Annotated in this window: 54 protein-coding genes and 1 pseudogene (2 of these 55 cut by a window edge); 27 read left to right on the forward strand and 28 right to left on the reverse strand. The window is 61.1% G+C overall.

The window, feature by feature from the left end:
* The 5 genes from mnmE to rpmH form a co-directional block, all read right to left on the reverse strand.
* On the reverse strand, positions 1-1,276 hold the 5' portion of the coding sequence (mnmE, locus tag J2Y83_RS28950; RefSeq protein ID WP_247396740.1) for a tRNA uridine-5-carboxymethylaminomethyl(34) synthesis GTPase MnmE. 95 nt of this gene lie to the left of the window's left edge; the window shows 1,276 of its 1,371 coding nt (coding positions 1-1,276); its start codon is at positions 1,274-1,276; the stop codon falls past the left edge of the window.
* A 79-nt stretch (positions 1,277-1,355) separates the two neighbouring features.
* On the reverse strand, positions 1,356-3,038 hold the full coding sequence (gene yidC, locus J2Y83_RS28955; RefSeq protein ID WP_253400233.1) for a membrane protein insertase YidC: 1,683 nt from the start codon (positions 3,036-3,038) through the stop codon (positions 1,356-1,358).
* A 2-nt stretch (positions 3,039-3,040) separates the two neighbouring features.
* The gene (gene yidD / locus J2Y83_RS28960) at positions 3,041-3,286 is read right to left on the reverse strand and encodes a membrane protein insertion efficiency factor YidD (RefSeq protein ID WP_003213574.1); all 246 of its coding nucleotides are present in this window, start codon (positions 3,284-3,286) and stop codon (positions 3,041-3,043) included.
* Positions 3,279-3,686, reverse strand: coding sequence for a ribonuclease P protein component (gene rnpA, locus J2Y83_RS28965; RefSeq protein ID WP_373423788.1), 408 nt, complete (start codon positions 3,684-3,686; stop codon positions 3,279-3,281). Before rnpA ends, yidD begins: the two co-directional genes overlap by 8 nt.
* A 13-nt stretch (positions 3,687-3,699) precedes the next feature.
* Positions 3,700-3,834: a 50S ribosomal protein L34 gene (rpmH, locus tag J2Y83_RS28970; protein ID WP_003213577.1), complete on the reverse strand. Its 135-nt coding sequence runs from the start codon at positions 3,832-3,834 to the stop codon at positions 3,700-3,702.
* A gap of 585 nt (positions 3,835-4,419) precedes the next feature.
* On the opposite strand from rpmH, the gene dnaA reads away from it, so the two are divergent.
* From dnaA to J2Y83_RS29000, 6 genes are all read left to right on the forward strand, one after another.
* Positions 4,420-5,937, forward strand: coding sequence for a chromosomal replication initiator protein DnaA (dnaA, locus tag J2Y83_RS28975; RefSeq protein ID WP_253400234.1), 1,518 nt, complete (start codon positions 4,420-4,422; stop codon positions 5,935-5,937).
* Positions 5,938-5,975: 38 nt separating this feature from the next.
* Positions 5,976-7,079, forward strand: a complete 1,104-nt coding sequence (gene dnaN / locus J2Y83_RS28980; protein WP_169876573.1) for a DNA polymerase III subunit beta — start codon at positions 5,976-5,978, stop codon at positions 7,077-7,079.
* 20 nt (positions 7,080-7,099) lie between these two features.
* The gene (gene recF / locus J2Y83_RS28985) at positions 7,100-8,203 is read left to right on the forward strand and encodes a DNA replication/repair protein RecF (protein WP_010565854.1); all 1,104 of its coding nucleotides are present in this window, start codon (positions 7,100-7,102) and stop codon (positions 8,201-8,203) included.
* 4 nt (positions 8,204-8,207) lie between these two features.
* Entirely contained in the window at positions 8,208-10,625 is a 2,418-nt protein-coding gene (gyrB, locus tag J2Y83_RS28990) for a DNA topoisomerase (ATP-hydrolyzing) subunit B (protein WP_253400235.1), read from the forward strand.
* Positions 10,626-10,993: 368 nt separating this feature from the next.
* Positions 10,994-11,767, forward strand: a complete 774-nt coding sequence (locus tag J2Y83_RS28995) for an SDR family oxidoreductase (RefSeq protein WP_253400236.1) — start codon at positions 10,994-10,996, stop codon at positions 11,765-11,767.
* 101 nt (positions 11,768-11,868) lie between these two features.
* Positions 11,869-12,795 carry a LysR family transcriptional regulator gene (locus J2Y83_RS29000; RefSeq protein WP_253400237.1) on the forward strand — a complete coding sequence of 309 codons (927 nt, stop codon included), beginning with the start codon at positions 11,869-11,871 and terminating at the stop codon, positions 12,793-12,795.
* Positions 12,796-12,827: 32 nt separating this feature from the next.
* On the opposite strand, the gene J2Y83_RS29005 is transcribed toward J2Y83_RS29000, so the two are convergent.
* A complete protein-coding gene (locus J2Y83_RS29005; protein WP_253400238.1) occupies positions 12,828-13,550 on the reverse strand; it encodes a response regulator transcription factor in 723 nt (240 codons plus the stop codon).
* Positions 13,551-13,986: 436 nt separating this feature from the next.
* Between J2Y83_RS29005 and J2Y83_RS29010 the strand changes: the two genes are divergently transcribed.
* Positions 13,987-16,266, forward strand: a complete 2,280-nt coding sequence (locus J2Y83_RS29010; protein ID WP_253400239.1) for a CHASE2 and HATPase_c domain-containing protein — start codon at positions 13,987-13,989, stop codon at positions 16,264-16,266.
* A 183-nt stretch (positions 16,267-16,449) separates the two neighbouring features.
* On the opposite strand, the gene J2Y83_RS29015 is transcribed toward J2Y83_RS29010, so the two are convergent.
* The 4 genes from J2Y83_RS29015 to glyQ all read right to left on the reverse strand — a co-directional run bounded on the left by J2Y83_RS29015 (position 16,450) and on the right by glyQ (position 20,846).
* Positions 16,450-17,220, reverse strand: a complete 771-nt coding sequence (locus J2Y83_RS29015) for a lysophospholipid acyltransferase family protein (RefSeq protein ID WP_253400240.1) — start codon at positions 17,218-17,220, stop codon at positions 16,450-16,452.
* A gap of 82 nt (positions 17,221-17,302) precedes the next feature.
* Positions 17,303-17,842, reverse strand: coding sequence for a D-glycero-beta-D-manno-heptose 1,7-bisphosphate 7-phosphatase (gmhB, locus tag J2Y83_RS29020; RefSeq protein ID WP_247396770.1), 540 nt, complete (start codon positions 17,840-17,842; stop codon positions 17,303-17,305).
* Positions 17,842-19,896 (reverse strand): glycine--tRNA ligase subunit beta, encoded by a 2,055-nt coding sequence (glyS, locus tag J2Y83_RS29025; protein WP_253400241.1) that lies wholly within the window; start codon positions 19,894-19,896, stop codon positions 17,842-17,844. Before glyS ends, gmhB begins: the two co-directional genes overlap by 1 nt.
* A complete protein-coding gene (gene glyQ / locus J2Y83_RS29030; protein ID WP_003213601.1) occupies positions 19,893-20,846 on the reverse strand; it encodes a glycine--tRNA ligase subunit alpha in 954 nt (317 codons plus the stop codon). The genes glyS and glyQ overlap by 4 nt, the downstream gene beginning before the upstream one ends.
* 81 nt (positions 20,847-20,927) lie before the next feature.
* Here glyQ and J2Y83_RS29035 point away from each other — a divergent pair, with 81 nt between their 5' ends.
* Both J2Y83_RS29035 and J2Y83_RS29040 read left to right on the forward strand, forming a co-directional pair.
* Complete coding sequence (locus tag J2Y83_RS29035) at positions 20,928-21,485, forward strand: DNA-3-methyladenine glycosylase I (RefSeq protein WP_106575980.1); 558 nt, start codon at positions 20,928-20,930, stop codon at positions 21,483-21,485.
* A gap of 40 nt (positions 21,486-21,525) precedes the next feature.
* The gene (locus J2Y83_RS29040) at positions 21,526-22,413 is read left to right on the forward strand and encodes a lysophospholipid acyltransferase (RefSeq protein WP_247396760.1); all 888 of its coding nucleotides are present in this window, start codon (positions 21,526-21,528) and stop codon (positions 22,411-22,413) included.
* A gap of 124 nt (positions 22,414-22,537) precedes the next feature.
* On the opposite strand, the gene J2Y83_RS29045 is transcribed toward J2Y83_RS29040, so the two are convergent.
* The 5 genes from J2Y83_RS29045 to def form a co-directional block, all read right to left on the reverse strand.
* Positions 22,538-22,849, reverse strand: a complete 312-nt coding sequence (locus J2Y83_RS29045; protein WP_169863614.1) for a tetratricopeptide repeat protein — start codon at positions 22,847-22,849, stop codon at positions 22,538-22,540.
* 19 nt (positions 22,850-22,868) lie between these two features.
* Positions 22,869-24,242 (reverse strand): Trk system potassium transporter TrkA, encoded by a 1,374-nt coding sequence (trkA, locus tag J2Y83_RS29050; protein WP_253400242.1) that lies wholly within the window; start codon positions 24,240-24,242, stop codon positions 22,869-22,871.
* 22 nt (positions 24,243-24,264) lie between these two features.
* Positions 24,265-25,575: a 16S rRNA (cytosine(967)-C(5))-methyltransferase RsmB gene (rsmB, locus tag J2Y83_RS29055; RefSeq protein WP_253400243.1), complete on the reverse strand. Its 1,311-nt coding sequence runs from the start codon at positions 25,573-25,575 to the stop codon at positions 24,265-24,267.
* Positions 25,572-26,525, reverse strand: coding sequence for a methionyl-tRNA formyltransferase (fmt, locus tag J2Y83_RS29060; protein ID WP_253400244.1), 954 nt, complete (start codon positions 26,523-26,525; stop codon positions 25,572-25,574). The genes rsmB and fmt overlap by 4 nt, the downstream gene beginning before the upstream one ends.
* A gap of 69 nt (positions 26,526-26,594) precedes the next feature.
* Positions 26,595-27,101 (reverse strand): peptide deformylase, encoded by a 507-nt coding sequence (gene def, locus J2Y83_RS29065; protein ID WP_253400245.1) that lies wholly within the window; start codon positions 27,099-27,101, stop codon positions 26,595-26,597.
* 135 nt (positions 27,102-27,236) lie between these two features.
* On the opposite strand from def, the gene J2Y83_RS29070 reads away from it, so the two are divergent.
* From J2Y83_RS29070 to J2Y83_RS29080, 3 genes are all read left to right on the forward strand, one after another.
* Entirely contained in the window at positions 27,237-28,013 is a 777-nt protein-coding gene (locus tag J2Y83_RS29070; RefSeq protein WP_253400246.1) for a peptidoglycan-binding protein, read from the forward strand.
* A 63-nt stretch (positions 28,014-28,076) separates the two neighbouring features.
* The gene (dprA, locus tag J2Y83_RS29075; RefSeq protein ID WP_253400247.1) at positions 28,077-29,171 is read left to right on the forward strand and encodes a DNA-processing protein DprA; all 1,095 of its coding nucleotides are present in this window, start codon (positions 28,077-28,079) and stop codon (positions 29,169-29,171) included.
* 54 nt (positions 29,172-29,225) lie between these two features.
* On the forward strand, positions 29,226-29,783 hold the full coding sequence (locus J2Y83_RS29080) for an L-threonylcarbamoyladenylate synthase (RefSeq protein WP_247407795.1): 558 nt from the start codon (positions 29,226-29,228) through the stop codon (positions 29,781-29,783).
* 110 nt (positions 29,784-29,893) lie between these two features.
* Here J2Y83_RS29080 and J2Y83_RS29085 read toward each other — a convergent pair whose 3' ends face one another.
* Positions 29,894-30,871, reverse strand: coding sequence for an NADPH:quinone reductase (locus tag J2Y83_RS29085; protein WP_253400248.1), 978 nt, complete (start codon positions 30,869-30,871; stop codon positions 29,894-29,896).
* Positions 30,872-31,031: 160 nt separating this feature from the next.
* Between J2Y83_RS29085 and hemF the strand changes: the two genes are divergently transcribed.
* Positions 31,032-31,964, forward strand: a complete 933-nt coding sequence (hemF, locus tag J2Y83_RS29090; RefSeq protein WP_253400249.1) for an oxygen-dependent coproporphyrinogen oxidase — start codon at positions 31,032-31,034, stop codon at positions 31,962-31,964.
* On the forward strand, positions 31,964-32,782 hold the full coding sequence (gene aroE, locus J2Y83_RS29095; RefSeq protein WP_253400250.1) for a shikimate dehydrogenase: 819 nt from the start codon (positions 31,964-31,966) through the stop codon (positions 32,780-32,782). Before hemF ends, aroE begins: the two co-directional genes overlap by 1 nt.
* A 51-nt stretch (positions 32,783-32,833) precedes the next feature.
* On the opposite strand, the gene J2Y83_RS29100 is transcribed toward aroE, so the two are convergent.
* The 3 genes from J2Y83_RS29100 to betC all read right to left on the reverse strand — a co-directional run bounded on the left by J2Y83_RS29100 (position 32,834) and on the right by betC (position 37,015).
* Positions 32,834-34,402, reverse strand: a complete 1,569-nt coding sequence (locus J2Y83_RS29100; RefSeq protein ID WP_253400251.1) for a SulP family inorganic anion transporter — start codon at positions 34,400-34,402, stop codon at positions 32,834-32,836.
* A 159-nt stretch (positions 34,403-34,561) separates the two neighbouring features.
* Complete coding sequence (gene choX, locus J2Y83_RS29105) at positions 34,562-35,485, reverse strand: choline ABC transporter substrate-binding protein (RefSeq protein WP_253400252.1); 924 nt, start codon at positions 35,483-35,485, stop codon at positions 34,562-34,564.
* A gap of 15 nt (positions 35,486-35,500) precedes the next feature.
* Positions 35,501-37,015, reverse strand: coding sequence for a choline-sulfatase (betC, locus tag J2Y83_RS29110; RefSeq protein WP_253400253.1), 1,515 nt, complete (start codon positions 37,013-37,015; stop codon positions 35,501-35,503).
* Positions 37,016-37,118: 103 nt separating this feature from the next.
* Between betC and J2Y83_RS29115 the strand changes: the two genes are divergently transcribed.
* From J2Y83_RS29115 to J2Y83_RS29140, 6 genes and pseudogenes are all read left to right on the forward strand, one after another.
* On the forward strand, positions 37,119-38,069 hold the full coding sequence (locus J2Y83_RS29115) for a choline sulfate utilization transcriptional regulator (protein WP_253400254.1): 951 nt from the start codon (positions 37,119-37,121) through the stop codon (positions 38,067-38,069).
* Positions 38,070-38,100: 31 nt separating this feature from the next.
* Positions 38,101-38,426: pseudogene (locus tag J2Y83_RS29120) on the forward strand (DOPA 4,5-dioxygenase family protein).
* Between the two features lie 176 nt (positions 38,427-38,602).
* Positions 38,603-39,562 (forward strand): 2-dehydro-3-deoxygalactonokinase, encoded by a 960-nt coding sequence (locus J2Y83_RS29125; protein WP_253400255.1) that lies wholly within the window; start codon positions 38,603-38,605, stop codon positions 39,560-39,562.
* A gap of 1 nt (position 39,563) precedes the next feature.
* Entirely contained in the window at positions 39,564-40,184 is a 621-nt protein-coding gene (locus J2Y83_RS29130) for a 2-dehydro-3-deoxy-6-phosphogalactonate aldolase (protein WP_253400256.1), read from the forward strand.
* 61 nt (positions 40,185-40,245) lie between these two features.
* Complete coding sequence (dgoD, locus tag J2Y83_RS29135; protein ID WP_003170741.1) at positions 40,246-41,394, forward strand: galactonate dehydratase; 1,149 nt, start codon at positions 40,246-40,248, stop codon at positions 41,392-41,394.
* A gap of 175 nt (positions 41,395-41,569) precedes the next feature.
* Complete coding sequence (locus J2Y83_RS29140; RefSeq protein WP_253400257.1) at positions 41,570-42,874, forward strand: MFS transporter; 1,305 nt, start codon at positions 41,570-41,572, stop codon at positions 42,872-42,874.
* 39 nt (positions 42,875-42,913) lie between these two features.
* Here the strand turns inward: J2Y83_RS29140 and J2Y83_RS29145 are convergent, their stop codons facing one another.
* The 4 genes from J2Y83_RS29145 to trpB all read right to left on the reverse strand — a co-directional run bounded on the left by J2Y83_RS29145 (position 42,914) and on the right by trpB (position 47,369).
* Positions 42,914-44,572, reverse strand: a complete 1,659-nt coding sequence (locus tag J2Y83_RS29145; protein ID WP_253400258.1) for a BBE domain-containing protein — start codon at positions 44,570-44,572, stop codon at positions 42,914-42,916.
* A gap of 174 nt (positions 44,573-44,746) precedes the next feature.
* Positions 44,747-45,196 carry an anti-virulence regulator CigR family protein gene (locus J2Y83_RS29150; RefSeq protein ID WP_253400259.1) on the reverse strand — a complete coding sequence of 150 codons (450 nt, stop codon included), beginning with the start codon at positions 45,194-45,196 and terminating at the stop codon, positions 44,747-44,749.
* A 136-nt stretch (positions 45,197-45,332) separates the two neighbouring features.
* Positions 45,333-46,142, reverse strand: a complete 810-nt coding sequence (gene trpA / locus J2Y83_RS29155) for a tryptophan synthase subunit alpha (RefSeq protein WP_253400260.1) — start codon at positions 46,140-46,142, stop codon at positions 45,333-45,335.
* Positions 46,143-47,369, reverse strand: coding sequence for a tryptophan synthase subunit beta (gene trpB / locus J2Y83_RS29160; RefSeq protein ID WP_253400261.1), 1,227 nt, complete (start codon positions 47,367-47,369; stop codon positions 46,143-46,145).
* A gap of 111 nt (positions 47,370-47,480) precedes the next feature.
* On the opposite strand from trpB, the gene J2Y83_RS29165 reads away from it, so the two are divergent.
* Positions 47,481-48,377 (forward strand): LysR family transcriptional regulator, encoded by an 897-nt coding sequence (locus tag J2Y83_RS29165; protein ID WP_253400262.1) that lies wholly within the window; start codon positions 47,481-47,483, stop codon positions 48,375-48,377.
* 8 nt (positions 48,378-48,385) lie between these two features.
* Here the strand turns inward: J2Y83_RS29165 and J2Y83_RS29170 are convergent, their stop codons facing one another.
* Entirely contained in the window at positions 48,386-48,712 is a 327-nt protein-coding gene (locus tag J2Y83_RS29170) for a DUF883 family protein (RefSeq protein ID WP_247408555.1), read from the reverse strand.
* 156 nt (positions 48,713-48,868) lie between these two features.
* On the opposite strand from J2Y83_RS29170, the gene J2Y83_RS29175 reads away from it, so the two are divergent.
* Positions 48,869-49,084 carry a dodecin gene (locus tag J2Y83_RS29175; protein WP_253400263.1) on the forward strand — a complete coding sequence of 72 codons (216 nt, stop codon included), beginning with the start codon at positions 48,869-48,871 and terminating at the stop codon, positions 49,082-49,084.
* Between the two features lie 115 nt (positions 49,085-49,199).
* A complete protein-coding gene (locus J2Y83_RS29180; protein WP_253400264.1) occupies positions 49,200-49,424 on the forward strand; it encodes a DUF1161 domain-containing protein in 225 nt (74 codons plus the stop codon).
* Between the two features lie 61 nt (positions 49,425-49,485).
* Here the strand turns inward: J2Y83_RS29180 and J2Y83_RS29185 are convergent, their stop codons facing one another.
* Positions 49,486-50,487: an LLM class flavin-dependent oxidoreductase gene (locus J2Y83_RS29185; protein WP_253400265.1), complete on the reverse strand. Its 1,002-nt coding sequence runs from the start codon at positions 50,485-50,487 to the stop codon at positions 49,486-49,488.
* A 216-nt stretch (positions 50,488-50,703) separates the two neighbouring features.
* Here J2Y83_RS29185 and J2Y83_RS29190 point away from each other — a divergent pair, with 216 nt between their 5' ends.
* Together J2Y83_RS29190 and J2Y83_RS29195 are read left to right on the forward strand one after the other, a co-directional pair.
* A complete protein-coding gene (locus J2Y83_RS29190) occupies positions 50,704-51,135 on the forward strand; it encodes an OsmC family protein (RefSeq protein WP_253400266.1) in 432 nt (143 codons plus the stop codon).
* A 143-nt stretch (positions 51,136-51,278) separates the two neighbouring features.
* The gene (locus tag J2Y83_RS29195; RefSeq protein WP_253400267.1) at positions 51,279-51,518 is read left to right on the forward strand and encodes a DUF1161 domain-containing protein; all 240 of its coding nucleotides are present in this window, start codon (positions 51,279-51,281) and stop codon (positions 51,516-51,518) included.
* Here the strand turns inward: J2Y83_RS29195 and J2Y83_RS29200 are convergent, their stop codons facing one another.
* A complete protein-coding gene (locus J2Y83_RS29200) occupies positions 51,519-51,941 on the reverse strand; it encodes a hypothetical protein (RefSeq protein ID WP_253400268.1) in 423 nt (140 codons plus the stop codon).
* Positions 51,942-52,051: 110 nt separating this feature from the next.
* Between J2Y83_RS29200 and J2Y83_RS29205 the strand changes: the two genes are divergently transcribed.
* Complete coding sequence (locus tag J2Y83_RS29205; protein WP_253400269.1) at positions 52,052-53,095, forward strand: aminopeptidase; 1,044 nt, start codon at positions 52,052-52,054, stop codon at positions 53,093-53,095.
* Between the two features lie 86 nt (positions 53,096-53,181).
* On the opposite strand, the gene J2Y83_RS29210 is transcribed toward J2Y83_RS29205, so the two are convergent.
* Together J2Y83_RS29210 and J2Y83_RS29215 are read right to left on the reverse strand one after the other, a co-directional pair.
* Positions 53,182-53,841, reverse strand: coding sequence for an HAD family hydrolase (locus J2Y83_RS29210; protein ID WP_253400270.1), 660 nt, complete (start codon positions 53,839-53,841; stop codon positions 53,182-53,184).
* Positions 53,838-54,380 (reverse strand): gamma carbonic anhydrase family protein, encoded by a 543-nt coding sequence (locus J2Y83_RS29215; protein ID WP_253400271.1) that lies wholly within the window; start codon positions 54,378-54,380, stop codon positions 53,838-53,840. The genes J2Y83_RS29210 and J2Y83_RS29215 overlap by 4 nt, the downstream gene beginning before the upstream one ends.
* A 54-nt stretch (positions 54,381-54,434) precedes the next feature.
* Between J2Y83_RS29215 and prlC the strand changes: the two genes are divergently transcribed.
* On the forward strand, positions 54,435-56,088 hold the 5' portion of the coding sequence (gene prlC / locus J2Y83_RS29220; protein WP_253400272.1) for an oligopeptidase A. 446 nt of this gene lie beyond the right edge of the window; 1,654 of the gene's 2,100 nt are visible here — the first part of the coding sequence; it begins with the start codon at positions 54,435-54,437; its stop codon lies beyond the right edge, outside the window.

A 56,088-nucleotide genomic window follows, 5' to 3' on the forward strand; every position in this document is an offset into this window, starting at 1 on the left:
GTAAATCCTCAGCCAGCAGCTCACCGGCGCCCGCCAAGGTCAGCTGTGCCCGACCGTGCTCCAGCGCCGTACTGGCATGGCGCAGCGCCTCCAGGTGCCTGCGACGGGCACTGAAACTACTTTCCGAGGTCTGCTCATAGCCCATGCAGGCTTTGAGGTGTTCACGCAGCAACTCCAGACCATCCCCGGCCGACTTGGCGCTCAGGCTGATAGTAACGTGGCCATCCGCGCTGGTTTCCATGGCAATGGCTTCGCCGGTGAGATCGGCCTTGTTGCGGATCAAGGTGACTTTGGCCGGGTCGGGCCGTTGCTCGAGGAATTCCGGCCACAGGGCGAACGGGTCCACCGCCTCGGGCGCGGTGGCGTCTACCACCAGCAGCACGCGGTCGGCTTCGCCGATGGCCTTGAGGGCACGCTCCACGCCGATCTTTTCCACTTGGTCGTCGGTGTCACGCAGGCCGGCGGTGTCGACGACGTGCAGCGGCATGCCGTCGATGTGGATATGTTCGCGCAGGATATCCCGGGTGGTGCCGGCAATCTCGGTAACGATCGCCGCCTCACGGCCCGCCAGGGCATTGAGCAGGCTGGATTTGCCGGCGTTGGGGCGCCCGGCAATCACCACGGTCATGCCGTCACGCAACAACGCGCCCTGCCCGGCTTCGCGCAGCACTGTGGATAACTCGTCGCGGACTTTATCCAGCATCGCCAACACATGGCCATCGGCAAGGAAGTCGATTTCTTCTTCCGGAAAATCAATCGCCGCCTCCACATAGATGCGCAGGCTGATCAGTTGCTCGGTCAGGTTATGCACACGCAGGGAAAATGCCCCCTGCAGCGAGCGCAAGGCATTGCGCGCCGCCTGTGCAGAACTGGCCTCGATCAAATCGGCAATGGCTTCGGCCTGGGCCAGGTCGAGTTTGTCGTTGAGGAATGCACGCTCGCTGAATTCTCCCGGCCGGGCCAGGCGACAGCCCAGTTGCAGGCAGCGCTGCAGCAACATATCCAGTACGACGGGGCCGCCGTGGCCCTGCAGTTCAAGGACATCTTCACCGGTAAAGGAATTTGGGCCCGGGAAATAGAGGGCCAGGCCTTCGTCCAGCACCTGGTTGTCGGCATCCAGAAACGCGCCGTAATGGGCATAGCGCGGCTTCAATTCACGACCGCTGATGGCCTTGGCGGCGATGCCGGCGAGCGGCCCGGAAATTCGAACGATACCGACTCCGCCGCGACCCTGTGCGGTCGCGACAGCAGCGATGGTTTCACGAGGAGCGCTCATCAGCAGGTTCCAGAACAAAAGTGACGGAAAGCAAAACGCCCCACTAGGGGGCGTCTTGAGTGGTTATCCACAGAGTAAGTTACGCCTCGGCTTTTTTGGTAGCCGCTTCGATCTTACGCGTGATGTACCACTGTTGAGAGATCGACAACACGTTGTTGACCACCCAGTACAGCACCAGACCAGCCGGGAACCACAGGAAGAAGAAGGTGAAGATGATTGGCATCATTTTCATCACCTTGGCCTGCATCGGGTCCGGCGGCGTCGGGTTCAGGCGCTGCTGGATGAACATGGTCGCGCCCATGATGATCGGCAGGATAAAGAACGGGTCTTTGATCGACAGGTCAGTTATCCACAGCATGAACGGCGCCTGGCGCATTTCCACGCTTTCCAGGAGTACCCAGTACAGCGACAGGAACACCGGCATCTGTACCAGAATCGGCAAGCATCCACCCAGCGGGTTGATCTTCTCTTTCTTGTACAGCTCCATCATGGCCTGCGACATTTTCTGCCGGTCATCGCCATGTTGTTCTTTCAGTGCGGCCAGTTTCGGGGCCACGGCACGCATGCGCGCCATCGATTTGTAGCTGGCGGCCGACAGTGGGAAGAAGATCCCCTTGATCAGCATCGTCAGGAAGATGATCGAGAAGCCCCAGTTGCCGACGATGCTGTGGATATGTTGCAGCAGCCAGAAGATCGGCTGGGCAATGAACCACAGGATGCCGTAATCCACAGTCAGTTCCAGACCTGGGGATAACTCTTTGAGCACAGCCTGGCTTTTCGGGCCGGCGTACAGGGTCGCGCTGGTTTCAGCCTTGGCACCTGGCGCGACGGTCAACGCCGGGCCAGTAAAGCCAATGATGTAGTTGCCCTGGCTGTCCTTGCGGGTTTGAACCAGATTGGCTTCACCCCTGTTCGGAATCCAGGCGGTCACAAAGTAGTGTTGCAACCAGGCAACCCAACCACCTTGGACGGTTTCTTTCAGCGCGCCCTTGTCGATATCTTTCATCGACACTTTTTTGTACGGCTCGTTACTTGTCCACAGGGCGGCGCCCAGGTAAGTCGCGGTGCCGGTGGCGGTGCTGGAAGAAGGATCCGAGCTGCCATCACGCTTGAGCTGGGCAAACAGGTTGCCGCTCCACGGTTTGTTGCTTTCGTTGTCGATCAGGTAAGTGACCTTCAAGTCGTACAAACCACGGGTGAAACTGAAGCGTTTGATGTAATTGACGCCGTCGAGGCTGAATTTCAGGTCGACGTTCAACTGGTTCTGGCCGTCTGCCAGTTGATAAGTCTTCTGTTCGGTCGAATAAACCGGACGACCGGTAGCACGTGCATCAGGACCGTTGGTGCCGGTCAGGCCGCTTTGGGCCAGATAAACGCGTTCGCCACCGTTATCGAACAGCTGGAACGGAACATCCGGATGGTCTTGGCGACGTGGATACAGCGGCAGTTTCAGCTGCGCGATATCACCACCTTGTGGATCGATAGCCAGGTCGAGCACATCCGTTTTCACATGGATGAGGTCTTTATTGGTGACAACTGGCGTTTCTACAGGGGCGCTTGTCTCGCCATTCGCGCTGGGAACATCGGCACTCGCGGACGCATTGTTACCCAGCGGGGTGTCCGGAATAGCCGGCGCAGCCTGATTGGCAGCAACATTCTGAGTCGGCAGGGCAGCTTGGCCGTAGTCCTGGTTCCACTTAAGAACCATGACGTAGGACACGATTGCCAGGGCGACGATCAGGATCGTGCGTTTAATATCCATGATTACTCGGCCATCGAAGAAGAACGGGAGGTAGGGATAGGTGGAACCGGGTCATAACCACCGGGATTCCACGGATGACAGCGACCTAAACGACGAAAGGTCAGCCAGCCACCGCGCAGAAGACCATGATTTTCTATGGCCTCTAACGCGTAGCAGGAACAACTGGGGTAGAAACGACAGTGGTTGGCCATCAGAGGACTAATGGCATAGCGGTAAAACTGGATCGGAACGAGGGCCAGTTTACGCATCGGTGCTGTCTACCCCTACAGTTTCGGTGCTGACTACTGGTGCTGGCGTGTGGGTACGCGCCAAACGTTTCCAGAGCTTGCCGAAATGCTGAATCAATTCGGGGTTTTCTACGTCCCCCAAGCCTTTGCGCGCGACGATAACAATATCCCAACCAACCAGAGTGTCCTGGTGGAGGCGAAACGATTCGCGCATCAGACGCTTGAGGCGATTGCGCTCAACGGAGAGCTTTACGCTCTTCTTGCCGATCACCAGCCCGAGACGGGGGTGATCCAGATCGTTGTTACGCGCAAGGAGCAGGAGATTTTTCCCCGGAACCTTGCCGGTGGGGGAGTCAAAGACTGCCTTGAAGTGCCGGGGGGTTAGCAGACGCTTTTCCCGACTGAAGTCCTGACTCACCACCAGTACCGGATTATCAAACTGCCAGACGCGCACGACCTTTGGCGCGGCGACGCGACAGGACTGCACGGCCGTTCTTGGTAGCCATGCGAGCACGGAAGCCGTGAGTACGGGCGCGTTTGATGGTGCTTGGTTGGAAAGTACGTTTCATGGCGTTGTTACCTGGTTCGTCCACAACGGGCCGGAATGGCCCCCGTTTTAAGAGACCGGCGATTCTAGAGAAAGCAAGCCTCTAGGTCAATTTCCAACCAGCTTTTCCTTGAATTAGTTCTTTGCAGGGCATCAGCGCTTTTCTGTCCGACCGCCGTCCAGAGGCAATGGCATAGATATAAAAATAAAGAAGGAAGTTATTTAAAGCTTTTCTGTAAAGCTTATAAAAGCTAGGCAGGCAATCTTCTGTGGATAACTACCTCAAGGCCATATTCTACGTGATGTACAGAGAATGACAACACGGGGGAGAAACGGTGCTCTGCCTGTGCTGCGCTGTCGGATAAGCTGTGGGTGGAATGGGTTGTTATCCACAGGCCAGTTACCCACAGACTTTCGACCCCACTTGTACAACGAGCTCAGGGGCGCTTATCCACAGAGCTTATGCACAGACCATTGGTCGCCTTTATTCACGTTAAGGCGTTGATTTTGGCTGGCCTGTGCGCAACCTACATGTGGATAAGTGGACGGCTGACCGCTACAATGGCGGCTGTTTTTGCCTCACCGGCTTTCAACTTAGGGGATATCCGTGTCAGTGGAACTTTGGCAGCAGTGCGTGGAGCTTTTGCGCGATGAGCTGCCTGCCCAGCAATTCAACACCTGGATCCGTCCGCTACAGGTCGAAGCCGAAGGCGACGAGTTGCGTGTCTACGCACCTAATCGTTTTGTTCTCGACTGGGTCAACGAGAAATACCTGAGCCGCGTTCTCGAATTGCTCGATGAACATGGCAACGGTCTCGCGCCCGTGCTCTCTCTATTAATAGGCAGCAAACGTAGCTCCGCCCCTCGCGCTGCTCCGAATGCGCCATTGGCGGCGGCTGCGTCGCAATCCCAGGCGGCGACCGCACCGGTCAACAACACGCCAGCGCCTGCGCCGACAGCTTCGAAATCGTCGGCTCAGAAAAACGCGCCGGCCAACGAAGAGCCGTCCCGCGACAGCTTCGATCCGATGGCGGGTGCCAGTTCCCAGCAAGCACCGGTTCGCGCCGAACAGCGCACCGTGCAGGTTGAAGGCGCGCTCAAGCACACCAGCTACCTCAACCGTACCTTTACCTTTGAAAACTTCGTCGAGGGTAAATCCAACCAGTTGGCCCGCGCGGCCGCCTGGCAAGTGGCGGACAACCCCAAGCATGGTTACAACCCGCTGTTCCTTTATGGTGGCGTTGGCTTGGGTAAGACGCACTTGATGCACGCGGTGGGTAACCATCTATTAAAGAAGAACCCGAATGCCAAGGTCGTGTACCTGCACTCGGAGCGCTTCGTGGCTGACATGGTCAAGGCCCTGCAGCTCAACGCTATCAACGAATTCAAGCGGTTCTACCGTTCCGTGGATGCTTTGCTGATCGATGACATTCAGTTTTTCGCGCGCAAGGAACGTTCCCAGGAAGAGTTTTTCCACACCTTCAACGCCTTGCTCGAAGGCGGCCAGCAGGTCATCTTGACCAGCGACCGCTACCCGAAGGAAATCGAAGGCCTGGAAGAACGCTTGAAGTCGCGCTTTGGCTGGGGCCTGACCGTGGCTGTCGAGCCGCCGGAACTGGAAACCCGCGTAGCGATCTTGATGAAAAAGGCCGATCAGGCGAAAGTCGATCTGCCACACGACGCCGCGTTCTTCATCGCCCAACGCATTCGCTCCAACGTGCGTGAGCTGGAAGGCGCACTCAAGCGGGTCATCGCGCACTCGCACTTCATGGGCCGCGACATCACCATCGAGCTGATTCGCGAATCCCTGAAAGACCTGCTGGCACTGCAGGACAAACTGGTGAGTGTGGATAACATCCAGCGCACCGTGGCCGAGTACTACAAGATCAAGATTTCCGACCTGCTGTCCAAGCGCCGTTCGCGTTCGGTGGCTCGTCCGCGTCAGGTGGCCATGGCACTCTCCAAAGAGTTGACCAACCACAGCCTGCCGGAAATCGGCGATGTCTTCGGTGGTCGCGACCACACCACGGTCTTGCACGCATGCCGCAAGATCAACGAACTTAAGGAATCCGACGCGGATATTCGCGAGGACTACAAGAACCTGCTGCGTACACTGACTACTTGATGACACCAGCGCAGCTTATTAAGGCAAGGGACTAGACCATGCACTTCACCATTCAACGCGAAGCCCTGTTGAAACCCCTGCAACTGGTCGCAGGCGTCGTCGAGCGCCGACAGACCTTGCCGGTACTTTCCAACGTATTACTGGTTGTCGAAGGCCAGCAATTGTCCCTGACCGGTACCGACCTGGAAGTCGAACTGGTGGGTCGTGTTCAGTTGGAAGAGCCCGCTGAACCTGGCGAGATCACTGTGCCTGCGCGCAAGCTGATGGATATCTGCAAGAGCTTGCCCAACGACGCGCTGATCGACATCAAGGTCGATGAGCAGAAGCTGGTGGTCAAGGCCGGTCGCAGCCGCTTCACCTTGTCGACCTTGCCGGCCAATGATTTCCCAACTGTGGAAGAAGGCCCGGGTTCGCTGACCTGCAGCCTGGAGCAAAGCAAACTGCGCCGTTTGATCGAGCGCACCAGCTTCGCCATGGCCCAGCAGGACGTGCGTTATTACCTTAACGGTATGTTGCTGGAAGTATCGGAAGGCATTATTCGCGCCGTGGCCACCGACGGTCACCGCCTGGCTATGTGTTCGATGAAGGCCGATATCGGTCAGCCGGACCGTCACCAGGTGATCGTGCCGCGCAAAGGTATCCTCGAACTGGCGCGCCTGCTCACCGAGCCGGATGGCAACGTCAGCATCGTCCTGGGCCAGCACCACATCCGCGCCACCACCGGCGAGTTCACCTTCACCTCCAAGCTGGTTGACGGCAAGTTCCCGGATTACGAGCGCGTACTGCCTAAAGGTGGCGACAAGCTGGTGGTCGGTGATCGCCAGGCCCTGCGTGAAGCGTTCAGCCGTACTGCGATTCTGTCGAACGAAAAGTACCGGGGTATTCGCCTGCAACTGGCCAACGGCCAACTGAAGATCCAGGCCAACAACCCGGAGCAGGAAGAAGCGGAAGAAGAAGTGGGCGTCGACTACAACGGCGGTTCGCTGGAAATCGGCTTTAACGTGAGCTACTTGCTCGACGTGCTGGGTGTGATGACCACCGAACAGGTTCGCCTGATTCTGTCTGACTCCAACAGCAGTGCGCTGGTGCAAGAATCCGACAACGATGACTCGGCTTACGTTGTTATGCCGATGCGTCTGTAATCATGCTCAGCAGAAGCTAGATGTCCCTCAGTCGCGTCTCGGTCACCGCGGTGCGCAATCTGCACCCGGTGACCTTCTCCCCCTCCCCCCGCATCAATATCCTCCATGGCGCCAACGGCAGTGGCAAAACCAGCGTGCTGGAAGCCATCCATCTGCTGGGGCTTGCCCGGTCTTTCCGCAGTGCCCGCCTGTTGCCGGTGATTCAGTACGAACAACTGGCGTGTACGGTGTTTGGCCAGGTCGAGTTGGCTGAAGGTGGCCATAGCAGCCTGGGGATATCCCGTGATCGCGGGGGCGAGTTTCAGATTCGCATCGACGGGCAAAATGCTCGCAGTGCGGCGCAGTTGGCGGAAATTCTGCCGCTGCAGTTGATCAACCCTGACAGTTTCCGTTTGCTGGAAGGCGCGCCGAAAATCCGTCGGCAGTTCCTCGATTGGGGAGTGTTCCACGTGGAACCGCGCTTCATGGCCACTTGGCAGCGCCTGCAGAAGGCCTTGCGGCAGCGGAACTCATGGCTGCGGCATGGTACACTTGACGCCGCTTCACAAGCAGCCTGGGACCGGGAACTGTGCCTGGCCAGCGACGAAATAGATGAATACCGCCGCGCCTATATCAAAGCCTTGAAACCAGTCTTTGAGCAGACCTTGAGTGAGTTGTTGGACCTCGAAGGGCTAACGCTGAGCTACTACCGCGGTTGGGACAAAGAGCGTGAACTGAGTGCAGTGCTCGCCACGTCCTTGCAACGGGATCAGCAAATCGGCCACACCCAGGCCGGCCCCCAGCGCGCTGATTTGCGTCTTAGGTTAGGCGCACATAATGCCGCGGATATCTTGTCCCGCGGCCAGCAGAAGTTGGTGGTGTGTGCATTGCGTATCGCTCAAGGGCACTTGGTTAGCCAAGCCCGGCGCGGTCAATGTATTTATCTGGTGGATGATTTGCCGTCAGAACTCGACGAGCAACACCGCCGCGCGTTATGCCGCTTGTTGGAAGACTTACGCTGCCAGGTGTTTATCACCTGTGTAGACCACGAATTATTGAGGGAAGGCTGGCAGACGGAAACGCCAGTCGCTTTGTTCCACGTGGAACAAGGCCGTATCACCCAGACCCACGACCATCGGGAGTGAAGGCATGAGCGAAGAAAACACGTACGACTCGACCAGCATTAAAGTGCTGAAAGGTTTGGATGCCGTACGCAAACGTCCCGGTATGTACATTGGCGACACCGATGATGGTAGCGGTCTGCACCACATGGTGTTCGAGGTGGTCGACAACTCCATCGACGAAGCTCTGGCCGGTCACTGCGACGACATCAGCATTATCATTCACCCGGATGAGTCCATCACCGTGCGCGACAACGGTCGTGGCATTCCGGTAGACGTGCATAAAGAAGAAGGCGTTTCGGCGGCAGAGGTCATCATGACCGTGCTCCACGCCGGCGGTAAGTTCGACGACAACTCCTATAAAGTCTCTGGCGGTCTGCACGGTGTTGGTGTGTCGGTGGTGAACGCACTGTCCAAAGAGCTGATTCTAACAGTGCGCCGTAGCGGCAAAATCTGGGAACAGACCTACATCCATGGTGTTCCACAAGAACCGATGAGGATCGTTGGCGAGAGTGAATCTACCGGTACGCAGATCCACTTCAAGCCATCGGCTGAAACCTTCAAGAACATCCACTTTAGCTGGGACATCCTGGCCAAGCGGATTCGTGAACTGTCCTTCCTCAACTCCGGTGTTGGCATCGTCCTCAAGGATGAGCGCAGCGGCAAGGAAGAGCTGTTCAAATACGAAGGCGGCCTGCGTGCGTTCGTTGAATACCTGAACACCAACAAGACTGCGGTCAACCAGGTGTTTCACTTCAATGTTCAGCGTGAAGACGGCATCGGCGTGGAAATCGCCCTGCAGTGGAACGACAGCTTCAACGAGAACCTGTTGTGCTTCACCAACAACATTCCACAGCGCGACGGCGGTACTCACCTGGTGGGTTTCCGTTCTGCACTGACGCGTAACCTGAACACCTACATCGAAGCCGAAGGCCTGGCCAAGAAGCATAAAGTCGCCACCACCGGTGACGATGCCCGTGAAGGTCTGACTGCGATTATTTCGGTGAAAGTACCGGACCCCAAGTTCAGCTCCCAGACCAAAGACAAGCTGGTGTCTTCCGAAGTGAAGACCGCCGTGGAACAGGAGATGGGCAAGTACTTCTCCGATTTCCTGTTGGAAAACCCGAACGAAGCCAAGCTGGTTGTCGGCAAGATGATCGACGCAGCACGTGCCCGTGAAGCGGCGCGTAAAGCCCGTGAGATGACCCGCCGCAAAGGCGCGCTGGACATCGCCGGCCTGCCGGGCAAACTGGCTGACTGCCAGGAGAAGGACCCTGCCCTCTCCGAGCTGTACCTGGTGGAAGGTGACTCTGCTGGCGGTTCCGCCAAGCAGGGTCGTAACCGTCGCACCCAGGCCATCCTGCCGTTGAAGGGTAAGATCCTCAACGTTGAGAAAGCGCGCTTCGACAAGATGATTTCTTCCCAGGAAGTCGGCACCTTGATCACGGCGTTGGGCTGCGGTATTGGCCGCGATGAGTACAACATCGACAAGCTGCGTTATCACAACATCATCATCATGACCGATGCTGACGTCGACGGTTCGCACATCCGTACCCTGTTGCTGACCTTCTTCTTCCGTCAGTTGCCGGAGCTGATCGAGCGCGGCTACATCTACATCGCTCAGCCGCCGTTGTACAAAGTCAAAAAGGGCAAGCAAGAGCAATACATCAAAGACGACGACGCCATGGAAGAGTACATGACGCAGTCGGCCCTGGAAGATGCCAGCCTGCACCTGAACGATGAAGCGCCGGGCATTTCCGGAGCGGCGCTGGAGCGCCTGGTCAACGACTTCCGCATGGTCATGAAGACCCTCAAGCGTCTGTCGCGCCTGTACCCGCAGGAACTGACCGAGCACTTCATCTACCTGCCGGCCGTGAGCCTGGAACAGTTGGGCGATCACGCAGCAATGCGGGATTGGCTGGCCCAGTACGAATTGCGCCTACGCACCGTCGAGAAATCCGGCCTGGTCTACAAAGCCAGCCTGCGTGAAGACCGTGAACGTAATGTGTGGCTGCCTGAGGTCGAATTGATCTCCCACGGCCTGTCCAACTACGTCACCTTCAACCGCGACTTCTTCGGCAGCAACGACTACAAAACCGTGGTCACCCTGGGCGCACAACTGAGCACCCTGCTGGACGACGGCGCTTATATTCAACGTGGCGAACGCAAGAAGCAGGTCAGGGAATTCAAGGAAGCCCTTGACTGGCTGATGGCCGAAAGCACCAAGCGTCACACTATCCAGCGCTACAAAGGTCTGGGCGAGATGAACCCGGATCAACTGTGGGAAACCACCATGGACCCCGCTCAGCGCCGTATGCTGCGCGTGACCATCGAAGACGCCATCGGCGCAGACCAGATCTTCAACACCCTGATGGGTGATGCGGTCGAGCCTCGCCGTGACTTCATCGAGACCAACGCCTTGGCGGTGTCTAACCTGGATTTCTGATCAGGTGTAGGAACTCACAAAAGCAGCTGAATTTCACACTATGCTGCTTTCGCCGCGCTACAAAAAAGGCCAACCCCTGCGGGTTGGCCTTTTTTTGCCTGTATTTCCAGGTCCTCCGTTGAATTGCCACTTTGCACACATAGATGGTTCGGCTAATCCTCACCGGCTAGCTGACCATCGTGAAGAGAGCCCGCCAAATTGCGGGCTTCTTTTCGCGTCCAATCTGGCCCCCTATTGCGTGACCGACCCACCCCAATCCGCTGGATTGGGGTGTTTTTTTGGATGATTCATCCAGTCACCGACGGTTTATCGCCTGGTTGAAGCAGCCTAATCTCGATTCTCCATCGATTCGTGAAGGAGCTTCCCCCATGGCAGACCATTCCATTAAAGGCAAAGTCGTTCTCATCGCGGGTGGCGCGAAGAACCTTGGCGGTCTCATCGCCCGTGATATGGCCGCACAGGGCGCCAAGGCTGTCGCGATCCATTACAACAGCGCCGCGTCCAAGGCTGATGCCGACGCCACGGTTGCCGCCGTCCAAGCCAGCGGCGCGCAGGCTGTCGCGCTTCAGGGGGATCTGACGACGGCGGGCGCTGTCGAGAAGCTGTTCGCCGATGCCATCGCCGCCGTCGGCAAGCCCGATATCGCCATCAACACCGTTGGCAAGGTGCTCAAGAAGCCGATGGCCGAGGTGAGTGAGGCCGAATACGACGAGATGAGCGCGGTCAACTCCAAGACCGCTTTCTTCTTCCTAAAGGAAGCAGGTAAGCACCTCAACGACCATGGCAAGATCTGCACGATAGTCACGTCGCTGCTGGGGGCCTTCACACCGTTCTATGCCGCCTATGCTGGCACCAAGGCGCCGGTCGAACACTACACCCGCGCGGCCTCCAAGGAATTGGGCACCCGCGGCATCTCGGTGACGGCGGTCGGTCCTGGCCCGATGGACACGCCGTTCTTCTACCCGGCCGAAGGCGCCGACGCGGTGGCCTATCACAAGACCGCCGCGGCGCTCTCGCCGTTCAGTACAACGGGTCTGACCGACATCGAGGACGTGGTGCCTTTCATTCGCCATCTGGTCAGCGACGGCTGGTGGATCACGGGCCAGACCATTCTCATCAATGGCGGCTACACCACCAAGTAAGTCCATTATCCGCAGCGTGATCCTCATCGCCTTCCGCTGCTGGGGCGCCGTACAATCGACGCAGAGCAGGCTGACGTCGGGACCATCGGCAGGGCAGATACATGGACAGATTCGACCAGTACCGCGTATTCGCCCAAGTGGCCGCGATGGGCAGTTTCATCAAGGCCGCCAACGCGCTGGAGATGCCACGAGCGTCGGTGTCTGCGGCCGTCCAGCAGTTGGAGACCCAACTGGGCGTGCGCTTACTGCATCGCACGACACGACAGGTACGCCTGACACCCGATGGGGAGCAATTGCTCGGTCGCGTGCGCTCGGTGTTGACCGACGTCGAAGATATCGACCAGTTGTTCCAGGCCAGCCAGCGGCAAGTCTCCGGCCGGCTGATCGTCGATGTGCCCAGCCGCATCGCCCGCCGCGTCATCGCGCCAGCGCTGCCCGGCCTGTTGCGTCGTCACCCCCAGCTTCAACTGATCTTGGGTTCGACCGACCGGGCCATCGATCTGGTGCAAGAAGGTGTGGACTGCGCGGTGCGCGTTGGTGCGCTGCATGACAGCAGTCTTGTGGTGCGGCCGCTGGGTCAGATTGCCTTGATCAATTGTGCGAGCCCGGCTTACCTGCTTGAGCATGGAGAGCCTCAGCAGCCTGCGCAGCTACTCGACGGACATTGGACCATCGGCTATGCATCGCCGAAGTCGGGCAGGGAACTGCCCTGGGAATATCTGTCCGGCGACGGCAGTGTGCAGCGGTTCGACGTGCCGAGTCGGGTGATCGTAAACAATGCCGAGAGCTACATCGCTTGCTGCCTTGCAGGGCTGGGGCTGATCCAGATCCCGCGTTTCGACGTCCAGCACCTGCTGGACTCAAGGCAGTTGGTGGAGGTCATGTCGACCTACCGTGCATCTTCGATGCCGGTATCCCTGCTCTACCCGCACCGCCGGCAGCGTTCGCAGCGACTGGATGTCTTCCATGAGTGGTTTGAGGCGTTGATGCGACCTTACTTAGATAACCACCAGGGCCCTGTGCCGTAACGCAAAATGCTCCACGTGGAACATCGGCATTTTTAACCCGATGAGGCGGCCGCCACACTCTCCAACCGGTAGCCGTATCCATAGATCGTCAACAACTGCCAACCTCGATCCGCGGTCAACCCCAGCTTGTTCCGCAGCCGATAGATATGTGTGTCCAGCGGACGGGACGAGACCATTTCTTCATGGGTCCAGAATCGTTCATACAGATACTCGCGAGACAATGGGCGAGCCAGGTTTGCGAACAGGCAACTGGCCAGGCGGTATTCGCGTTCGGTCAGGTTGATCGGTTTGCCCGCGCGGGTGACGGTCAATTCGGCATCGTCAAAGGTCAGGTCGTTGAAGTTTTGCACTTCAGGGGTCGCCGACTTTTGCAGGCCGTGGCGACGTAGAACGGCGCTGACCCGGGCTTTGAGTTCATTCGGGCGAAAGGGTTTACTGACGTAATCGTCGGCGCCGCTGTTCAGGGCGGTGACGATATCGCTCTCGGCATCACGGCTGGTGAGCATGATCACCGCCGGGGGCGACTCCATGTGTTCACGGGTCCAGCGCAGCAGGGCGAGACCGCTGATATCGGGCAGTTGCCAGTCGAGGATCAGCAGGTCGAAGGTTTCCCGACGCAGTTGGCGCAGCAGATCATCACCGCGTTCGAAGCAATGCACAGACCAGGGCTGTTCCAAGTTGCTGGGGATCTGTCGCAGTGTCTGTTCCACCCGCTGCAATTCAGCGGGTTCGTCATCCAGTATTGCGACACGCATGGGTAGGTCCTTTCAACTTGAAATATTTCAGCTATCGGCCGGTCGAAGAGCGGGCGTCCTTGCTGCGCGAATGCCGGTCATTGAATCTGAAGAATTGTGGTCAGATTCAACGAGCCTTGGGATCTCTCGGTACGCTCATATCAACGGGCCGTTAATGCTTTGAAAAACCGTGTGGCTCAAGGGGAAAGATACCGACTCCCGTGCGTAAGGAAAAGGATCAGTGCTACTGGCATTGCATAGCCGTGCGCGCAGCTGATACTGCGTCCCGATGTACGGTATGTTTCAACCAACGCATTCAGGAAAACCCCTGGGGCGATCAAAATGAGCTTCACTGGGTTCAGCACCACACCGCGCACCACCTGGACGGAGAAACCGGGTCTATGACATCTTCAACTATCCATTTTCAGCAGCGGTGCGGGTTCCCGGCGGTCGCGCTGTGAAGCTGTGGCGCAAGGCCGAAAAGCGCCAGCCCACGCAAGCGCAACTCTTGTTCCACGGTCTGGTCCGCGAGTGGTTGTGGATTGGCCTGGTGTTGCTGCCCTTCACCGCGTATCTGTCTTTAAGCTCGAGCCTTGCCTTTAACAGCCCGTTGTATGACAGCCTTCGCCGTCTGACTCCCCTGCCGGTTGATCCGCGTATTTTGCTGGTGACTATCGATGACCAAAGCCTGAAGAAGCTGGGTCAATGGCCCTGGCCCCGCAGCCTGCATGCGGACTTGATCAACCGTCTGAGCGCGGCCCAGCCGACGGCGATCTTGTTCGATGTGATCTTCAATGACGCAGGTAACTCCGCCGATGACCAGCGACTGGCGAACGCAGTGTGCAACGCCGGCAACGTTCTGCTGCCCCTGGAACGCGATGGCACCGCGAGCTTAAGCCCGGCAGGCGAGCAGCTGTTACCGCTGCTCAAGTGTGCCAAGGGGCTGGGCCATATCAATGTCGAAGCAGACAGCGACGGTGCTGTCCGTAGCCTGTATCTGCGCGAAGGCCCGCCTGGGAGCACCCTCCCGCAGTTGGCGTGGCAGGCGTATAGGTTGAGCGGGCAAACCGCGCAAATGCCTGGGCGCAGCGAGCAACCCAACACTCAGCGCTGGCATCGGGAATTTAGGGTTCGTGTCCCGTTCACGTCTGAGCAACATGCGTTTCCCAGTGTGTCCTATGTCAGCGTATTACACGGCGAAGTGCCGGCCGAGTTGCTGCGTGACCGCCTGATCCTGGTGGGCGCGAGCGCCTATGGGTTGGGTGACCGTTTTGTGACGCCGCTCTCCTCCACTCCGGATACCACTGCGGGCGTGGAGATCCAGGCCAATGTGCTCAACGGCTTGCTGCAGGAGCGCAGCATTGTCGATCTCCCCGGCTGGCTCGCGGCACTGATTGCAACCGCCTGGGTGGCGTTGCTGCTGGGCCTGTTGTTGTACCGTCCGCGCTACGCCCTGTGGATGACCTTGGGGTGCATGGCCGGCGCATTGCTCGGCGCGTGGGCGCTGTTACGCCTTGGTCACTGGTGGTCGCCCGCCGCGTGCCTGATCGGCTTATTGCTCAGCTATCTGATCTGGAACTGGCGCCGCTTGAGCGTGATCCTCGCGTACTTTGGCTGGGAACTGGCGCGACTGGACAACGAACCCAAGGTGCTGCCCGAGCGCCGCCGTGCGCCCGCGAACAAAGGCGATGTGTTGCAAGGGCGCATCTTTGCGCTGGAGCAGGCCGTTAGCCGGACCCGTGACACCCGACGCTTCATGGCCGATGGCCTTGAATGCCTACCGGTGGCGACCCTGATCACCGACCCCAGGGGCAACATTCTGTTGGCCAACCGTATTGCCCGCGACGTATTCGGTAATGATCTGGTCAACGAAAACCTGCTCGAACAACTCGCCGACCTGGGCTATCCGCCGCTGCATAACGGCGTGCGCCCGGCCCTGTCAGCCCTGGAAATCGTCGAGTTCCGTGACATCCACCAACGCAGCCTGCGCATGGAAATCGCGCCCCTGCTGCCCGCCGAAGGTGATATCGCCCTCGGCTGGTTGCTTAGCCTGACCGACTTGAGCAAGGAACGCGAAGCCCAGCAACACCGCGAAACCATGCTGCGCTTCCTGTCCCACGACCTGCGTGCGCCGCACTCGGCGATCCTCGCGTTGCTGGACGTGCATAACGCTGAGTCCCCGGTGTTTGCCCAGATCGAGCAGCAGGTTCGACGCGCCTTGAGCCTCACCGAATCGTTCGTACAGCTGGCAAAAGCCGAGGCTGACGGCTACCACTTCCAGCCAACCCTGTTTGCCATGCTGGTGATGGATGCGTTTGACCAAGTGGCGGTGATCGCCCAGCTCAAGGGCATCCAGTTGGTCAACGACCTGGATGAGGCGGATGAAGGCATGGTGTCGGCCGATCAATCCCTGCTCACCCGCGCATTGTTCAACGTGCTGGAGAACGCGATCAAATACTCGCCGTCCGGCACCACCGTGAGGTTGAGCCACAGCAGCGCGCAAGGTTGGTTGGAATGTCGCATCAGCGACCAGGGCGCAGGCATTGCGGCAGAGGACTTGCCGGAACTGTTCAGCCAGTATCGCCGCTTCGATTCCGCTCAAGGCAGCGAAGGCCTTGGGCTGGGCCTGACCATGGTCAAGGCCGTCGTGGAGCGTCATGGTGGCCGTATCTGCTGCGAAAGCGTGGTGAGCAAAGGCACCACATTCACCTTGCAACTGCCTCTGCTGGAAGACTGACAAAACGGGCTTTTGCGCTGTGTATAAAAAACCGGTCTCAAGGACCGGTTTCTTTATGCAAAAAAATACTTATGCACGGTTTTGGTATTTTTATGAGTTCTGGAAATATCTAAGTAAATCAGCTTGTTATGAAGAAAAAATGGCATTTTTCGAACAAACAGTACACAGGTTATCCACAGATTCTCAGACTACCGGCGTGTCCACCATCACCGGCTCCGGTGGCAGCGAACCCATGGCACGTTGCTGGGCTTCATTCCAGGCTGCAGCGCGGTCATTCAGCGCGGCAATTGCACGCGGCCCTTCACCTTCGGCGTACATCGGTTCCCCAATCACCACGGTGATGGTGCCTGCACGTTTTAACCAACCGGTTTTTGGCCAGAACCTGCCGGCGTTGTGTGCAATTGGTAAAACAGGCAGGTTGGCGTTGACGGCCAACGCCGTGCCGCCGCGTGAGAACTTGCCGACGGTGCCGTAGGGCACACGCGTACCTTCCGGGAAGATCAGTACCCAAACGCCGTCCTTGAGTAGTTCGTCGCCCTTTTTGGCCACATGCTTGAGCGCCGCCTTGGGGTTGTCACGGTCGATGGCGATCGGGCGCAGCATCGCCATCGCCCAGCCGAAGAACGGCACGTACAGCAGCTCACGCTTGAGCACTTGGCTCAGGGGCGAGAAGTACGCCGAGAGGAAGAACGTCTCCCACGTGCTCTGGTGGTTCGACAGAATCACACAGGGCTGATCCGGGACGTTTTCCGCGCCCTTGACCTCGAAGCGAATGTTCAGGAACACCTTGGTCAGCCACAACGCGCAGCGGCACCAATAGACGTTGATGAAGCGATAGCGCGCCTTGAACGGCAGGAAAGGCGCGATAAAAAAGCTCAGGGTGCACCAGAGAAACGAACTGGTGCCCAACAGCAGGTAAAAGAAGAAGGTTCTGATGGCCTGCAAAATCGACATGGCGGCATTTACCGTTGCGGGACACAGCCCGCCTGTTAATGGCGCACTCCCGAACAATCCTTGGTCAGGAAGTCGAGGGTGGCTAGTTGTTGATAAGTTCTGCGGCAACCGCCGCCAGATCGTCAAAAATCAAGGTGCCTACCGGCAGGTTTTTCGCCTGGGTCTTTTCGCCTTTCCCGGTCTTTACCAAAACTGGCTGAGAGTCGACGGCTTTGGCCGCCTCCAGGTCACCGAGGCTGTCCCCGACGAACCATAGCCCAGCCAGGGGCACGTTGTAATGTTCTGAAATAGTTTTCAACATGCCGGGCTTGGGCTTGCGGCATTCGCAGCCCTCATCCGGCCCGTGGGGGCAGTACACCACCAGCCCCACTTCACCGCCCTGCTCCGCCACCAACGTGCGCAAGCGCGCGTGCATGGCGTCCAGGGTAGCGATGTCGTAGTAACCGCGGGCGATGCCGGACTGGTTGGTGGCGACGGCCACCGTCCAGCCGGCTTTGCTCAACTGCGCGATGGCCTCGATCGCGCCGGGCAGTGGAATCCATTCCTCCACCGACTTGATGTAAGCGTCGGAGTCATAATTGATCACCCCGTCCCGATCGAGAATCAGCAGTTTCAACATGATCAGCCCAGTACGGAAATGTCTGCGATGTTGATGAACAGACCGCGCAGACGCGCCAGCATGGCGTAGCGGTTTTTCCGCACGCCGGCATCTTCGGCATTGATCATCACCGCTTCGAAGAACGCATCCACCGGCTCGCGCAACGTGGCCAGGCGCGCCAGTGCTTCGGCGTAGTTACGCTCGGCGATCAACGGCTTCACCGCATTTTCTGCCTTGGCGATGGCCGAGTTCAGCGAGAACTCCTTGGCATCGGCGAACAGGCCAGGGTCGACATCGGCGTTACCCAGGCCTTCGGCCTTGCTCAGCAGGTTCGACACACGCTTGTTCACGGCGGCCAGGGCATCGGCTTCCGGCAGTTTGCGGAAGGCCTGCACGGCTTGCACACGCTGGTCGAAGTCCAGCGCCGAACCCGGTTGCAGGGCACGTACCGACAGATACACCGAAACGTCCACGCCTTCGTCTTCGTAACGCGCACGCAGGCGGTCGAACACGAACTCCAGCACTTGCTCGGCCAAGCCGGTTTGCTTGACCTTGCCACCGAACTGGCCGACCGCGAACACCACGGCCTGGGTCAGGTCGAGGTCGAGCTTCTTGTCGATCAGGATACGCAGCACGCCCAGGGCCGCACGGCGCAGGGCATACGGGTCTTTGCTACCGGTGGGCAGCATGCCGATGCCGAAGATACCGACGAGGGTGTCCAGCTTATCGGCAATGGCCACGGCCGCACCGGTCAGGGTGGTCGGTAACTCGGCGCCGGCACCGCGCGGCATGTACTGCTCGTTCAGGGCCAGGGCGACATCGTCCGGCTCGCCGTCGTTGAGGGCGTAGTAGTAACCGGCAACGCCTTGCATTTCCGGGAACTCGCCAACCATTTCGGTGGCCAGGTCGCACTTGGACAGCAGGCCGGCACGCGCGGCCCAGGCGGTATCACCACCGATACGCGGGGCAATGTAGGCGGCCAGTTTGGAAACGCGCACGGCCTTGTCGTAGACGCTGCCGAGTTTTTCCTGGAACACCACGTTTTGTAGGCGCAGGTTGAAGTCTTCGAGCTTCTGCTTCTTGTCTTGCTTGAAGAAGAACTCGGCGTCGGTCAGGCGCGGGCGCACGACTTTCTCGTTACCGGCGATGATCTGCTGCGGGTCCTTGCTTTCGATGTTGGCCACGGTGATGAAGCGCGGCAGCAATTTGCCGTCCACGTCCAACAGGCAGAAGTACTTCTGGTTGTCCTGCATCGTGATGATCAGGGCTTCTTGCGGCACATCGAGGAAACGCTCTTCGAACGAGCACACCAGCGGCACCGGCCATTCCACCAGGGCGGTCACTTCGTCCAACAGGCTTGGCGGCACGATGGCGGTGCCTTCCTGCAGGCGGGCCAGCTCTTCGGTGCGCTTGCTGATCAGCTCGCGACGCTCGTTGGCATCCGCCAGCACATAGGCGGCGCGCAGGTCGTTGAGGTAGTTGGCCGGCGCAGTGATACGCACGCTTTGCGGGTGGTGGAAGCGGTGACCACGGGAATCGCGGCCGGCTTTCTGCGCAAGGATGGTGCAATCGATGACCTGGTCACCGAGCAGCATCACCAGCCACTGGGTTGGACGCACGAACTCTTCCTTGCGCGCCCCCCAGCGCATGCGCTTGGGGATAGGCAGGTCGTTCAGGGAGTCTTCGACAATGGTCGGCAACAGGCTGGCCGTCGGCTTGCCTTTGATGACCTGGCTGAAACGCAGTTTCGGGCCGCTCTGGTCGATCTCGCTCAGCTCGACGCCACACTTCTTGGCAAAGCCCAGTGCCGCTTGGGTCGGGTTGCCTTCGGCGTCGAAGGCAGCCTGGCGTGGCGGGCCGTCGAGGTTGATGCTGCGGTCCGGCTGCTGGGTTTCCAGCGCGGTCAGCAACACCGCCAGGCGACGCGGCGCGGCGTAGACCTGCTTCGCCTCAAACTTCAGGCCGGCGCTTTGCAGGCCTTTTTCGATACCGGCCAGGAACGCATCGGCCAGGGTGTTCAGCGCCTTGGGTGGCAGCTCTTCGGTGCCCAGTTCAACCAGAAAATCTTGAGCACTCATTGTGCAGCCTCCAGCTTAGCCAACACTTCATCACGCAGGTCCGGGGTTGCCATCGGGAAGCCCAGCTTGGCACGTGCCAGCAGGTAGGCTTGGGCGACGGAACGCGCCAGGGTGCGTACACGCAGAATATATTGCTGGCGCGCAGTCACCGAGATGGCGCGGCGGGCATCCAGCAGGTTGAAGGTATGGGACGCCTTCAACACCATTTCATAGCTCGGCAACGGCAGCGGCTGGTCGAGTTCGATCAGGCGCTTGGCTTCGCTTTCATAGAAGTCGAACAGTTCGAACAGCTTCTCGACGTTGGCGTGTTCGAAGTTATAGGTCGACTGCTCCACTTCGTTCTGGTGGAACACATCGCCGTAGGTCACTTTGCCGAACGGGCCGTCTGCCCACACCAGGTCGTAGACCGAGTCCACGCCTTGCAGGTACATGGCCAGGCGCTCGAGACCGTAGGTGATCTCGCCGGTCACCGGGTAGCACTCGATGCCGCCCGCTTGCTGGAAGTAGGTGAACTGCGTGACTTCCATGCCGTTGAGCCAGACTTCCCAGCCCAGGCCCCACGCGCCGAGGGTCGGCGATTCCCAGTTGTCTTCGACGAAACGGATGTCGTGGACCAGCGGGTCCAGGCCGACATGTTTCAGCGAGCCCAGGTACAGCTCCTGGAAGTTGTCCGGGTTCGGCTTCAGTACCACCTGGAACTGGTAGTAATGCTGCAGACGGTTCGGGTTTTCGCCGTAGCGGCCGTCAGTCGGGCGTCGACTGGGCTGCACATAAGCGGCGTTCCAGGTTTCCGGGCCGATGGCCCGCAGGAATGTTGCGGTGTGGAAAGTGCCGGCGCCTACTTCCATATCGTAGGGCTGAAGTACCACACAACCTTGCTCGGCCCAGTACTGCTGGAGGGCGAGGATCAAGTCTTGGAAGGTACGCACGGCTGGCGTAGGCTGGCTCACGAAATTCACCTGTTACTTGGGCTGCGATTTAAAGAGCGGGAGTATACCCGATTCGGCCGCGCCACCATCCCCTGGAGCCTTATGCCACGCTGCTTTTGGTGTTCTGAAGATCCGCTGTACATGGCTTATCACGATCAGGAGTGGGGAACGCCGCTGCGCGATGCGCAGGGTTTGTTCGAGTTACTTTTGCTCGAAGGGTTCCAGGCGGGCCTGTCCTGGATCACCGTTTTACGCAAACGCGAGCATTATCGAAAGGTCTTGTTCGGTTTTGATGCGCAGCGCCTGGCGCGGCTGAGCGATGCCGAGATCGAAGCGTTGATGCTTGATCCGGGCATCGTGCGCAATCGTCTGAAGCTCAACGCCACCCGCCGCAATGCCGCGGCCTGGCTCGCGCTGGAGGACCCGGTGGGGTTGCTGTGGTCGTTTGTCGGCGGCGTGCCCAAGGTCAATCACTTCAAGGACCGCAGCGAAGTCCCGGCGATTACGCCCGAGGCCGAGGCCATGAGCCGCGCCCTGAAAAAAGCCGGTTTCACCTTTGTCGGGCCGACCATTTGCTACGCGTTCATGCAGGCCTCGGGCATGGTCATGGACCACACCCAGGACTGCGACCGTTACGCGGACTTGGCCAACGCCGGTTAGAATGCGCGCTTTGCGCACCACACACGATCAGGAGTGACCTGTGGAAAAGTTTAAAGGCGCCTTGCTGGTAGGCGCTCTCCGGTTATTTGCCCTGCTGCCCTGGCGCGCCGTGCAAGCCGTAGGTTCGGCGATTGGCTGGATCATGTGGAAAACCCCCAACCGCTCCCGCGACACGGTGCGGATCAACCTGTCCAAATGCTTCCCGGAGATGGACCCGGCCGAGCGCGAACGCCTGGTGGGCCGCAGCCTGATGGACATCGGCAAGTCCCTGACCGAAAGCGCCTGCGCCTGGATCTGGCCGGCCCAACGCTCCATTGACCTGGTGCGCGAAGTCGAAGGCCTGGAAGTCCTCCACGAAGCCCTGGCCTCGGGCAAAGGCGTGGTCGGTATCACCAGCCACCTGGGCAACTGGGAGGTGTTGAACCACTTCTATTGCAGCCAGTGCAAACCGATCATTTTCTACCGCCCGCCGAAGCTCAAGGCGGTGGATGACCTGCTGCGCAAGCAACGCGTGCAACTGGGTAACCGCGTGGCCGCGTCGACCAAGGAAGGCATCCTCAGCGTGATCAAGGAAGTGCGCAAAGGCGGCCAGGTGGGCATTCCGGCCGACCCGGAGCCGGCGGAATCGGCGGGGATCTTCGTGCCGTTCTTCGCCACCCAGGCGCTGACCAGCAAGTTCGTGCCGAACATGCTCGCAGGCCACAAGGCGGTCGGCGTGTTCCTGCATGCCCTGCGCCTGCCGGACGGTTCAGGCTACAAAGTGATCCTGGAAGCAGCGCCGGAAGACATGTACAGCACCGACACCGCCACCTCCTGCGCGGCGATGAGCAAAGTGGTGGAGCGTTATGTCGGCGCCTACCCGAGCCAGTACATGTGGAGCATGAAGCGCTTCAAGAAACGCCCGCCGGGTGAGGCGCGGTGGTACTGACCCAAGGGCAACACAAAACAAAATGTGGGAGGGGGCTTGCCCCCGATAGCGGTGTGTCAGCCAATGCATATTTGACTGAACCACCGCTATCGGGGGCAAGCCCCCTCCCACATTTGAGTTCCGCTCAGGCCTGGCGGTCGAGTTTTTTCAGGAATACCGTCATTTCTTTTTCGGCCTGCTTGTCGCCATGGGCCTGAGCAGCCGCAATCCCCTTCTCCCAGGCCTGTCGCGCAGCAGGACGATCGCCCAATCCGACGTGCGCCTTACCCAACAACTTCCACGCCGCCGAATACTTCGGATCAAACTCGACACACTTGTGCAGATGCTCGGCCGCCTTGGCGTTGTCCTTCAGGTCCAGATAACCCTTGCCCAACCCAAAGCGCAGCAGTGCGTTATCCACACCCTTGGCCAGCATCTTCTCCAGGGATTCGAGCATGTCGGCGTACTCCGTTTAATCAGAAAAAGCTCAGCCCCACGTGGAACAGCTTCTCCACATCGCGGATATATTTTTTATCCACCAGGAACAGGATCACATGGTCACCGGTGGCAATTACCGTGTCGTCGTGGGCAATGATCACTTCTTCATCGCGAATGATCGCGCCGATGGTGGTGCCCGGCGGCAAGCCGATGTCGCGGATGGCCTTGCCGATGACCTTGCTCGACTTCGAATCGCCATGGGCGATCGCCTCGATGGCTTCCGCCGCGCCCCTGCGCAGCGAGTGTACGCTGACGATATCGCCACGGCGCACGTGGGTGAGCAAGGTGCCGATGGTGGCCAACTGCGGGCTGATGGCGATGTCGATATCGCCGCCCTGGACCAGATCGACATACGCCGGGTTATTGATGATGGTCATCACCTTCTTCGCCCCCAGCCGCTTGGCCAGCAGCGACGACATGATGTTGGCCTCGTCATCGTTGGTCAGGGCCAGGAAGATATCGGCATCGGCGATGTTTTCTTCCATCAGCAGGTCGCGGTCCGAGGCGCTGCCTTGCAGGACCACGGTGCTGTCGAGGGTGTCGGACAAATACCGGCAGCGCGCCGGGCTCATCTCGATGATCTTCACCTGGTAGCGGCTCTCGATCGCCTCGGCCAAGCGTTCACCGATCTGCCCGCCACCGGCGATGACGATGCGTTTATACGTCTCGTCGAGACGGCGCATTTCGCTCATCACGGCACGAATATTCGCTTTGGCGGCGATGAAGAAGACTTCGTCGTCGGCCTCGATCACCGTGTCGCCCTGGGGCAGGATCGGCCGGTCACGTCGGAAAATCGCCGCTACGCGGGTTTCCACATTCGGCATGTGCTCACGTAGCTGGCGCAGTTGCTGGCCGACCAATGGGCCGCCGTAATAGGCCTTCACGGCGACCAGTTGCGCTTTGCCGTCGGCGAAGTCGATCACCTGCAAGGCGCCGGGAATTTCGATCAGGCGCTTGATGTAATGGGTGACCACCTGCTCCGGGCTGATCAGGACGTCCACCGGGATCGCATCGTTGTCGAACAGGCCGGCGCGGGTCAGGTAGGCGGCTTCACGCACCCGGGCGATCTTGGTCGGGGTGTGGAACAGCGTGTGGGCGACCTGGCACGCGACCATATTGGTCTCGTCGCTGTTGGTCACAGCCACCAGCATGTCGGCATCGTCGGCACCCGCCTGACGCAGCACCGTAGGAAACGACGCACGGCCCTGTACGGTACGAATATCCAGGCGGTCGCCCAGGTTGCGCAGGCGCTCGGCATCGGTGTCGACCACGGTGATGTCGTTGGCTTCGCCGGCCAAATGTTCGGCCAGCGTGCCACCGACCTGCCCTGCCCCAAGGATGATGATTTTCATCCGGTCACTCCCTTTAAACCGTTCAGCCGCGTGCGGCGGCGATCTTGATCAGCTTGGCGTAGTAGAAGCCATCGTGCCCGCCTTCTTGCGCAAGCAATTGGCGACCGTGGGGCTGCTTGATGCCGGCTGCCGTAGCGAGGTCCAGCTCCCGTGCGCCGCTGGTGCGGGCGAGGAAGGCTGCGATGACCTCGGTGTTCTCGGTGGGCAAGGTGGAACAGGTGGCGTAAAGCAGGATGCCGCCGACTTCCAGGGTCGGCCACAACGCGTCGAGCAGTTCGCCTTGCAGCACGGCGAGGGCGGCGATGTCGTCGGGTTGGCGGGTCAGCTTGATGTCCGGGTGGCGACGGATCACGCCGGTGGCGGAACACGGCGCATCGAGCAGGATGCGCTGGAACGGCTTGCCGTCCCACCAGGTGGCGGTGTCGCGGCCGTCGGCGGCAATCAGCTCGGCGCTCAGGCCCAGGCGTGCGAGATTTTCCCGCACGCGCACCAGGCGCTTGGCTTCCAAGTCGACGGCGACGACACCGGCCAGGTCTTTTTCGACTTCGAGGATGTGACAAGTCTTACCGCCGGGTGCGCAGCAGGCGTCCAGCACGCGCTGGCCCGGGGCCAGGTCGAGCAGGTCGGCCGCCAGTTGCGCAGCTTCGTCCTGCACGCTGATCCAGCCTTCGGCGAAGCCCGGCAGGCTGCGCACATCGGTGGCGGCGTCGAGCACAATGCCGTCGGGGCTGTACACGCACGGCGTGGCCGCGATGCCTGCATCGGTCAGCAATTGCAGGTAGGCATCACGGCGGTGATGGCGACGGTTGACCCGTAGGATCATCGGCGGGTGCGCATTGTTCGCTGCGCAGATGGCTTCCCATTGCTCGGGCCAGAAGGCTTTCAGGGATTTTTGCAGCCAGCGCGGGTGCGCGGTACGCACCACCGGGTCATGTTCGAGTTCGGCCAGCAGCGCTTCGCTTTCGCGTTGGGCACGGCGCAGTACGGCGTTGAGCAGGGCTTTGGCCCAGGGCTTTTTCAGCTTCTCGGCGCAACCGACGGTTTCACCGATGGCGGCGTGGGCCGGCACGCGGGTGTAGAGCAATTGATAAAGGCCCACCAGCAGCAGCGCTTCCACATCGGCATCGGCCGCCTTGAACGGTTTTTGCAGCAGCTTGGCCGCCAGCGCCGACAGCCGCGGCTGCCAGCGCGCGGTGCCGAAGGCCAGGTCCTGGGTGAAACCGCGATCGCGGTCTTCGACCTTATCCAACTGGGTCGGCAGCGAACTGTTCAGCGAAGCCTTGCCGTTGAGTACGGCGGCCAGGGCCTTGGCGGCGGCCAGACGCGGGTTCATTGGGCTGCCACCCCGAGCATCGTGCCCACGGCAAATTTCTCACGACGACTGTTGAACAAGTCGCTGAAATTAAGCGCCTTGCCGCCGGGCAATTGCAGACGGGTCAGACACAACGCCTGTTCACCGCAGGCGACCAGCAGGCCGTCCTTGCTGGCGCCGATGATTTCACCGGGGGCGCCCTTGCCGTCGGCCAGGGTGGCGGCGAGTACTTTCAAGGCCTCACCATTGAGGGTGCTGTGGCAGATCGGCCACGGGTTGAACGCGCGCACCAGGCGCTCCAGTTCCACGGCCGGGCGGCTCCAGTCGAGGCGCGCCTCGTCCTTGTTCAGCTTGTGCGCGTAAGTCGCCAGGCTATCGTCCTGCACCTCGCCTTCCAGGGTGCCGGCAGCGAGCCCGGCGATGGCCTGGATCACGGCCGGCGGGCCCATCTCGGCCAGGCGATCGTGCAGGCTGCCGCCGGTGTCTTCGGCGGTGATCGGGGTGCTGACTTTCAGCAGCATCGGGCCGGTATCCAGGCCCGCTTCCATGCGCATCACGGTCACGCCGCTTTCGCTGTCGCCCGCTTCCACGGCGCGCTGGATCGGCGCCGCACCGCGCCAGCGTGGCAGCAGCGAAGCATGGCTGTTGATGCAACCCAGGCGTGGGATATCGAGAACCACTTGGGGCAGGATCAAACCGTAGGCCACCACCACCAGCAGGTCCGGTTTCAGCGCGGCCAACTCGGCCTGGGCCTCGGCGTTGCGCAGGGTCGGCGGTTGCAGCACGGGAATGTTGTGCTCCAGCGCCAGTTGCTTGACCGGGCTCGGCATCAGTTTTTGCCCGCGACCGGCCGGGCGATCCGGCTGGGTGTACACCGCGACGATGTCATAAGGGCTGGCAAGCAGCGCCTTGAGGTGTTCAGCGGCGAATTCGGGTGTGCCGGCAAAAACAATGCGCAGTGGCTCGGTCATGGGCGTTCTCGGTTAACAACAGTCACAAAAGAAAAAGGCTTGCCGCAGCAAGCCTTTGGAAGAAGGGCATCAAGCTTGCTGGCGGTGCTTTTTTTCCAGCTTCTTCTTGATCCGGTCACGTTTGAGCGTGGACAGGTAATCGACAAACAGCTTGCCGTTGAGGTGGTCGCATTCGTGCTGGATACACACCGCCAGCAGGCCTTCGGCAACCTGCTCGAAAGGCTTGCCGTCGCGGTCCAGGGCTTTGATTTTCACGCGCACCGGGCGTTCGACGTTCTCGTAGAACTCCGGCACCGACAGGCAACCTTCCTGGTATTCGCCCATTTCGTCGGTCAGCGCTTCGAACTCGGGGTTGATGAACACCCGTGGCTCGCTGCGATCTTCGGACAGGTCCATCACCACGACACGCTGATGCACGTTGACCTGGGTCGCGGCGAGGCCGATGCCCGGGGCTTCATACATTGTTTCAAACATGTCATCGACCAACTGACGAACCTTGTCGTCCACTACGGCCACCGGTTTGGCGATCGTGCGCAGGCGCGAGTCGGGGAATTCGAGGATGTTCAAAATAGCCATAAGCGTAATTGCTGCACATGTGAGGTAAAGGCAAATCGGCGTAGGGATGGACCCGCACGGCCGGTGTGGAACGCTCGGAAGCCGCGAAGGCTATGGCGTTTCACGCGAACGTACATAATAAAGGAGATTGACCCCATGAGGAAATCGCTACTCGTCTTGCTGCTCTGGGCGCCGTTCGCCCTGGCCCTGCTTCCATCGCCTGGCCTGCGCCTGGATCAACCGACGCAACAGGCCATCCAGCAATTTTTGTTACACAATCGCATCCTCGATTCTCCCCTCGATCTCGATAACGCGCCCTACGTTGTCGCGGCAGAAGCCGGGCGTGTGCTGGGGGCCAATGGCGAGCGCGTGCATGCCCGCGGCGTCCTGGACCCGGCCCAACCGAGTTACGGGATCTTCCGCCGAGGCAAGGTCTACACCGACCCCCAAACCCAGGAGTTACTGGGGATCAACGCCGACGACATCGGCACCGCGCGCTGGGTGATGGCCGGCGATCTGACCACCCTTGCCGTGCAACGCGTCACCCAGGAAGTGCGCCCCGGCGACCGTTTACTCCATTCCGAGCCGCCCGTTGCGCTGGCCAGCCTGGAGGGCCAGCAGGCGGTGCCGTTTATTGAAGGGCAGATCATCGACGTACCCAAGGGTGTTACGCAGATCGGCGTGCTGGATGCCGTGACCCTGAATAAAGGCCGCCGCGACGGCCTGGTCGAAGGCCAACGGCTGAACGTGATCAAGACCGGCGCCACGGTACGCGACGTCCTCAGCGGCGCCCCGGTGAAACTGGCCGATGAGCGCGGCGGCACGCTGCTGGTGTTTCGCACCTATGAAAAGCTCAGTTACGGCCTGGTCCTCAGTGCCTCGCGGCCACTGGCGGTGATGGACCGTTTCGAGACTGCCCGTCAAACGCAATAAATAGGTTGCTAAATAAGTTACCAACAGAGTTATCCACAGCTTGTTCCGGTCAAGGATGATCAGATGTATCCGATAAACAACAGTGAAATTTCCCCGGCAGAACTGGAAGCCCGGCTACGTTTGCACAGGCTGCCCGATCTGGGTCCGAAGCGTTTTCGCCTGTTGATCGACGCGTTCGGCTGCGCCTCGAAGGCCCTCAGTGCGCCGGCCAGCGCCTGGCGCTCGCTGGGGTTGCCCGCCATCAGTGCCGAGGCCCGGCGCAGCCATGAAGTCCGCGAGGGTGCGGGTGCCGCGCTGGCCTGGCTGGCGCGTCCGGGCCAGCATTTATTGATGTGGGACCAGCCTGAGTACCCCGCACTGCTGGCCCAGATCGATGATGCACCGCCGTTGTTATTCGTTGCCGGCGACCCTTCGATCCTGGAAAAACCCCAGTTGGCGATGGTTGGTAGCCGCCGCGCATCGCGCCCCGGCATGGACACCGCCGCCGCCTTCTCCCGCAGCCTGGCGAGCGCCGGTTTTGTCATCACCAGCGGCCTGGCCCTGGGCATTGACGGCGCGGCGCATCAAGCGGCTTTGGAGGTCGGCGGGCAGACAATCGGCGTACTCGGCACCGGCCTGGAAAAGTTTTATCCACAGCGCCACCGACGCCTCGCGGCAGCGATGATTGCCCAGGGCAGCGCGGTGGTTTCCGAGTTTCCGCTGGACGCCGCGCCCCAGGCCGGCAATTTCCCTCGGCGCAACCGCATCATCAGTGGTCTGTCGCTCGGCGTGTTGGTGGTGGAAGCCGGCATGGCCAGCGGTTCGCTGATCACCGCGCGGCTTGCGGCCGAGCAAGGGCGCGAGGTGTATGCGATTCCGGGCTCGATCCATCATCCAGGGGCCAAGGGGTGTCATCAGCTCATTCGCGATGGCGCGGTGTTGGTGGAAACCATCGAGCACATTCTTGAAGGCTTGCGCGGGTGGCAGGCGCTGTCGCGTCCGGTGCCTCTGCCGGTGACCCATCCGCTGGTCGCACTGCTGCACGCTGCGCCGCACACCAGCGAAGCCTTGGCGATTGCCAGCGGGCGGCCGTTGTCCCAGGTGCTGGCGACACTCACCGAGTTGGAGCTGGAAGGCCAGGTGGTCTGCGAAAGCGGGCGCTGGCTCGCGCGCTGCTAGGTTTTGTAACGAAGATCGGTAAACTGCGCAGAGCTTTAGTCCGGAGAGTGAGTAATGGTCAACAGGTGGCGTGTGCTGGAAGCCGCACGAGAAATTCGCGCAGGCGCGGTGATTGCCTATCCAACCGAGGCGGTCTGGGGCCTGGGCTGTGACCCGTGGAACGAAGCGGCGGTGGACCGGCTGCTGGCGATCAAGAACCGCTCGGTGGATAAGGGCCTGATCCTGGTCGCGGATAATATCCGCCAGTTCGATTTTCTCTTCGAAGACTTCCCGCAAGACTGGATCGACCGCATGGCCAGCACCTGGCCGGGGCCGAATACCTGGCTGGTGCCTCATCAGAACCTGTTGCCGGAATGGGTCACAGGGGTGCATGACACCGTGGCGCTGCGGGTCAGCGACCATCCGCTGGTGCGCGACTTGTGCTCATTGGTCGGGCCGTTGATTTCCACCTCGGCCAACCCCCAGGGCCGCCCGGCCGCCCGCACGCGGATTCGCGTCGAGCAGTACTTCCGTGGCCAGGTCGATCTGGTGTTGGGTGGCGCCCTCGGTGGGCGCAAGAACCCAAGCCTGATTCGCGACCTGGTGACGGGTGAGGTGTTGCGGCCGTCGTGAGACCGGGTCGTGGCCATCGCGGGCAAGCCCCCTCCCACAGACAACTCGGTCGAATGTGGGAGTGGGCTTGCCCGCGATGGCGCCCTTAACCACGCCAGAAATCCAAAGCCTTACGGCAACAGAATGGTCGACCCCGTCGTGCGCCGCCCCGACAACTCGGTCTGTGCCTTGGCCGCGTCCTTCAGCGAGAAGCGCTGATTGATATCGATGCGCACCTTGCCGCTCTTGATCATCGAGAACAGATCATCGGCCATGGCCTGCAAGTCCTTGGGGTTGCTGGCGTAGGTCGCCAGGGTCGGCCGGGTGACATACAGCGAGCCCTTGGCCGCCAGAATCCCCAGGTTCACCCCGTCCACCGCGCCCGAGGCGTTGCCGAAACTCACCACCAAGCCGCGTGGCGCCGCGCAGTCCAGCGAGGTCAGCCAGGTGTCCTTGCCGACGCCGTCGTACACCACCGGGCATTTCTTGCCGTCGGTCAATTCCAGCACGCGCTGTGCGACGTTTTCCTTGCTGTAGTCGATGGTTGCCCAGGCGCCGAGGGATTTGGCCACCGCGGCTTTTTCCGGCGAGCTGACCGTGCCGATCAGCTTCACGCCCAGGGCCTTGGCCCACTGGCAGGCCAGGGAGCCCACGCCACCGGCTGCGGCGTGGAACAAAATGGTTTCGCCGCCCTTCAGCTCGTAGGTCTGGCGCAGCAGGTATTGCGTGGTCAGGCCCTTGAGCATCGCGCCGGCGGCTTGTTCGAAGCTGATGTCGTCCGGCAGGTGAACCAGGTTCGCGGCAGGCAATACGTGCAGTTCGCTGTAGGCACCCAACGGGCCACTGCCGTAGGCCACGCGGTCGCCGACCTTGAATTGCGTGACCTCGCTGCCCACGGCGTCGACCACACCCGCGCCTTCCGCGCCCAGGCCCGATGGCAAGGCCGGCGGCGCGTACAAGCCGCTGCGGAAGTAGGTATCGATGAAGTTCAGGCCAATGGCCGCGTTGCGCACCCGGACCTGCTGTGGGCCAGGCTCTGCTGGCGTGTAGTCCACATACTCAAGCACCTCGGGGCCGCCATGGGCGCTGAACTGGATACGTTTGGCCATCTGCACTTCTCCTGGGTTCGAATTCGGGTAGCCCCCTATCGGACTCCTTAGCTTGATCTTCGTCAACTGCGACGGACCTGAGTGCGGTGGTATCCTGTGCGCCCATTTGCCGCCGACGCCCAATGGCCTCGCGTAGCTTTGCCCGATTCAAGGTGATGCCATGACTACCCGCACCGAGGCTGTTAAAGCCTATCTGCTTGATCTGCAAGACCGTATTTGCAGCGCCCTGGAAACCTTCGAGACGGACACTCGCTTTATCGAAGACGCCTGGACCCGGCCTGCCGGCGGCGGCGGTCGCACCCGTGTGATCGAAAACGGGGCGGTGATCGAAAAAGGCGGCGTCAACTTTTCCCACGTGTTTGGCAGCGGCCTGCCACCGTCCGCCAGCGCACATCGCCCTGAATTGGCCGGGCGCGGGTTTGAAGCCCTGGGGGTGTCGCTGGTGATTCACCCGCACAACCCGCATGTACCGACTTCCCACGCCAACGTGCGCTTTTTCATCGCTGAAAAGGAAGGTGAAGAGCCGGTGTGGTGGTTCGGCGGTGGCTTCGACCTCACGCCCTACTACGCCAACGAAGACGACTGCATCCACTGGCACCGCGTGGCCGAGCAGGCCTGCGCGCCGTTCGGTGCCGACGTTTATGCGCGCTACAAGGCCTGGTGCGACACCTACTTCCACATCAAGCATCGCAACGAACCGCGCGGTATCGGCGGGCTGTTCTTCGATGACTTGAACGAATGGGACTTCGACACCTGCTTCGCCTTCATCCGTGCCATCGGCGATGCGTACATCGACGCCTACCTGCCGATCGTGCAGCGCCGTAAGGCGCAGGCCTATACCGAACAGCAGCGCGAGTTCCAGGAATTCCGCCGTGGTCGTTACGTTGAGTTCAACCTGGTCTACGACCGTGGCACCTTGTTCGGCCTGCAATCGGGCGGGCGTACCGAGTCGATCCTGATGTCGCTGCCGCCCCAGGTGCGCTGGAGCTACGACTGGAAAGCCGAGGCCGGCAGCGAAGAAGCGCGCCTCACCGACTACTTCCTGCAAGACCGCGACTGGCTCGGCGTGGCTGCGCCCAAGGCGGCTGTCTGATGGACCGCTATGTCGTGTTCGGCAACCCCATCGGCCACAGCAAGTCGCCGTTGATTCACCGCATGTTTGCCGAACAGACCGGCGAGCAACTGGACTACAGCGCTCTGCTGGCGCCGCTGGAGGACTTCATCGGGTTTGCCCGTGAGTTTTTTCAGCAAGGCAGTGGCGCCAACGTCACGGTACCGTTCAAGGAAGACGCCTATCGCCTGGCCGACACCCTCACCGCACGCGCCGAGCGCGCCGGGGCGGTGAACACCCTGAGCAAGCTGGCCGATGGCCGCCTGCTGGGTGATAACACCGACGGCGCCGGCCTGGTGCGCGACCTGACGGTGAATGCCGGGCTCAGCCTGCAAGGTCAACGCATCCTGTTGCTCGGCGCCGGTGGCGCGGTGCGCGGGGCGTTGGAGCCGTTGCTGGCCGAGCGGCCGGCGTCGCTGATCATCGCCAACCGCACCGTGGAAAAGGCCGAAATGCTCGCCGAGTTGTTCGACGATTTGGGCCCGGTGTCTGCCAGTGGTTTCGACTGGCTGTGTGAGCCGGTGGACGTCATCATCAATGCCACCTCCGCCAGCCTGTCGGGCGATGTACCGCCGATTGCGGGCAGCCTGATCGCGCCGGGCAAGACGTTTTGCTACGACATGATGTACGCCAAGGAACCGACCGCGTTCTGCCGCTGGGCCACGGAACACGGTGCGGCGGTGGCAATGGATGGCCTGGGCATGCTGGTGGAGCAGGCGGCGGAAGCGTTCTTCCTGTGGCGTGGCGTGCGCCCGGATTCGGCGCCGGTGTTGGCCGAACTGCGGCGGCAATTGGCTTGACGCAACTCGAAAGGTGGGAGGGGGCAAGCCCTCCCACAGTTTTGATCGTATTCAGTCTTCGAAATGGATGGGGCAGTTGTCGGCGCCTTCCAGCTTTTTCAATTCATCGACGACCTGCGGCCTGGCCCGGCGCAATGTCAGGCTACGGCCCATTGCCCTTAATCGCCGCGCTTCCTGGTGCAGCATCTCCACCCCGGAATAGTCGATAAAGTTGATCTGCTGCGCCTCGATCACCACCCGCTCACACTGCAGGCTTTGCAGGCGCACTTGCAGGTAATGGCTGGCGCCAAAAAAGATCGAGCCACCGACCCGCAGCACCTCTTCCTCGCCGTCGCGCCATTGCTGAACCCGCGGCTGCGAGGTGCGCTTGAGGTAGAAAAACAGCGAGGCCAGCACCCCGGCGTAAATCGCGGTTTGCAGCTCCAGCAGCAAGGTGGCGATGCAGGTCAGGCTCATCACCACAAACTCGGCGCGACTGACCCGGAACAATGCGCGAATGCCCCGATGGTCCACCAGGCCCCAACTGATCAGCAGGATGCTCGCGGCCATGCTCGGGATCGGTATGTGGGCGATCAGCGCCGCGCCAAACAGTGCGAACAACGCCACCCACAGGGCGGAAAATACCCCCGCCAACGGTGAACAGGCGCCCGCTTCATAGCTGAGGCCGGAGCGCGTAAAGGAACCGGCCGACAGGTAGCCGGAGAAAAATCCGCCGACGATGTTGGATAAACCCTGCGCTCGAACTTCCTGGTTGGCGTCGAGCAATTGCTGCGAGCGCGCCGCCAGCGAGCGGGCAATCGACAGGCTGGTCACCAACCCGAGCATGCCCACCGCCACGGCGCTGGGCAGTAGGCGCAAGACCATGTCCAGGTCCAGCGGCAACGGGCTGAATGGCGGCAGCTTGCCGATAAATGCGCTGACCAGTGCCACATGCCCGAACATCGCCGGCCACAGCCAGGCGGCCAGGCTGCCCAGCGCGAGCGTGATCAACAGCGTCGGCCAGCGCGGCAGCAGGTATTTGAGCAGTGCGCCCACCAGCAAGGTGCCCAGCCCGAGCAGGAGTGAGGCGTGGTCCCACTCGGCGCCATGGTGGATCAGTTCCAGCAAGCTGTTGATCGCTGTGGCCTGGCTCGGTAAATCCAGGCCCAGCAGGTTGGGCAGTTGGCCGAGGGCAATCACCACGGCGGCGCCGAGGGTGAACCCCAGCACGACCGAATGGGAGATAAAGTTCACCAACGCGCCGAAGCGCAGCAGGCCGAGCAACCACTGGAACACCCCGGCGAGGAAGGTCAGCAGCAGGATCAAGGTGATGTAGTCCTGTGAGCCCGGCACGGCCAGCGGGCTGATGCTGGCGTAGAGCACGATGGAAATCGCCGCTGTGGGGCCGCAGATCAGGTGCCAGGACGAACCCCAAAGACACGCGATCAGCACCGGGATGATCGCGGCGTACAGGCCGTATTCCGGTGGGAGACCGGCGATGAGCGCGTAGGCAATCGACTGCGGTAAGGCCAGAACCGCGCCGCTGAGGCCGACGATTGCATCCCGACCGACGCTGGCGCGGGTTTGGCGCGGCAGCCAACTGAGGAAGGGAAAGAGTGTGTGGCGGTTGGGCCGGTGCATCGCAAACTCGGATAGAAAGGTTTGGCTCAGGGTATCAGTACACGCCGGCTTTTGTGGGAGGGGGCTTGCCCCCGATCGCGGACTGACAGTCAATGATGTAGTGACTGATCCGCCGCTATCGGGGGCAAGCCCCCTCCCACATTTGGATAGTGGTGGGCTTTAGAGCTTGGCTTTTACGGCCGCCAACGCATCCTGGCCGTCCACGGTTTTTACGCCGTCGAGCCACTTGTCCAGCACTGCCGGGTTGGCCTTGATCCACGCCTTCGCCGCGTCCGCATTGCTGACCTTATTGTTGGCCACCTCAGCCATGATGCTGTTCTCCATCGCCTGGGTGAAACTCAGGTTGGTCAGCAGTTTTCCTACGTTCGGACAGGCCTGTGCATAACCCTTGCGCGTCAAGGTATACACGCTGCCGGTGTCGCCGAAGTACTTCTCGCCGCCCTTGAGGTAATGCATTTTCAACTGCACGTTCATCGGGTGCGGGGTCCAGCCGAGGAAGGTGATGAAGCGCTGTTTCTTCACTGCCCGTGAGACTTCGGCAAGCATCGCCTGTTCGCTGGACTCGATCAGCTTCCATTGGCCCAGGTCGAAATCGTTCTTCTTGATGATTTCCTGCAACGAAATATTCGCCGGCGCGCCGGAGCCGATGCCGTAGATCTTCTTGTCGAACTGGTCGGCGAATTTACTCAGATCAGTAAAGTCATGCACCCCGGCGTCCCACACATAGTCCGGCACGGCGAGGGTGAATTCGGTGCCGTCGAGGTTTTTCGCCAACTGCACCACATCGCCGTTGGCCACGAACTTGTCGTAGAAACCTTGCTGCGCCGGCATCCAGTTACCCAGGAACACATCCACCTGGCCGTCCTTGAGCCCGCCGAAGGTGATCGGCACCGCCAGGGTGTCGACCTTGGCCTTGTAGCCCATGCCCGTCAGCAGAAAACCGGCGACGGCATTGGTGGCGGCGATATCGCTCCAGCCTGGATCGGCCATCTTCACCGTCTCACAACGGGCGTCCGCGTACACGGCGGCGCTGCTCAACGCCACCATGCCCGCTACGCCCAGCACCACAGTCAACTTTTGCATGGCCTTCCCTCTGTTTTATGGGTGTTGGCAGGGTTGTGGATAACGTGCCTTGCGCTCCAGGTCGTCGAGGTCGATATGGTTGCGCATGTATTGCTGACTGGCGTCCACCAGTGGCTGGTGATCCCAGCTCTTCAGCTTGCCTTGGGTCAGTGCCTCAAACACCAGGCGCCGACGGCGTTGGCTGGCGAGCACTTGTTGGTGGATCGCCGGGATGTCCCATTTGGCCCGTGCCTCAGTCAGAAAGGCTGCAAACAGCGCCCGGTGTTGCGGCGACTGGCTGAGTTCTTCCTGTTCCCGTGGGTCATTGTGTACATCGAACAGTAGGCAGGGATCGTCTTCGCTGTAGATGAATTTGTAGGCGCCACGGCGAATCATCATCAGCGGGCTGACAGTGCCTTCGGCCATGTATTCGCCGAACACTTCGTCGTGCCCGCCCTGGCCGTGCAAGTGCGGGACCAGCGAGCGGCCGTCCAGGGGCAAGTGCGGTTCGAGTGCGCCGCCGGCCAGTTCCACCAGGGTTGGCAACAGGTCGGCGGTGGAGACCGCCTGGGTCACACGGCGCGCCGCGAACTGCCCGGGCGCGCTGACCAGCAGCGGCACGCGGGCGGCCATTTCGAACCAGTGCATTTTGTACCAGAGGCCGCGCTCGCCGAGCATGTCGCCGTGGTCGCCGGAGAAGATGATGATGGTGTCATCGGCCAGGCCGGTGTCTTCCAGGGTCTGCAGCAGCTTGCCGACATTGCTGTCGATGTAACTGCACGCGCCGAAGTAGGCGCGGCGCGCATCGCGGATCTTCTCCAGCGGCAGCGGCTTGTCCCACAGGTCGTAGACCTTGAGCAGGCGCTGGGAGTGCGGGTCGAGGTCGCCCTGGGCCGGGGTTGTGGGCAACGGGATATCGCTGTCGTCGTACAGATCCCAGAACGGTTTGGGAATGGTGTACGGGTCGTGGGGGTGGGTCATCGACACGGTCAGGCAGAACGGCTGGTCGCCGTCCTCGCGAATATGGTCGAACAGGTACTGCTGGGCCTTGAACACCACCTCTTCGTCGAAATCCAGCTGGTTGGTGCGCACGCACGGCCCGGCTTGCAGCACCGAGGACATGTTGTGGTACCAGGTGGGGCGCACGTCCGGTTCATCCCAGTTCACCGCCCAGCCATAGTCGGCGGGGTAGATGTCGCTGGTCAGGCGCTCTTCGTAACCGTGCAATTGGTCCGGCCCGCAGAAGTGCATCTTGCCCGACAGCGCGGTGCGGTAGCCGAGGCGACGCAGGTAGTGGGCATACGTCGGCACATCGGCGGGGAAATCCGCCGCGTTGTCGTAGGCGCCGATCTTGCTCGGCAACTGGCCGCTGACCAGGGTAAAGCGCGACGGTGCGCACAGCGGGCTGTTGCAGTAGGCGGCGTCGAACACCACGCCTTGTTTGGCGAGACGGCTCAGGTTTGGCAACTTGATCGGGGAAGGTCCGTAGAACGGAAGCATCGGCGCGGCCATTTGATCGGCCATGATGAAAAGAATGTTCTTGCGCTTCATGAGTCTTCGGCATTCCATAGGCGGTGTTTATGCGAATGAGCATGCAGCCCATGGAAAATGGGGTAAAGCCCATGAAAGGCAATGTCTAGGATAAGCACAGCTTATGTATGAAGCCCTCGGCGATGTATCCCTCGATTTGCTCCGCGCCTTCGAAGCGGCGGCGCGCCACCGCAGCTTTACTGCGGCGGCGATGGAGTTGGGCACCACCCAGCCGGCCATCAGCCAGCAGATCAAGCGCCTCGAAGAGCAATTGGCGATCCGCCTGTTTGATCGCATCTACCGTGGCATCGAGCTGACCGATGCCGGCGCCTTGCTGTTCGAACATGTCCAGGGCGGCTTGCAGACCATCAACCAAGGCCTGAGCGCGATCACCCAGCAGGACCAGCACGAAGTGCTGCAAGTGGCCACCGACTTCGCCTTCGCCGCCTATTGGCTGATGCCGCGCCTGCATCGCTTCCGTGCGGCCAACCCCCAGGTCGACGTCAGCCTGGTGACCAGCGAACGTAATCACGCCACCTTGCGCAGCGATATCGACGTGGCGGTGCTGTTTGGTGACGGCCGTTTCAAGCAGGGCGACAGCCTGTGGCTGTTCAATGAAGAAGTGTTCCCGGTGTGCAGCCCGCAGTGGCTCAAGGACCAGGCCACGCCGTTGACCGTGCAGACCTTGCCCGACTGCCCGTTGCTGCATCTGCGCCAGGAACACAACAGCCAGTGGTTCGACTGGAGCGGCGTGTTCCGCGAACTGGGCATTACCAGCGCGCCGACCCCCGGCCAACTGCGCTTCGATAACTACACCCTGCTGATCCAGGCCGCGATTGCTGGCCAGGGCGTGGCCATCGGCTGGCGCCACCTGGTGGACAACCTGCTGGAACAGAAGTGGCTGTGCCGACCGATCAGCGACACGGTGATCTCACGCTTGGGCTACTACGTGGTGCAGCCGCAGCGCAAACGCCGGGGGCAGTTGGTCGAGCGGTTTGTCGACTGGCTGATGACGGAGCAGGCGCGCAGTGCACAGTCGCTGACCGGGCTGGCCCTGCCGTCGATTGCCGTCTAGGATTTGTCGCACAGCGGTTCCGGATCTTGTCATGCAACGTATCAAGGGCTATCCGCCCACATCTACTTCAATGCCCACACCATCGACCAGGCACGCACCTTGTGCGAAGACGCGGCGGCACTCTTTCCGCTGCGCATGGGCCGCGTGCATGAGCGCCCCGTTGGCCCGCACCCGGACTGGAGCTGCCAGCTGGCATTCGACCCCGAATACATTGGTGTGGTGCTGCCCTGGTTGGCGTTGCATCGCAAGGGCCTGGTGGTGTTTCTGCACCCCGACACTGGCGATGACCTGAAGGACCACACCGAGTACGCGATCTGGATGGGTGCGATGCGCGAACTGAATCTGTCGGTTTTTTAACCTCTCTTATCAGATAAAGCCTGGCCGTTCCCGCAGTAAAAGGCGGAATGGTTGTAGGATTCATCTCGATTCATTCCAATATATGGGATTGATATTTATATATTGAGATATCGCCGAGCATAGGTTTATATTCGCCCATCTGCTTTTTTCAGCACCCACTCATTTCAGGTGAAGCGATGCCGGCGCAATTGATCGCGCTCGATTGGGGAACCAGTTCCCTTCGTGCTTATAAACTCGGCCCCGCAGGCGTGGTGCTGGAACAGCGTGCGCTGGCGTCGGGGATCATGCACCTGCCCAGCCAACCCCGGGAGATTGCCGGCGTTCGTTGCAGCGATGGCTTCGAGTTGGCGTTCGACGCAGCCTGTGGCGATTGGCTCGACGCGCAACCGGGCTTGCCGGTGATCGCCTGCGGCATGGTCGGCAGCGCTCAGGGCTGGAGCGAAGCGGCCTACCGCAACACCCCGGTCGACGTCGCCAGCCTCGGCCAAGCGTTGCACCGCGTGCGCAGTGTGCGCGGCGTCGATGTGCATATCGTGCCCGGCGTGATCGAGCAGGTCGGTTTGCCCAACGTGATGCGCGGCGAAGAAACCCAGGTGCTCGGCGTGCTGCAAGGCCTCGCGGCCGAGGTCTTGATCGGCCTGCCCGGCAGCCATTCCAAATGGGTCGAGGTGGTCGACGGCCGTATCACCCATTTCGACACCTTCATGACCGGTGAGCTGTTCGCGGTGTTGAGCAAGCACAGCCTGCTCGGGCGCACCCAACAACCCGCCGAACACTTCCAGGCGGCAGCCTTCGACCTTGGCGTGCAGGTGGCGCTGTCGGTAGACGGCGAACGCGGCGTGCTGTCGACGCTGTTCAGCGCACGCACCCTGGGCTTGACCGGCAAACTCGCCCCCGACCAGCAGCCCGACTACCTCTCCGGCCTGCTGATCGGCCATGAACTCGCCGGCTTGCCTGCCGCCGCCAAACACCAGCCGATCATCCTGGTCGGCGCCGCGCCGCTCTGTGCCCGTTACCAACGTGCCCTCGACCTCTGCGGCTTCGCCCACGTCAGCCTGGCGCAAGAGGCCAGCGAACGCGGCCTCTGGCAGTTGGCCCAGGCCGCCGGGCTCATTCAACCTGCAATGGAGGCCTGACATGCTCAAGCAAGCACTCACGCACAACGGTTTGATCGCGATCCTGCGCGGTGTGCGCCCGGACGAAGCCGAGGCGATTGGCCAGGAGCTCTACCGCGCCGGTTTTCGCGTGATCGAAGTCCCGCTCAATTCGCCGGACCCTTACACCAGCATCCGCACCCTGCGTGACAGCCTGCCCGCCGATTGCCTGATCGGCGCCGGCACGGTGTTGACGCCGGCGCAGGTCGAGCAGGTCAAAGCCGCCGGTGGCCAGGTGATCGTGATGCCCCACAGCGATGCCAAGGTCTTGCGTGCCGCGAAAGCTGCCGGCCTGTACCTGTCGCCGGGGGTTGCCACCCCGACCGAGGCGTTCGCCGCGCTGGCCGAAGGCGCCGACGTATTGAAGCTGTTCCCCGCCGAGCAAATGGGCCCGGCGGTGATCAAGGCGTGGCTGGCGGTGTTGCCGGCGGGCACGTTGTTGCTGCCGGTCGGCGGCGTGAGTCCGGCCAACATGCAGGTGTATTTCGACGCCGGCGCCAGGGGTTTCGGCCTGGGGTCCGGGTTGTTCAAGCCGGGCATGTCCGTGGCCCAGGTGGCGAGCAATGCCCAGGCGTATGTCGCGGCCTGGAACGCCCTGAACTGATCCCCTGAACGGATCGCAAGCCTTGCGCCTTGGGCGCTGCATCGACAAGAGAGATAAGAAGATGAAAATCACCAAACTGACGACCTTCATCGTCCCACCGCGCTGGTGCTTCCTCAAAGTGGAAACCGACCAGGGCGTCACCGGCTGGGGCGAACCCGTGGTCGAAGGCCGCGCCCACACGGTGGCGGCTGCGGTTGAGGAACTGTCCGACTACCTGATCGGCAAAGACCCACGCAATATCGAAGACATCTGGACCGTGCTCTATCGCGGCGGTTTCTATCGCGGCGGCGCCGTGCACATGAGCGCGCTGGCCGGCATCGACCAGGCGCTGTGGGACATCAAGGGCAAAGCCCTGGGCGTGTCGGTCAGCGACCTGCTGGGCGGCCAGGTGCGTGACAAGATTCGCGTGTATTCGTGGATCGGCGGCGACCGCCCCGCCGACACCGCCCGCGCCGCCAAAGAGGCCGTGGCCCGTGGTTTCACTGCGGTGAAAATGAACGGCACGGAAGAATTGCAGTTCGTCGACAGCTTCGAAAAAGTCGACCTGGCCCTGGCCAACGTCGCCGCCGTGCGCGATGCCGTCGGCCCTAACGTGGGCATTGGCGTCGACTTCCATGGCCGCGTACACAAGCCTATGGCCAAGGTGCTGATGAAAGAGCTGGACCCATACAAGCTGATGTTTATCGAAGAGCCGGTGCTCAGCGAAAACTACGAAGCCTTGAAAGAACTCGCACCGCTGACCAGCACGCCGATTGCCCTGGGCGAGCGCCTGTTCTCGCGCTGGGACTTCAAGCGCGTGCTCAGCGAAGGTTACGTCGACATCATCCAGCCGGACGCTTCCCACGCTGGCGGCATCACCGAAACCCGCAAGATCGCCAACATGGCCGAAGCCTACGACGTGGCCCTGGCGCTGCACTGCCCGCTGGGCCCGATCGCGCTGGCCGCCTGCCTGCAGCTGGACGCGGTCTGCTACAACGCGTTTATCCAGGAGCAAAGCCTGGGCATTCACTACAACGAGAGCAACGACCTGCTCGACTACGTGCGCGACCCGGGCGTGTTCGACTATGACCAGGGCTTCGTGAAGATCCCCAACGGGCCGGGCCTGGGCATCGAGATCAACGAGGAATACGTGATCGAACGCGCGGCCATCGGCCATCGCTGGCGCAACCCGATCTGGCGCCACGCCGACGGCAGTTTTGCCGAGTGGTGATGTCTGCCTGAAAAAATGTGGCAAAAAATGTGGGAGGGGGCTTGCCCCCGATAGCTGAGTGTCAGTCGACATCTTCGGCGGCTGGTTCACCGCTATCGGGGGCAAGCCCCCTCCCACATTTGAGCTGGTTTGGTCAGTAAGTCCGTCCTCAATAAACATAACAAGAGACAACCCCATGCACCCTGAATCCCTCACCGGGCAGGCTTCTTTAGTCACGCCTAGCAGAAAGCGCTACTTCATCATGGTGCTGCTGTTTATCACCGTGGTGATCAACTACCTCGACCGCAGCAACCTGTCGATCGCGGCCCCGGCCCTGACCAGTGACCTGGGCATCGACCCGGTGCATGTCGGGCTGATTTTCTCGGCGTTCGGCTGGACCTACGCCGCCATGCAAATCCCCGGCGGCTGGCTGGTGGACCGGGTGCCGCCGCGCATCCTCTACACCGCGGCCCTGCTGCTGTGGTCCATCGCCACCGTGATGCTGGGCTTCGCGGCCAGCTTTATCGCGCTGTTTGTCCTGCGCATGGCGGTGGGCGCCCTGGAAGCCCCGGCCTATCCGATCAACAGCCGTGTGGTTACCACGTGGTTCCCCGAGCGTGAGCGCGCCACGGCGATTGGCTTCTACACCTCCGGGCAGTTCGTCGGGCTGGCGTTTCTCACCCCGGTGCTGGCCTGGTTACAGCACCACTACGGCTGGCACATGGTGTTTGTCACCACCGGCGGCGTCGGCATTCTCTGGGCGCTGATCTGGTACGCGGTGTACCGCGAGCCGAAGGACTTCAAAGGCGCCAACGCCGCTGAAATCGAACTGATCCGTGCAGGCGGCGGGCTGGTGGACATGCAGGCACAAACCACCAAGGCACCGTTCAGTTGGGTCGACCTGGGCATTGTGCTGAGCAAGCGCAAACTCTGGGGCATCTACCTGGGCCAGTTCTGCCTGAACTCCACGCTGTGGTTCTTCCTGACGTGGTTCCCGACCTATCTGGTGAAATATCGCGGGATGGACTTCATCAAATCCGGCCTGCTCGCTTCCCTGCCCTTCCTCGCGGCGTTTGTCGGCGTGCTGTGCTCCGGGATTTTTTCCGACTGGCTGATTCGCCGTGGCGCGTCGGTGGGCTTTGCGCGCAAGTTGCCGATCATTGGCGGGCTGTTGATTTCCACCGCGATCATTGGCGCCAACTACGTGGATTCGACGGCCTGGGTGATTGCGTTCCTGGCGGTGGCGTTCTTCGGCAATGGCCTGGCGTCGATCACCTGGTCGCTGGTGTCGACCTTGGCACCCGCTCGCTTGCTCGGCTTGACCGGCGGCGTGTTCAACTTCATCGGCAACCTGGCGGCGATTGCCACGCCGATCGTGATTGGCTTCCTGGCCAGCGGCGATTCGTTCGCACCGGCGATCACCTATATCGCAGTGCTGGCGTTGCTCGGGGCGCTTTCCTACATATTGTTGGTGGGCAAGGTCGAACGGATCGAGTTGTAAAAAAATGGGCGACCTTGGGGTCGCCCATTTTTTTGCGGCTTACGGCACCGACATTTCGTTACGGAAGATATTCAGCGGGTCCCAGCGCTGCTTGGTACGCCGCAGGCGGCTTTCGATGATCAGGTCGGGGAAGAAAATGGCGTACCACTGGGGGTTCTTGGCGTTCGCCGGGTTGCCGCCGAGGTGCGTCATGTCGAGGTCGGGGTAATTGATGTAGCAGCCCTCGAACTGCGCGTTGAGCGGCACGCCTTGATCGTTGGCGAAGGCGTTGAAAAACAACCCCTGAATCCAATCGGCATGCGCCTGGTCGGCGGCGGCGCTGGCATCGCGCCAATAACATTGCGGTTGCCACTTGAGGAAAGAGCCGCGCTGGGCCGCGGATGATTCGCGCCGCACCGCCGGATCTGGCTGGTTGATGCGCCCGCCGAACGACTGGATCTGTATGAGGCTTTGGGTCAACACGTTCGCCGGGTCGGGCCAGGTCAGCGTGGTCCAGATCGCGGATAACACCTGCGGCGTGAAAATGCCTTTCTGATAGGCCGACTTATAGCGCCCACGCTGGTTGTCGCCGGAGCCGTTGAGGGTTTGCTGGCACGGCAGCCAGTCCAGGCGGCGCACGGCGGCACGCGCCGTGGTCAAGGAGTTGATGACGCGCCCGGCGGGGTTGCTTGGCGGCAGGTGGATCACGTGAAACGGCGTCACCGATTCGCTGGCGGCAATGCCGATGGCGTCCAGCATCGTCGTGACAAAATCGTTGAAGGGCGCCTGATCGTTCAACTCGCCGTCTTTGTCCACGTAATGAATGCCCAGCGTGACGTTGCCGGTGTGCTGGTGGCGCATTTCCAGCTTGGTCGCCAGGCCCCAGGTGTCCGGGTCGGCCTGATGTTGGGCGAACCAGGCTTGATAGGCCTCCAGCAATCGGTCGAGCGCCGGTTTGGTCAGCATCGCCCAGTCCCATTCCAGTACCAGCCAAAGCACCTCCTTGGGGGCGTCCGGCAGGTCCTTGAAGTAATAACTGGTGATGATCCCGAACTGCCCGCCGCCGGCACCGCAGCACGCGGCAAACAGGTTCAGTTCGTCCGGGTCGGTGCTCTCCCGGCAGACATGCAGCGCTGTCAGGCCGTTGCCTTGGGCGTTGGGCACCAGAATATCGACACCGGACAGCCAGTCGCACACCAGGCCGTGTTTGCGCGAGAGCAAGCCGTAGCCGCCACCGCAGATGTGCCCGCCCAGGCCCACCGAATAACACGAACCACCGGGCAGGGTCTTGTTGGCCAACTTGTACAGGGCGACGTAGGCGTCCCAGTTCTGCCCGCCGGCTTCCAGGCGAAAGCGGTAGCGATAGGGCAAAGTCGGCACCAACTGGGAGTGCAATTGGCCGTCGGCGTCGTAGTCCAGTTGCTTCATTTGCCCGATATCCAGAATCGCCAACACCTCATTGGGGTCGTTGGGCATCTTGTTGGCGACGAAACCTTCATAACAGTGGCCGCCGCTACGCACGGCAATCCGGCCATTGGCGACGGCCAGGGCCTGCGCCGCGGCGTCGATGATGTCCTGGGGGCTGTAACAGAGGTAAATCAGGTTGGCGCCGTTGGGCGAGGATTGGCCCTGCACGTTGCCCAAGGGCCAGCGCAGGTTGAAGCCTTTTTGCAAGGTGGCGTGACGGCGGTCCGATGCAGTGATGAGATCAAATGCCATGATGTACTCCAAGGAGCCAAGAATGACTTCTGATGCGGCTAACTTAACGACCGGGAGCGCAAGAAATACCGGGGCTTGCTGAGGTGGTTAGACGGCAATAGGCATGAAGTGCGTTAAGGGGGAACGAACGGTTCGCCCCTTAAGCCTAGCGGAAGAAATCGAGGAACCGCGGCGTCAGTTCAAGACGCCTTCCAGAATTTCATAGACGATGCCCGTGCCCACTGCGATCAACACCACGTCCGGGCCTGAACGGCGCCATTCATAGCCCTCGTAGTACGGCAGGCGCGCCAGGGCGCGGCTATCGAGGCGTTCGCCATAGTAGCCGTGGGGCATCGGCCGGCCACGGACCAGGCGCATATCCGGCGGCGGTGGCGCGCCACGACCGAATTGGCCGTGATTGTCGCGGATGATCTGGCGCACCGGACCGAAGTCCCGGGGTGGGCCGCCGCGACGGTCGTCCTGCGGGCCGCGATGGTCGTCGCCACGTTGTTCGTGCTGGCCTGGTGGGCCGCCACGGTCGTCACGGTCGTCGCCGCGTTGGTCAGGCGGCGCGGCTTGCACCAGGGCGCTGGCGGCAAGCACCAGCGCGCCACAACCAGCAATCACGGACTTGGGCATTTTCATCGGGAATTCCTCGGGGCACGCATACAAAAAAGGGATTTCGAACGCGGTTCGAAATCCCTTGGTCTTGCTGTTTAGGCCACGGTGTTGCGGGTTGATTCCTCTGTATCAGGAACTTTACCTACCGTATACGAGGCGCTTACTTACGTGCGTTACGGACACCTGCCGACAGCGCTGCACACAGGCTCAGCACGCCGTCGATGGCTTGCTGGTCATTGCTGGCGTTGGCGATTTGATCGATCAGCGCCGAACCCACCACCACACCATCGGCCAAGCGCGCGATGGCGGCCGCTTGCTCCGGCGTGCGGATACCAAAACCGATGCTGATCGGCAGGTCGGTATGGCGACGCAGGCGGGCCACGGCTTCTTCGACGTGTTCCAGGGTGGCGGCACCGGCACCGGTCACACCGGCCACCGACACGTAGTACACAAAGCCCGAGCTGCCGTTGAGCACGGTTGGCAGGCGCACGTCGTCGGTGGTCGGCGTGGTCAGGCGGATAAAGTCGATACCGGCTGCCTGGGCCGGGTCGCACAGCTCGCCGTTATGTTCGGGCGGCAGGTCGACCACGATCAGGCCGTCGACGCCGGCTTGCTTGGCATCGGCAATAAATTGCGGCACGCCGTATTTGTGGATCGGGTTGAAGTAACCCATCAGCACCAGCGGGGTGTCGCTGTTGTCCTTGCGGAACTCGCGCACCATCTGCAGGGTTTTCGCCAGGTTCTGCTTGGCGGTCAGCGCGCGGATGTTGGCCAGTTGAATGGCCGGGCCGTCGGCCATCGGGTCGGTGAAGGGCATGCCCAGCTCGATCACGTCGGCACCGGCAGCGGGCAAGCCCTTGAGGATGGCCAGCGAGGTGTCATAACCGGGGTCGCCGGCGGTAACGAAGGTCACCAGGGCGGCGCGGTTTTGTTCCTTGAGTTGCGCAAAGCGGGTTTGCAGGCGGCTCATTTAGTGTTTCTCCTGCTGGGACTGTTCCATGTGGTGCATCACGGTCTGCATGTCTTTGTCGCCACGACCGGACAGGTTGACCACCATCAGGTGATCCTTCGGCAGGGTCGGTGCGCGTTTGAACACTTCGGCCAGGGCGTGGGCGCTTTCCAGTGCAGGAATAATCCCTTCCAGGCGGCAGCATTTGTGAAAGGCGTCGAGTGCTTCGTGGTCGGTCACCGAGGTGTACTGGACGCGGCCGATATCGTGCAACCAGGCGTGTTCAGGACCGATGCCGGGGTAGTCGAGGCCGGCGGAAATCGAATGGGCGTCGATGATCTGGCCATCGTCGTCCTGCAGCAGGAAGGTGCGGTTGCCGTGCAGTACGCCCGGTACGCCACCGTTGAGGCTGGCGGCGTGTTTGCCGGTTTCGATGCCAAAGCCCGCGGCTTCGACGCCGATGATCTCGACGCTGCTGTCATCCAGGAACGGATGGAACAGGCCCATGGCGTTGGAACCGCCGCCGATGCACGCCACCAGGCTGTCCGGCAGGCGGCCTTCCTGGGCTTGCAGTTGGGTGCGGGTTTCCTTGCCGATCACGGACTGGAAGTCGCGCACCATCGCAGGATAAGGGTGCGGGCCGGCCACGGTGCCGATCAGGTAGAAGGTGTCGTCGACGTTGGTCACCCAGTCGCGCAGGGCTTCGTTCATCGCGTCTTTGAGGGTGCCGGTGCCGGCAACCACCGGGATCACTTCAGCGCCCAGCAGCTTCATGCGGAACACGTTGGCCTGTTGGCGCTCGATGTCCGTGGTGCCCATGTAGATCACGCATTGCAGGCCGAAACGCGCGGCCACGGTGGCGGTGGCCACACCGTGCATGCCGGCGCCGGTCTCGGCGATGATGCGTTTCTTGCCCATGCGCCGCGCCAGCAGGATCTGGCCGATGCAGTTGTTGATCTTGTGCGCGCCGGTGTGGTTCAGCTCTTCGCGCTTGAGGTAAATCTTGGCGCCGCCGCAGAACTCCGTCAGCCGCTCAGCGAAATACAGCGGGCTTGGTCGACCGACGTAGTCGCGCTGGAAGTAGGCCAATTCTTCGTTGAACGCAGGATCAATCTTGGCCGCTTCGTATTCGCGGGCCAGCTCGAGGATCAACGGCATCAGGGTTTCAGCGACGTAGCGGCCGCCGAATGCGCCGAACAGGCCGTTGGCGTCAGGGCCGTTGCGTAGATCGGTCTGGGACTGAGTCATGGGACGCTCCAGGAAAAGAATTCGGGTGGGAAGCAATGACGGCCACTCTACCCCTGACGTCCGGTGCTGAAAACCGATAAGATCGCCGTAACCTGTCAGGAAAACTCACAGATGAGCCGAGACCTTCCGCCCCTTAACGCCCTACGCGCATTCGAAGCCACGGCCCGCCTCAACAGCGTGAGCCAGGCTGCTGAGCAGTTGCACGTCACCCATGGCGCTGTGAGCCGCCAGCTTAAAGTGCTGGAAGAACATTTGGGTGTCAGCCTGTTCGTCAAGGAAGGACGCGGCCTCAAACTCACAGATGCCGGCGTGCGTCTGCGCGATGCGAGTGCCGAGGCGTTCGAGCGGTTAAGGGATGCGTGCGCAGAAATCACCCAAAGCAGCGCCGATGCACCGTTCGTCCTCGGCTGTTCGGGCAGTTTGCTGGCACGCTGGTTTATTCCGCGCCTGGGCCGCTTGAATGCCGACCTGCCCGATCTGCGCTTGCACCTGTCGGCGGGCGAAGGTGACCTGGACCCCCGCCGCCCCGGTCTGGACGCGCTGCTGTTGTTCGCCGAACCCCCGTGGCCAGCGGATATGCAGGTGTACGAGCTGGCCAGCGAGCGTATCGGCCCGGTCATGAGCCCGCGTTTCGCCGGTTACGAGCGCCTGCGCGACGCCCCGGCTGCGGCGCTGTGTGGCGAAGCGCTGTTGCACACCACGTCACGCCCGCAGGCCTGGCCCAGTTGGGCGCAGCAACACGGGATCGAGCCCGGTGCGTTGAAACACGGCCAGGGTTTTGAGCATTTGTACTACTTGCTGGAAGCGGCGGTTGCAGGGCTGGGCGTGGCGATCGCGCCGGAGCCGCTGGTGGCGGAGGATGTGCGCGCCGGTCGCCTGGTGGCGCCGTGGGGTTTCACGCAAACCCCGGCGCACCTGGCGTTGTGGCTACCCAAGCGCGCCGCGGATGGGCGCGCTCGGCAACTGGCGCAATGGCTCAAGGCTGAGTTGTTGCGCCAGCCGGTATAGCCGGCAAATCAGTTACCGCGTTTGCACAGCAGGTAAGCCGCCAGCAGGCCCAGTGCGCCAACGGCAACGCCGGCTGTGGTCCATGGGTGCTCTTGTGCGTAGTCCCGGGTCGCCACACCGGTTTCGCGGATTTTGACTTTGCTTTCTTCGTAGGCGTCGCTGATCAGGTGACGGGAATGCTTGAGTGCGTTCTCGGCATTGCTTTTCAGGGCCTTCAGGGTCTTGCGCGACTCATCGGAAGCATCGTCCTTGAGGTCCTCAAGGGACTTGAGCAAGCTCGAAATCTCGGCTTCCATGCTTTCCAGCGACGCTTTGCGTAAAGAAGTGTTGGCCATGTGGACTCTCCTGAAATGATTGAGTGGCGTGTGTAGATACCGACTACGGCCGTTTCAGAAAGTGCAGTAAATCTGAACTTTCGAATAGGAATGGTCGCCAGAAGCAGTATGAACTTTCACTGCTAGGCTTTATTGACGACCCTCAGGAGAAACGCCATGTCTGATCATCACACCTACAAAAAAGTCGAATTGGTGGGCTCGTCCGCCACCAGTATCGAAGAGGCGATCAACAACGCCTTGGCCGAAGCCAGCAAGAGCCTCAAGCACTTGGAGTGGTTCGAGGTGATCGAAACCCGAGGCCATATCAAGGACGGCAAGGCCGCGCACTTCCAGGTTACGTTGAAGGTGGGGTTCCGAATTGCCAGTAGTTGATCGGAGCGGTTGAACTTGCCGGCTGGCCGATTGCCATAACCTGCGCTACAACCAATGGGGGCCGATGCGACCAGTGTCGGCACGCTCGTTTCGATCAGCGCAAGGAAAGTGACGGATGAAGAAGTTCCTGTTAGCGGTAGGTTTATTGAGCATGGCGGGCACCGTGCTGGCGGCGGGCAAGCCGTGTGAAGAGCTGAAAAGCGAAATTGCCGCGAAAATCGACGCCAAGGGCGCTTCGGGTTATTCGCTGGAAGTCGTGGCTAAAGGTGCTGCGGCGGACGGTAAAGTGGTTGGCAGTTGCGAAGGCGGCACCAAGGAAATCGTCTACAAGCGCGGTTAATCCCACGTTGCAGACATAAAAAACCGACGCAGGTGCGTCGGTTTTTTTTCGCCTGCGAGGTTTAGCCCTTCATCAACTGCGCGAGCAGTTCGTAGGAATGAATCCGGTCGGCGTGTTCGTACAGATCGCAGGTAAAGATCAGCTCATCGGCGCCGGTCTGTTCGATCAGCACCTCCAGTTTGGCGCGGATCTTCGCCGGGCTGCCGACCATCGCCAGGCCGAGGAAGCTGCCTACCGCGTCTTTTTCATGGGGCAGCCACAGGCCGTCCATGCTGTTCACCGGCGGACGCTGCACCAGGCTCTGCCCGCGCATCAGCGCCAGGATGCGTTGGTAGACGGAAGTGGCCAGGTAATCGGCCTGTTCATCGGTATCCGCCGCGACCAACGGAATGCCGAGCATTACGTAGGGCTTGTCCAGAACGGCCGAAGGCTTGAAGTGATTGCGGTACACGCGAATCGCCTCATGCATCAAGCGCGGTGCGAAATGGGAGGCAAAGGCGTAGGGCAAGCCGCGCTCACCGGCCAGTTGTGCGCTGAACAGGCTGGAACCGAGCAGCCACACCGGGACGTTGGTGCCGGTGCCGGGAACCGCGATCACCCGTTGGTCGGGCGTGCGCGGGCCGAGGTAGGCCATCAGTTCGGCCACGTCGTCGGGGAAGTCGTCCGCGCTGCCGGAGCGCTCACGGCGTAGGGCGCGGGCGGTCATCTGGTCGGAACCGGGCGCACGCCCCAGGCCGAGGTCGATCCGACCGGGGTACAGGCTTTCCAGGGTGCCGAATTGTTCGGCGATCACCAACGGCGCATGGTTGGGCAGCATCACGCCGCCGGAACCGACGCGGATGGTCGAGGTGCCGCCGGCCAGGTAACCGAGCAATACCGAGGTGGCCGAGCTGGCGATGCCATCCATATTGTGGTGTTCAGCTACCCAGAAGCGGTTGTAGCCAAACTTTTCCACATGCTGGGCCAGGTCCAGGGAATTGCGCAGCGACTGTGCGGGACTGCCGTTGGCCCGCACGGGCACCAGGTCGAGGGTCGAGAACTTCACGTCGGACAGCGATTTCATAAGCCTGCTTCTCCAATAAGGGCGCAGGCTTCTTAGACGAACCAAAACCTGCCGCTTCATGTGCATGTTCTATGCAATGAGGGCATATACCCGAGATTCAATAGGTCGTGAGAAATTTCCTACTTTGCTGCTAGGTTTCTCTTACAAGTGAACTTTGGCAAAGCATCTATCCTCAGAACCCTTACTGACGCAAAACCATCGTTTGAGGAGACTGCTATGAGTATCGTAAAAAAAGCATCCGCGCATTGGGAAGGTGATCTGAAGACAGGCGTGGGTTCCATCTCCACGGAAACCGGCGTGCTGCGCGAAGCGCCCTACGGCTTCAAGGCCCGTTTCGAGGGCGGCAAGGGCACCAACCCTGAAGAGTTGATCGGTGCGGCCCACGCTGGCTGTTTCTCCATGGCGTTTTCCATGATTCTCGGCGACGCCGGGCTCGAGGCTGACAGCATCGACACCCAGGCCGAAGTGACCCTGGATCAGGTCGACGGTGGTTTTGCGATCACCGCGGTACACCTGGTGCTCAAGGCCAAGATTCCCGGTGCGAGCCAGGCGCAGTTCGAAGAACTGAGCAAAAAGGCCAAGGAAGGGTGCCCGGTGTCGAAGGTGCTGAACGCGAAAATCAGCCTGGACGCCACGCTCGTCAACTGACGCAGACATTAAGAATGTGGGAGCAGGCCCCCTCCCACATTTAGTTGTGCGTTAAATCAGAACTCGTGTTTCCCTGATGTGGTCCTATAGCCTATGCAGCCTTAGGCGCACACCCGTGCGCATGCATTCAGGGAGCTTCACACATGAAACGTTTTGCTTTGGCGATCATCTGCGGTGTAGTGGCCACATCGGCGGCGGCCGCGACCAAAGACTGCGAAGAGCTCAGGAAAGAGATCGAGATCAAAATCCAGGCTAACTCGGTTCCGTCCTACACCCTGGAAATCGTCAGCAAGGAAGAAGCCGACAAGCACGATGTCGCCATGGTCGTAGGCACGTGTGAGAACGGTACCAAGGCAATCATCTACCAGAAGAACAACGACTGATCAGATGCAGTTCACGCTGCGCTCTTGCGCCAATAACTGACGCGCGGCGTTGTACAGCCGGATATTCGGTGTGTAGGCCAACGAGCGCCCCTCCAGGCGATAACGCTGACCTGCCTCGAAGTGGTCGTACTGCAAGGTCATGAAGCAGGTCCGGTCCTGGGTCTGCGACAACCCGCCAAAGCTGCCGCCGGTCGGCACTTCGAAATCAAAGCGCACCATCAACTCGTGACTGCCCGGCGGGACCTGGAAGAAGCGTCCGTCGTTGAGGTTCTTCCCATCCAGCCGTTGGGCCATCACCAGCTTGGCCCCCGGTGTCGGGGTGGCGAAATCGACCCAGGCCTGTTGCGGGTCCACCGGCGGGATGGGCGGCGAAGCACAGGCGCTGAGCAACAGGGCGGCGATGGGAAGCACTAGCTGGCGCATGGCGGGCACTCAACACAAGGAGGGCTTTGAGTATAAACGCGCTACGCCATGGAAAAACGCCGGGCAGTCACGATAGGCTGGCGAGCCAATTACCCAGGAGCAGTCGCGGCATGGTCAGGCGTTTTCTTCCAGGGTTGTGGTGGGTGCTGCTCAGCGGGTGTTCCAGCGTCAGTTATTACGGCCAATTGGCCAGCGGCCAGTGGCAGTTGCTGCAGGCCCGGGAGCCGGTGGCCAAGGTGATTGCCGACCCCGCGCGACCGCAGCCGTTACGTGATCACTTGGTGCAAGCGCAAAAGGCGCGCACGTTCGCCAGCGAGCAACTGCACTTGCCTGACAACCAGAGTTACCGGCTGTACGCCGATATTGGCCGGCCATATGTGGTCTGGAATGTTTTTGCCACGCAGGAGTTTTCCCTGGCGGCGCAAAATCACTGCTTCCCCATCGCCGGCTGCGTCGCCTATCGCGGTTATTACAGCCAGGGTGCGGCGCGGGGTGAGGCCGCGTTGCTCAAGCAGCAAGGCCTGGATGTGTCGATTGGCGGCGTCGAGGCCTATTCCACCTTGGGTTGGTTCAATGACCCGATCATGAGTTCGATGCTGAGCTGGGGTGATGAGCGCCTGGCCACGTTGATTTTTCACGAGCTGGCGCACCAGCGCTTCTACGTGAAGGACGACACCGAGTTCAATGAATCCTTTGCCACCTTCGTCGAGCAGGAAGGCACGCGCCAATGGCGCGTCGCCCGGGGCCTGGCGCCGATCGGCAGCGCGGCGCTGCAGCAGCGTGACCAATTTACCCGGTTGGTCCTCGATACCCGCAAACGTCTGGAAACGCTCTACGCCCAGCCCTTGGCGGCCGATGCGATGCGGCGGGCCAAGGCGGCCGAATTCGAGCGCCTGCGCAGCGAATACCGACAGGTGCGGGACAGTCAGTGGGGCGGCGACAAACGTTATGACGCCTGGGTGAACCAGCCGATGAACAATGCGCGGCTTCTACCGTTCGGGCTGTATGACCAGTGGGTGCCGGCGTTTGCGGCGTTGTTCCGGCAGGAAGGTGGGAATTGGCTGAAGTTCTATGCGGCAGTGGAGCGGATGGGCCAATTGCCGGTGGCACAGCGTAAGGCGGCGTTGAGGCAGTTGGAAGGTGCTGGCCGTTAGAGCCTCATCAGGAGCAAGCTCCCTCCCACATTTTGACCCGTGTACGCAGGCCAAATGTGGGAGGGAGCTTGCTCCCGATAGCGCCCTCAAGGCCGCCGCAAAAACGCCTGATGCAACTCGTTCAACGTCTCGAAATGCCAGGTCGGCGCTTCGGCACTCAGCTCTTCGAAACTGCCGAACCCATACCCGACCGCCGCCGAATCCAGCCCATTGCTGCGCGCCCCGATCAAGTCGTGCTTGCGGTCGCCGATCATCAAGGTAGTGGCCGGGTCCAGGCGTTCTTCGCGCATCAAGTGGGCAATCAGCTCGACCTTGTTGGTGCGCGTGCCGTCCAGTTCGCTGCCGTAGATCACCTTGAAGTGCTTGGCAAAATCGAAATGGCGGGCGATCTCGCGGGCAAATTCCCACGGCTTGGAGGTGGCTACGTACAACTGGCGACCCTGACTGTTGAGGGCTTCGAGCAGCGGCATCACCCCGTCGAACACGCGGTTTTCATACAAACCGGTGACCTTGAAGCGTTCACGGTAGAAATTCACCGCTTCCCAGGCCTTGGTTTCGTCGAAGCCGTAGAACTGCATAAAGGCTTGCAGCAACGGCGGGCCGATGAAGTGTTCGAGTTGGGTGATGTCGGGCTCGTCGATACCGAGTTTGCCCAGGGCGTACTGGATCGAGCGGGTGATGCCCTCGCGTGGGTCGGTCAGTGTGCCGTCCAGGTCGAACAGTACGGTTGGATAGTGCAGGGTCATTGATCGAATCCCTCGGCCAGGTGCAGGTCTTTGAGCTTCACGTAGTTCGCTGCGCTGTAGGTGAAAAACGCGCGTTCCTTGTCAGTCAGTTCGCGGATCTGTTTAACCGGGCTGCCGACGTACAAGAAGCCGCTTTCAAGTTTCTTGCCCGGCGGCACCAGGCTGCCGGCGCCGATGATCACGTCGTCTTCGACCACGGCGCCGTCCATCACGATGCTGCCCATGCCGATCAGGATGCGATTGCCCACGGTGCAGCCGTGCAGCATGACTTTGTGGGCGATGGTCACGTCGTCGCCGATCAGCAGTGGGAAACCATCAGGATTGAACGGCCCGGCGTGGGTAATGTGCAGCACGCAGCCGTCTTGCACGCTGGTGCGCGCGCCGATGCGGATGCGGTGCATGTCGCCGCGGATCACGGTCAGCGGCCAAACCGAGCTGTCGTCGCCGATTTCTACATCGCCGATCACCACCGCCGAAATATCGACAAAAGCCCCGGCGCCCAGGGTTGGCGTGTGGTTCTGATAGGTGCGAAGGGTCACGATAGCCTCTCTCTCTTCTGCTGATAGCTGCGGTGGACGTTGATTGTAATTAAGATGGCCCCATCTTTGTTCTTACATGTTTCTTCAGCCAAGGTGCCAACCGTGAGCGCGAACAACCCTCTTCTGCAGCCCTACGACCTGCCGCCGTTCTCGGCGATCCGTGCCGAGCACGTACAGCCGGCCATCGAACAGATCCTCGCCGACAACCGGCTTGCCATCGAAGGCATCCTGCAAAGCCAGGGGAAAAATCCGACATGGGCCGGTCTGGTCCTCGCCATGGATGAACTGAATGATCGTCTGGGCGCCGCCTGGAGCCCGGTCAGCCACCTCAACGCCGTGTGCAACAGCGCCGAATTGCGTGAAGCGTATGAAAGCTGCCTGCCGGCGTTGAGCGCCTACTCCACCGAGATGGGCCAGAACCGCGAACTGTTCCAGGCGTTCGAGGCTTTGGCCAACAGCCCGGAAGCCGCCGGTTTCGACGTGGCGCAAAAAACCATCCTGGAACACTCGCTGCGCGATTTCCGCCTGTCGGGTATCGATCTGCCGCCCGAGCAGCAAAAACGCTACGCCGAAGTGCAAAGCAAACTCTCCGAGCTGGGCAGCAAATTCTCCAACCAACTGTTGGACGCCACCCAGGCCTGGACCAAACACGTTACCGATGAAGCCAGCCTCGCCGGCCTGACCGACTCGGCCAAGGCGCAAATGGCCGCCGCCGCCCAGGCCAAAGGCCTCGACGGTTGGTTGATCAGCCTGGAATTCCCCAGCTACTACGCGGTGATGACCTACGCCCAGGACCGCGCCCTGCGCGAAGAAATCTACGCCGCCTATTGCACCCGTGCGTCGGACCAAGGCCCGAATGCCGGTCAGAACGATAACGGTCCGATCATGGAACAGATCCTCGACCTGCGTCAGGAACTGGCCCGGCTGCTGGGCTATGCGTCCTTCTCCGAATTGAGCCTGGCCACCAAAATGGCCGACTCCAGCGACCAGGTGCTGAGCTTCCTGCGTGATCTGGCCAAGCGCAGCAAGCCGTTTGCCGCCCAGGACCTGCAACAGCTCAAGGCCTACGCCGCCGAACAGGGCTGCGCCGACCTGCAAAGCTGGGACAGCGGTTTCTACGGTGAAAAACTGCGTGAACAGCGCTACAGCGTGTCCCAGGAAGCGCTGCGCGCCTACTTCCCGATCGACAAGGTGCTCGGCGGCCTGTTTGCCATCGTGCAGCGCCTGTACGGCATCGAGATCGCCGAGCAGAAAGGCTTCGACACCTGGCACCCGGACGTGCGCCTGTTCGAAATCAAGGAAAACGGCCAGCACGTCGGCCGCTTCTTCTTCGACCTGTATGCCCGCGCCAACAAGCGTGGCGGCGCCTGGATGGACGGCGCTCGCGACCGTCGCCGCACCTTCGACGGCGTGCTGCAAAGCCCGGTGGCCAACCTGGTGTGCAACTTCACCCCGGCCGACAGTGGCAAGCCTGCCCTGCTGACCCACGACGAAGTGACGACGCTGTTCCACGAATTCGGCCACGGCCTGCATCACCTGCTGACCCGTGTCGAGCATGCCGGCGTGTCCGGCATCAACGGCGTGGCCTGGGATGCGGTGGAGTTGCCGAGCCAGTTCATGGAGAACTGGTGCTGGGAGCCGGAAGGCCTGGCGCTGATCTCCGGCCACTACGAAACCGGCGAGCCGCTGCCCCAGGACCTGCTGGAAA

It is taken from the genome of Pseudomonas marginalis (genome assembly GCF_024169655.1).
Taxonomy (GTDB): Bacteria; Pseudomonadota; Gammaproteobacteria; order Pseudomonadales; family Pseudomonadaceae; genus Aquipseudomonas; species Aquipseudomonas paraveronii.

Excerpts from the sequence above, each read along its gene's own strand:
- yidC (WP_253400233.1), bottom strand. The coding sequence starts at position 3,038 with ATGGATATTAAACGCACGATCCTGATCGTCGCCCTGGCAATCGTGTCC.
- yidD (WP_003213574.1), bottom strand. The coding sequence starts at position 3,286 with ATGCGTAAACTGGCCCTCGTTCCGATCCAGTTTTACCGCTATGCCATT.
- rpmH (WP_003213577.1), bottom strand. The coding sequence starts at position 3,834 with ATGAAACGTACTTTCCAACCAAGCACCATCAAACGCGCCCGTACTCAC.
- dnaN (WP_169876573.1), top strand. The coding sequence starts at position 5,976 with ATGCACTTCACCATTCAACGCGAAGCCCTGTTGAAACCCCTGCAACTG.
- recF (WP_010565854.1), top strand. The coding sequence starts at position 7,100 with ATGTCCCTCAGTCGCGTCTCGGTCACCGCGGTGCGCAATCTGCACCCG.
- gyrB (WP_253400235.1), top strand. The coding sequence starts at position 8,208 with ATGAGCGAAGAAAACACGTACGACTCGACCAGCATTAAAGTGCTGAAA.
- J2Y83_RS28995 (WP_253400236.1), top strand. The coding sequence starts at position 10,994 with ATGGCAGACCATTCCATTAAAGGCAAAGTCGTTCTCATCGCGGGTGGC.
- J2Y83_RS29000 (WP_253400237.1), top strand. The coding sequence starts at position 11,869 with ATGGACAGATTCGACCAGTACCGCGTATTCGCCCAAGTGGCCGCGATG.
- J2Y83_RS29005 (WP_253400238.1), bottom strand. The coding sequence starts at position 13,550 with ATGCGTGTCGCAATACTGGATGACGAACCCGCTGAATTGCAGCGGGTG.
- J2Y83_RS29015 (WP_253400240.1), bottom strand. The coding sequence starts at position 17,220 with ATGTCGATTTTGCAGGCCATCAGAACCTTCTTCTTTTACCTGCTGTTG.
- glyS (WP_253400241.1), bottom strand. The coding sequence starts at position 19,896 with ATGAGTGCTCAAGATTTTCTGGTTGAACTGGGCACCGAAGAGCTGCCA.
- J2Y83_RS29035 (WP_106575980.1), top strand. The coding sequence starts at position 20,928 with ATGCCACGCTGCTTTTGGTGTTCTGAAGATCCGCTGTACATGGCTTAT.
- J2Y83_RS29045 (WP_169863614.1), bottom strand. The coding sequence starts at position 22,849 with ATGCTCGAATCCCTGGAGAAGATGCTGGCCAAGGGTGTGGATAACGCA.
- trkA (WP_253400242.1), bottom strand. The coding sequence starts at position 24,242 with ATGAAAATCATCATCCTTGGGGCAGGGCAGGTCGGTGGCACGCTGGCC.
- rsmB (WP_253400243.1), bottom strand. The coding sequence starts at position 25,575 with ATGAACCCGCGTCTGGCCGCCGCCAAGGCCCTGGCCGCCGTACTCAAC.
- fmt (WP_253400244.1), bottom strand. The coding sequence starts at position 26,525 with ATGACCGAGCCACTGCGCATTGTTTTTGCCGGCACACCCGAATTCGCC.
- def (WP_253400245.1), bottom strand. The coding sequence starts at position 27,101 with ATGGCTATTTTGAACATCCTCGAATTCCCCGACTCGCGCCTGCGCACG.
- J2Y83_RS29070 (WP_253400246.1), top strand. The coding sequence starts at position 27,237 with ATGAGGAAATCGCTACTCGTCTTGCTGCTCTGGGCGCCGTTCGCCCTG.
- dprA (WP_253400247.1), top strand. The coding sequence starts at position 28,077 with ATGTATCCGATAAACAACAGTGAAATTTCCCCGGCAGAACTGGAAGCC.
- J2Y83_RS29080 (WP_247407795.1), top strand. The coding sequence starts at position 29,226 with ATGGTCAACAGGTGGCGTGTGCTGGAAGCCGCACGAGAAATTCGCGCA.
- J2Y83_RS29085 (WP_253400248.1), bottom strand. The coding sequence starts at position 30,871 with ATGGCCAAACGTATCCAGTTCAGCGCCCATGGCGGCCCCGAGGTGCTT.
- hemF (WP_253400249.1), top strand. The coding sequence starts at position 31,032 with ATGACTACCCGCACCGAGGCTGTTAAAGCCTATCTGCTTGATCTGCAA.
- aroE (WP_253400250.1), top strand. The coding sequence starts at position 31,964 with ATGGACCGCTATGTCGTGTTCGGCAACCCCATCGGCCACAGCAAGTCG.
- J2Y83_RS29100 (WP_253400251.1), bottom strand. The coding sequence starts at position 34,402 with ATGCACCGGCCCAACCGCCACACACTCTTTCCCTTCCTCAGTTGGCTG.
- choX (WP_253400252.1), bottom strand. The coding sequence starts at position 35,485 with ATGCAAAAGTTGACTGTGGTGCTGGGCGTAGCGGGCATGGTGGCGTTG.
- betC (WP_253400253.1), bottom strand. The coding sequence starts at position 37,015 with ATGAAGCGCAAGAACATTCTTTTCATCATGGCCGATCAAATGGCCGCG.
- J2Y83_RS29115 (WP_253400254.1), top strand. The coding sequence starts at position 37,119 with ATGTATGAAGCCCTCGGCGATGTATCCCTCGATTTGCTCCGCGCCTTC.
- J2Y83_RS29125 (WP_253400255.1), top strand. The coding sequence starts at position 38,603 with ATGCCGGCGCAATTGATCGCGCTCGATTGGGGAACCAGTTCCCTTCGT.
- J2Y83_RS29130 (WP_253400256.1), top strand. The coding sequence starts at position 39,564 with ATGCTCAAGCAAGCACTCACGCACAACGGTTTGATCGCGATCCTGCGC.
- dgoD (WP_003170741.1), top strand. The coding sequence starts at position 40,246 with ATGAAAATCACCAAACTGACGACCTTCATCGTCCCACCGCGCTGGTGC.
- J2Y83_RS29140 (WP_253400257.1), top strand. The coding sequence starts at position 41,570 with ATGCACCCTGAATCCCTCACCGGGCAGGCTTCTTTAGTCACGCCTAGC.
- J2Y83_RS29145 (WP_253400258.1), bottom strand. The coding sequence starts at position 44,572 with ATGGCATTTGATCTCATCACTGCATCGGACCGCCGTCACGCCACCTTG.
- J2Y83_RS29150 (WP_253400259.1), bottom strand. The coding sequence starts at position 45,196 with ATGAAAATGCCCAAGTCCGTGATTGCTGGTTGTGGCGCGCTGGTGCTT.
- trpA (WP_253400260.1), bottom strand. The coding sequence starts at position 46,142 with ATGAGCCGCCTGCAAACCCGCTTTGCGCAACTCAAGGAACAAAACCGC.
- trpB (WP_253400261.1), bottom strand. The coding sequence starts at position 47,369 with ATGACTCAGTCCCAGACCGATCTACGCAACGGCCCTGACGCCAACGGC.
- J2Y83_RS29165 (WP_253400262.1), top strand. The coding sequence starts at position 47,481 with ATGAGCCGAGACCTTCCGCCCCTTAACGCCCTACGCGCATTCGAAGCC.
- J2Y83_RS29170 (WP_247408555.1), bottom strand. The coding sequence starts at position 48,712 with ATGGCCAACACTTCTTTACGCAAAGCGTCGCTGGAAAGCATGGAAGCC.
- J2Y83_RS29175 (WP_253400263.1), top strand. The coding sequence starts at position 48,869 with ATGTCTGATCATCACACCTACAAAAAAGTCGAATTGGTGGGCTCGTCC.
- J2Y83_RS29180 (WP_253400264.1), top strand. The coding sequence starts at position 49,200 with ATGAAGAAGTTCCTGTTAGCGGTAGGTTTATTGAGCATGGCGGGCACC.
- J2Y83_RS29185 (WP_253400265.1), bottom strand. The coding sequence starts at position 50,487 with ATGAAATCGCTGTCCGACGTGAAGTTCTCGACCCTCGACCTGGTGCCC.
- J2Y83_RS29190 (WP_253400266.1), top strand. The coding sequence starts at position 50,704 with ATGAGTATCGTAAAAAAAGCATCCGCGCATTGGGAAGGTGATCTGAAG.
- J2Y83_RS29195 (WP_253400267.1), top strand. The coding sequence starts at position 51,279 with ATGAAACGTTTTGCTTTGGCGATCATCTGCGGTGTAGTGGCCACATCG.
- J2Y83_RS29200 (WP_253400268.1), bottom strand. The coding sequence starts at position 51,941 with ATGCGCCAGCTAGTGCTTCCCATCGCCGCCCTGTTGCTCAGCGCCTGT.
- J2Y83_RS29205 (WP_253400269.1), top strand. The coding sequence starts at position 52,052 with ATGGTCAGGCGTTTTCTTCCAGGGTTGTGGTGGGTGCTGCTCAGCGGG.
- J2Y83_RS29210 (WP_253400270.1), bottom strand. The coding sequence starts at position 53,841 with ATGACCCTGCACTATCCAACCGTACTGTTCGACCTGGACGGCACACTG.